The sequence below is a fragment of the Pseudomonas sp. UFMG81 genome, from assembly GCF_015354575.1.
Classification (GTDB): domain Bacteria; phylum Pseudomonadota; class Gammaproteobacteria; order Pseudomonadales; family Pseudomonadaceae; genus Aquipseudomonas.
Genome location: NZ_JACAFQ010000011.1, coordinates 38,354 through 96,024 on the forward strand (window position 1 = coordinate 38,354; position 57,671 = coordinate 96,024).

General features: G+C 65.1%; 41 protein-coding genes and 1 pseudogene (1 of these 42 cut by a window edge). 27 read left to right on the forward strand and 15 right to left on the reverse strand.

Features of this window, described 5'->3' with window-relative positions:
• Both IX761_RS10555 and IX761_RS10560 read right to left on the reverse strand, forming a co-directional pair.
• Positions 1 to 1,238, reverse strand: a pseudogene (locus IX761_RS10555) (hypothetical protein); the annotation flags it as partial.
• A 203-nt stretch (positions 1,239 to 1,441) separates the two neighbouring features.
• Positions 1,442 to 6,043: a dermonecrotic toxin domain-containing protein gene (locus IX761_RS10560; protein ID WP_194789534.1), complete on the reverse strand. Its 4,602-nt coding sequence runs from the start codon at positions 6,041 to 6,043 to the stop codon at positions 1,442 to 1,444.
• A 252-nt stretch (positions 6,044 to 6,295) separates the two neighbouring features.
• On the opposite strand from IX761_RS10560, the gene IX761_RS10565 reads away from it, so the two are divergent.
• On the forward strand, positions 6,296 to 7,723 hold the full coding sequence (locus IX761_RS10565; RefSeq protein WP_194789535.1) for a trypsin-like peptidase domain-containing protein: 1,428 nt from the start codon (positions 6,296 to 6,298) through the stop codon (positions 7,721 to 7,723).
• Between the two features lie 54 nt (positions 7,724 to 7,777).
• On the opposite strand, the gene IX761_RS10570 is transcribed toward IX761_RS10565, so the two are convergent.
• Positions 7,778 to 9,781: a BCCT family transporter gene (locus tag IX761_RS10570; RefSeq protein ID WP_194789536.1), complete on the reverse strand. Its 2,004-nt coding sequence runs from the start codon at positions 9,779 to 9,781 to the stop codon at positions 7,778 to 7,780.
• A 480-nt stretch (positions 9,782 to 10,261) separates the two neighbouring features.
• On the opposite strand from IX761_RS10570, the gene betI reads away from it, so the two are divergent.
• The 4 genes from betI to IX761_RS10590 all read left to right on the forward strand — a co-directional run bounded on the left by betI (position 10,262) and on the right by IX761_RS10590 (position 16,194).
• On the forward strand, positions 10,262 to 10,918 hold the full coding sequence (gene betI / locus IX761_RS10575; RefSeq protein ID WP_194789537.1) for a transcriptional regulator BetI: 657 nt from the start codon (positions 10,262 to 10,264) through the stop codon (positions 10,916 to 10,918).
• Between the two features lie 38 nt (positions 10,919 to 10,956).
• Positions 10,957 to 12,429, forward strand: coding sequence for a betaine-aldehyde dehydrogenase (gene betB / locus IX761_RS10580; RefSeq protein ID WP_194789538.1), 1,473 nt, complete (start codon positions 10,957 to 10,959; stop codon positions 12,427 to 12,429).
• Between the two features lie 77 nt (positions 12,430 to 12,506).
• The gene (gene betA / locus IX761_RS10585; RefSeq protein ID WP_194789539.1) at positions 12,507 to 14,204 is read left to right on the forward strand and encodes a choline dehydrogenase; all 1,698 of its coding nucleotides are present in this window, start codon (positions 12,507 to 12,509) and stop codon (positions 14,202 to 14,204) included.
• A gap of 247 nt (positions 14,205 to 14,451) precedes the next feature.
• On the forward strand, positions 14,452 to 16,194 hold the full coding sequence (locus tag IX761_RS10590; protein WP_194789540.1) for a potassium/proton antiporter: 1,743 nt from the start codon (positions 14,452 to 14,454) through the stop codon (positions 16,192 to 16,194).
• Between the two features lie 49 nt (positions 16,195 to 16,243).
• On the opposite strand, the gene IX761_RS10595 is transcribed toward IX761_RS10590, so the two are convergent.
• Positions 16,244 to 19,495, reverse strand: a complete 3,252-nt coding sequence (locus IX761_RS10595; RefSeq protein WP_194789541.1) for a dermonecrotic toxin domain-containing protein — start codon at positions 19,493 to 19,495, stop codon at positions 16,244 to 16,246.
• Between the two features lie 278 nt (positions 19,496 to 19,773).
• On the opposite strand from IX761_RS10595, the gene mscK reads away from it, so the two are divergent.
• From mscK to trxC, 3 genes are all read left to right on the forward strand, one after another.
• Positions 19,774 to 23,082, forward strand: a complete 3,309-nt coding sequence (mscK, locus tag IX761_RS10600) for a mechanosensitive channel MscK (protein ID WP_194789542.1) — start codon at positions 19,774 to 19,776, stop codon at positions 23,080 to 23,082.
• 305 nt (positions 23,083 to 23,387) lie between these two features.
• Entirely contained in the window at positions 23,388 to 24,848 is a 1,461-nt protein-coding gene (selO, locus tag IX761_RS10605) for a protein adenylyltransferase SelO (RefSeq protein ID WP_194789543.1), read from the forward strand.
• Positions 24,849 to 24,996: 148 nt separating this feature from the next.
• Positions 24,997 to 25,431 (forward strand): thioredoxin TrxC, encoded by a 435-nt coding sequence (gene trxC / locus IX761_RS10610; protein WP_194789544.1) that lies wholly within the window; start codon positions 24,997 to 24,999, stop codon positions 25,429 to 25,431.
• 347 nt (positions 25,432 to 25,778) lie between these two features.
• Here trxC and IX761_RS10615 read toward each other — a convergent pair whose 3' ends face one another.
• Positions 25,779 to 26,552 carry a ParA family protein gene (locus IX761_RS10615; RefSeq protein ID WP_194789545.1) on the reverse strand — a complete coding sequence of 258 codons (774 nt, stop codon included), beginning with the start codon at positions 26,550 to 26,552 and terminating at the stop codon, positions 25,779 to 25,781.
• Positions 26,553 to 26,844: 292 nt separating this feature from the next.
• On the opposite strand from IX761_RS10615, the gene IX761_RS10620 reads away from it, so the two are divergent.
• From IX761_RS10620 to IX761_RS10705, 18 genes are all read left to right on the forward strand, one after another.
• Positions 26,845 to 27,561, forward strand: coding sequence for a beta-ketoacyl synthase chain length factor (locus IX761_RS10620; protein ID WP_194789546.1), 717 nt, complete (start codon positions 26,845 to 26,847; stop codon positions 27,559 to 27,561).
• Positions 27,537 to 28,355, forward strand: coding sequence for a lysophospholipid acyltransferase family protein (locus IX761_RS10625; protein ID WP_194789547.1), 819 nt, complete (start codon positions 27,537 to 27,539; stop codon positions 28,353 to 28,355). Before IX761_RS10620 ends, IX761_RS10625 begins: the two co-directional genes overlap by 25 nt.
• Positions 28,324 to 28,596, forward strand: coding sequence for a phosphopantetheine-binding protein (locus IX761_RS10630; protein ID WP_194789548.1), 273 nt, complete (start codon positions 28,324 to 28,326; stop codon positions 28,594 to 28,596). Before IX761_RS10625 ends, IX761_RS10630 begins: the two co-directional genes overlap by 32 nt.
• 9 nt (positions 28,597 to 28,605) lie before the next feature.
• Positions 28,606 to 28,860 (forward strand): acyl carrier protein, encoded by a 255-nt coding sequence (locus IX761_RS10635; protein WP_194789549.1) that lies wholly within the window; start codon positions 28,606 to 28,608, stop codon positions 28,858 to 28,860.
• The gene (locus IX761_RS10640; protein WP_194789550.1) at positions 28,857 to 29,402 is read left to right on the forward strand and encodes a hypothetical protein; all 546 of its coding nucleotides are present in this window, start codon (positions 28,857 to 28,859) and stop codon (positions 29,400 to 29,402) included. The genes IX761_RS10635 and IX761_RS10640 overlap by 4 nt, the downstream gene beginning before the upstream one ends.
• The gene (locus IX761_RS10645; protein ID WP_194789551.1) at positions 29,399 to 31,078 is read left to right on the forward strand and encodes an AMP-binding protein; all 1,680 of its coding nucleotides are present in this window, start codon (positions 29,399 to 29,401) and stop codon (positions 31,076 to 31,078) included. Before IX761_RS10640 ends, IX761_RS10645 begins: the two co-directional genes overlap by 4 nt.
• Positions 31,071 to 31,805, forward strand: a complete 735-nt coding sequence (locus tag IX761_RS10650) for a glycosyltransferase family 2 protein (protein ID WP_194789552.1) — start codon at positions 31,071 to 31,073, stop codon at positions 31,803 to 31,805. Before IX761_RS10645 ends, IX761_RS10650 begins: the two co-directional genes overlap by 8 nt.
• Complete coding sequence (locus IX761_RS10655; RefSeq protein WP_194789553.1) at positions 31,802 to 32,734, forward strand: glycosyl transferase; 933 nt, start codon at positions 31,802 to 31,804, stop codon at positions 32,732 to 32,734. The genes IX761_RS10650 and IX761_RS10655 overlap by 4 nt, the downstream gene beginning before the upstream one ends.
• Positions 32,715 to 34,259 carry an HAL/PAL/TAL family ammonia-lyase gene (locus tag IX761_RS10660; protein WP_194789554.1) on the forward strand — a complete coding sequence of 515 codons (1,545 nt, stop codon included), beginning with the start codon at positions 32,715 to 32,717 and terminating at the stop codon, positions 34,257 to 34,259. The genes IX761_RS10655 and IX761_RS10660 overlap by 20 nt, the downstream gene beginning before the upstream one ends.
• Positions 34,252 to 34,677 (forward strand): acyl-CoA thioesterase, encoded by a 426-nt coding sequence (locus tag IX761_RS10665; RefSeq protein ID WP_194789555.1) that lies wholly within the window; start codon positions 34,252 to 34,254, stop codon positions 34,675 to 34,677. The genes IX761_RS10660 and IX761_RS10665 overlap by 8 nt, the downstream gene beginning before the upstream one ends.
• Before the next feature lie 188 nt (positions 34,678 to 34,865).
• Complete coding sequence (locus tag IX761_RS10670; RefSeq protein WP_194789556.1) at positions 34,866 to 35,456, forward strand: outer membrane lipoprotein carrier protein LolA; 591 nt, start codon at positions 34,866 to 34,868, stop codon at positions 35,454 to 35,456.
• The gene (locus IX761_RS10675; protein WP_194789557.1) at positions 35,446 to 37,767 is read left to right on the forward strand and encodes an MMPL family transporter; all 2,322 of its coding nucleotides are present in this window, start codon (positions 35,446 to 35,448) and stop codon (positions 37,765 to 37,767) included. Before IX761_RS10670 ends, IX761_RS10675 begins: the two co-directional genes overlap by 11 nt.
• Positions 37,764 to 38,249 (forward strand): hypothetical protein, encoded by a 486-nt coding sequence (locus tag IX761_RS10680; RefSeq protein ID WP_194789558.1) that lies wholly within the window; start codon positions 37,764 to 37,766, stop codon positions 38,247 to 38,249. Before IX761_RS10675 ends, IX761_RS10680 begins: the two co-directional genes overlap by 4 nt.
• Positions 38,246 to 39,439 (forward strand): beta-ketoacyl-[acyl-carrier-protein] synthase family protein, encoded by a 1,194-nt coding sequence (locus tag IX761_RS10685; protein WP_194789559.1) that lies wholly within the window; start codon positions 38,246 to 38,248, stop codon positions 39,437 to 39,439. The genes IX761_RS10680 and IX761_RS10685 overlap by 4 nt, the downstream gene beginning before the upstream one ends.
• Positions 39,436 to 39,906, forward strand: coding sequence for a hotdog family protein (locus IX761_RS10690; RefSeq protein WP_194789560.1), 471 nt, complete (start codon positions 39,436 to 39,438; stop codon positions 39,904 to 39,906). Before IX761_RS10685 ends, IX761_RS10690 begins: the two co-directional genes overlap by 4 nt.
• A complete protein-coding gene (gene fabG / locus IX761_RS10695; protein WP_194789561.1) occupies positions 39,899 to 40,627 on the forward strand; it encodes a 3-oxoacyl-ACP reductase FabG in 729 nt (242 codons plus the stop codon). Before IX761_RS10690 ends, fabG begins: the two co-directional genes overlap by 8 nt.
• Positions 40,627 to 41,853 carry a beta-ketoacyl-ACP synthase gene (locus tag IX761_RS10700; protein WP_194789562.1) on the forward strand — a complete coding sequence of 409 codons (1,227 nt, stop codon included), beginning with the start codon at positions 40,627 to 40,629 and terminating at the stop codon, positions 41,851 to 41,853. The genes fabG and IX761_RS10700 overlap by 1 nt, the downstream gene beginning before the upstream one ends.
• Positions 41,854 to 41,877: 24 nt before the next feature.
• Positions 41,878 to 42,681, forward strand: coding sequence for a hypothetical protein (locus tag IX761_RS10705; protein ID WP_194789563.1), 804 nt, complete (start codon positions 41,878 to 41,880; stop codon positions 42,679 to 42,681).
• Positions 42,682 to 42,684: 3 nt separating this feature from the next.
• Here the strand turns inward: IX761_RS10705 and IX761_RS10710 are convergent, their stop codons facing one another.
• Positions 42,685 to 43,587, reverse strand: coding sequence for a LysR family transcriptional regulator (locus IX761_RS10710; RefSeq protein WP_194789564.1), 903 nt, complete (start codon positions 43,585 to 43,587; stop codon positions 42,685 to 42,687).
• 112 nt (positions 43,588 to 43,699) lie between these two features.
• On the opposite strand from IX761_RS10710, the gene IX761_RS10715 reads away from it, so the two are divergent.
• Positions 43,700 to 44,941, forward strand: coding sequence for an MFS transporter (locus IX761_RS10715; RefSeq protein WP_194789565.1), 1,242 nt, complete (start codon positions 43,700 to 43,702; stop codon positions 44,939 to 44,941).
• A gap of 119 nt (positions 44,942 to 45,060) precedes the next feature.
• Here IX761_RS10715 and IX761_RS10720 read toward each other — a convergent pair whose 3' ends face one another.
• The 9 genes from IX761_RS10720 to aroK form a co-directional block, all read right to left on the reverse strand.
• On the reverse strand, positions 45,061 to 45,408 hold the full coding sequence (locus tag IX761_RS10720) for a YgiW/YdeI family stress tolerance OB fold protein (protein WP_194789566.1): 348 nt from the start codon (positions 45,406 to 45,408) through the stop codon (positions 45,061 to 45,063).
• A 116-nt stretch (positions 45,409 to 45,524) separates the two neighbouring features.
• Positions 45,525 to 46,589 carry a uroporphyrinogen decarboxylase gene (gene hemE, locus IX761_RS10725; RefSeq protein WP_194789567.1) on the reverse strand — a complete coding sequence of 355 codons (1,065 nt, stop codon included), beginning with the start codon at positions 46,587 to 46,589 and terminating at the stop codon, positions 45,525 to 45,527.
• Between the two features lie 98 nt (positions 46,590 to 46,687).
• Complete coding sequence (locus IX761_RS10730; RefSeq protein ID WP_194789568.1) at positions 46,688 to 48,199, reverse strand: amidase family protein; 1,512 nt, start codon at positions 48,197 to 48,199, stop codon at positions 46,688 to 46,690.
• Between the two features lie 129 nt (positions 48,200 to 48,328).
• The gene (locus IX761_RS10735; RefSeq protein ID WP_194789569.1) at positions 48,329 to 49,747 is read right to left on the reverse strand and encodes an FAD-dependent oxidoreductase; all 1,419 of its coding nucleotides are present in this window, start codon (positions 49,745 to 49,747) and stop codon (positions 48,329 to 48,331) included.
• A gap of 106 nt (positions 49,748 to 49,853) precedes the next feature.
• Positions 49,854 to 54,299, reverse strand: coding sequence for a glutamate synthase large subunit (gene gltB / locus IX761_RS10740; RefSeq protein WP_194789570.1), 4,446 nt, complete (start codon positions 54,297 to 54,299; stop codon positions 49,854 to 49,856).
• Positions 54,300 to 54,325: 26 nt separating this feature from the next.
• Complete coding sequence (locus IX761_RS10745) at positions 54,326 to 54,544, reverse strand: hypothetical protein (RefSeq protein WP_194789571.1); 219 nt, start codon at positions 54,542 to 54,544, stop codon at positions 54,326 to 54,328.
• Between the two features lie 130 nt (positions 54,545 to 54,674).
• A complete protein-coding gene (locus IX761_RS10750; RefSeq protein WP_194789572.1) occupies positions 54,675 to 56,285 on the reverse strand; it encodes an AAA family ATPase in 1,611 nt (536 codons plus the stop codon).
• Positions 56,286 to 56,300: 15 nt separating this feature from the next.
• Complete coding sequence (aroB, locus tag IX761_RS10755; protein WP_194789573.1) at positions 56,301 to 57,398, reverse strand: 3-dehydroquinate synthase; 1,098 nt, start codon at positions 57,396 to 57,398, stop codon at positions 56,301 to 56,303.
• A gap of 99 nt (positions 57,399 to 57,497) precedes the next feature.
• A protein-coding gene (aroK, locus tag IX761_RS10760) for a shikimate kinase AroK (RefSeq protein WP_194789574.1) crosses the window boundary here: on the reverse strand, positions 57,498 to 57,671 show its 3' portion. The gene runs 345 nt beyond the window's last position; the window shows 174 of its 519 coding nt (coding positions 346-519); its start codon lies off the right edge, out of view; the stop codon is at positions 57,498 to 57,500.

A 57,671-nucleotide genomic window follows, 5' to 3' on the forward strand; every position in this document is an offset into this window, starting at 1 on the left:
CCCTGGGCAATGGTCAGATGCAGCAGCAGATCATTCGGAAAATAGTTGGCCTCATCCGGGTAGTCATCCAGCAACTGCTCACGCAGGCGCTCCCTGGCGAAACCATGCAGATCCAGCACACCGTCCTGCGCCGAGCGCCCCACCGACTCACCCTGGGCCAGCGCCAGCTCCAGCGTCGCCGCCTGGTACGCGAAGCGCTGACTCTCGCTGGCCGCTTGCAACCAGTCGGGGGCGGCCAGCACCTGGCCGGTGTCACCTGACTGGTCGCCGGCAGTGAACCAGCCGGCAGGATCGCCGGCTGCTGCGAATGCACTCTCCAGGTCAGCGACCGAAGCGATCCATTCGTAGCGCAACTGCCGGATATCGGCAAATATCACTTCGAGCATCAACGCCGCCTGCTGGGCAAAGGGGTCGCCGTCCACTGGCTGGCGGCTCCAGCGCAGGCTGTCGAACGCGTAGGACTCGGCGAACACATCGCGCAGGCCAATGGCGAAGCTGTCCAGCGAATCGAACGCACTGACCAGCCCCGAGGGCGAACACCACAGCACCTGCCCCGCAAGCTCCTGCTCGCTGCTCACCAGCAAATCTGGCAACACATGCAGGGATGACTTGCCACGCCATTGCAGTTCCACCTGCAGCGAATGCACGGTCGGCCGGCGTTTGCCGCCCACCAGCATCCCACGCAGTACGTTCGTCTGCTCCTCGTCGAGGCCTTGATCGCGCAAGCGGGTGGCCAGTGCCAGGCGCAATACCTGGCGTAACCAGTACGAACGCTGAACACCTCCGGCGCCGTTGGCTTGCCAGTAGTCGAACTGGGCCTGACGAAAGTCGTCTGGCAGGTTGGCCAGCAACGCGTTGATCTGTGTACTGAGGGCACTCAAGTGCACGTTGACCTGATCAATTGGTGTTTGTGGCGGGATGTTCTGGAAAGCCCGAAACCTGTGAGGGGGATCGAGGCTCAAGTGATGATCTTCGCCAAACGCAACGCCTTCACCGGCCAGCAATGCACGCAATAGCGCGTCCATCAGGGGCTCGACCTTGACGAAACCCCGGGCGTCCGGCGGATACATCAGGCTGAACGCGTCAGCATCGCTCAGCTCGGGGTACTCGGTCGCGACGCCAGGGTAATGACTGATAAGCACCTGGAGCACGTCTTCGGCAAGAATGCCCCTCAAGGTCGGTCGCCGGTCGAACTGCTGGGCGATGAGGTGGCGGGGTGAAAGCGAAAAGCTCGACATTGGCGTAACACTCGGGTCGTAAAAGGCCCATGACCTTAACCACCCTTTCCATCCGCGAGGCTTTACATAGTTGTTCTGCGGGCCTGCACCTTGGACCGTGCGCGCTAAAGTTGCGCCCACTGCACCCGGTCGAAGGGCAGAAGCGTTGCCCGGCCACGACCTGCGCGGGCAACGCTGCTACTGCAAGTGCTGGAGACTGTCGATCAGGGTACGAAGGAAAGAATGCCAACCACCTGCTGGCGGCTCAACCTGCCGCGATGAAGGATTCTGCCCTCTTCGCGCAGCCTACGTTCGTCCTCTCTGCCAAACTTGCGCTCGCGCCACAATTTCAGATGCCCGACCGTGAAATCACTGGCATTGGCGTCCTGGCTGGCCAGGTGAAAATGCGCGGCCCACAGCGGTTTGCCACGCTTGGCTTCGGCGCTGGGCAACAGATTGATCTGGTACTCGTCAAATACGCCTGCCCCACGGGTTACCTCGCGACGTACATAGGTAATGCGCAGCAAGCCTTGCTCATGCAGGAACGCGAGCGCTGATGCACCCGGTTTGGCGGTTTGGCTGTACAGATCGGTTAACCACTGTGCCTTGTTGGCACGACTGTCGCTCACGGCATCGGCCAACGCCTTTTGCAGCGTCTCATCAACCGCAATGGCATCCTGCGCCTGCTCCAAGCGCTGGATATGCTGGTCCACCGCGTCGATCAACTCCAGCGGATCCAAGTCGTTGTCTATGTACTCCTGCGCAAGCAACTTCAGCGCCGCCCCCTCCTCGAGCACCGTGCGCGCATGCGCTTCGATCACGGCGACCTCTACCGGCAACGGCTGGGGCGCGGCAGGCTCGGGCACGATTTCGCGCCACGCCTCATCCTCGCGACGGAAACGATGGATAACCGTTGACGCTGCGTCGCTCACGACCAGCTGCAATTCCCCTGCCTCGGTCAACTGCTCGGTGGCGACCACCAGCCGCCCTTGCGCCGTGCGCACCGCCCTGCGCACCTGCTGGCTGACGGGGTAGACCGAACGCGGGGTGCTGCCTTGTTCATCGCCGGTTTGCAGCAAGGCGTTGACCGATGCCTTGAGCAAGGCCATCTGTTCCTTGTACGCATTCAATCGGTCGACATTCACCAACGCGCCTGCGTTGTTGCTCTGTTTGGTCGCCCGGTAGATGGCCATCGAGTACTGGTGCCAAGCCTCCTGCAGGATCTCGGCGCGATCCTCTAGGCTCAGGTTGCTGGTCAACACATCGGCGTGAGCTGCGGCGGCCGCACGTAACACACTGCCCGACAGCTGATTGATAGCCTTGTGCCAGCGCGGCACACTCTTGGCCTTCGACGGATTCAACGCAAGTTCGGCCAGCCCGATGATGTGTTCGAAGCGCATATGAATGATATTGAACGGGCGTTGTTCGATGAAACGGTCAACCGTGAAGGGCGTGGCGTCCTGATGAAATTCCGTCGTGTCAGGCAACTTGGCAAGCAGGTCATCGATCGTCTGCATCGCCGAAAGCGCCCTTTCCAACAGTGGCGCCGAGTTCGCAAGACGAAGACGATAAGCGGCCAGTTCCTTGACGATCTCCACCATGTATCGGCCATTCAAGGCGACGGCAAGTTCATGCAGCGCCGTTCGTTCGCTCAACCGGAGCAGCTCATCACGTATGTACAGGGCATCGGTCAGCGAGTAACCGAGCATTTCATTGCGCTTGTCAGTCAACACTTTCTGACCCGACTCCGGTGTCAGCTTGATCAGTTTGAGGTAGTGCGCGTCCAGTTGTTCTGCGACCGCCTGGGCTTGCTCCTTGGTCGTCACTGCCTCGAGCCTCATGCTATGCAACTGCGCCTCTAAGCTCGCGATCTTGCGATCAATGTCAGCCACTCGCATCTGGATTTGCTGTTCGGTCAATCGGTCACCGGGATTTTTCTGCGTGAGTTCGCGCCTGGCCTTCTCACGATCCACCTCCTCGCGCTTGGCATCGAGTGGCTTGATCAAACGAAGGAACGCGTTCTGCAACCTCAAGTTCTCATCGGCAAGGCTAAAAATCCTGGCCCGTGTGGTTTCACGGGTTTTCTCCAAGTGCTTGTTCTTCGCACCAGCCCGAACAGCACCACCGTACAGTCCGCGCTTGAGATGCCACTGCTGATCACGCCACAACGCCGGCCCCAGCTGACCGTCTGCCGCAACGATCCTCACTTCATCGCCCTCGCGCTGCACCTGATAGGGCACACCGTCCATCTCGACGTAGTTCAAGCCATCGATGGCGTACACACGGCTGCCGTCGTCACGTGTCGCCCCCCCAAGATCCACTTTCGCCGCAAAGCCAGACAACGCCGTGCGCCTTGCAACCGGCCCCTCACCCCAACCGGACCGGATCAATACCGCTTGCGCCGGCCGCCGCTCCAGTTCACCGGCAAAGTGGACCGCGCCAACGGCAGCGCTGGCTTTTGGCAGGGCAATGCGCGCTGACCTGACGGGGATACCGTCGATATCCACAAAAGGCTCGGCGATGGCATGGTCCACCTCTGCCAGCAGATTACTCACCAGCAGGTTCCAGGCCATGTCCTGGAATCTGTTCAGCATCCGCTCGCGCAGGGCCGACTCGCTGAAGTACGCCTGCTCATCCAGCAAGCCATCCAGCGACGCCAGTACCAGCACCACCCGTGCCGCATCACCGACAGGGCCCGGCAACAGGCTCACCAGGCGGGTCATGGTACTCACCAGTTCGGCGACCTGGGCCCAGCGTTGCTCGCTGTTGGACACGGTGCTGGTGTCGGCCAGGCGAAGGATCATGGCTCGCCTGTGTTTGAACACCTCCACGTCGATATCGCTGAGCCAGGACCTGAAGCCTATCTCGACCGGCCCGATGTCCGGGATCGGCAATTGGTCGGGCGGCAACCCCACGCCTTGCGTCAGATGAGGCTTGTCGAAGCCACCGTTGTCGTAGGTCGCCCTGGCGGCAGGGGAAAGCCACTCGAGAATTCGCGATTGCAGGCTGGGCGAACCTTTGATATCCGCCATCAGCCCGGCCAGATCGTCGGCGCAGACCAGCGGTTCCTGCTCATAATGCGGGCAGTAGAGCAGCGAGAACGCCGGTTCGCGGAACTTCAGCACGAACATGTAGGTGGCCTCGTCGCGCTTTCGCAAGTTCCTGACCCGGAACGTCAAGGGGGCGATGTCGACATTGGTCTTGAGGTCGAGCATGCTGCGGCAGAATTCGGCCAGCGCCTGCCAGCGTGCCTCACTCAATGTACCCTTGGCCCAGGCCCGAAGCCCGAACACCAGCAGCTGCTGGCGCCACTCCGTGGCAAACCGCTGGATCCGCGGCGAAATCAGGTCCGGATCATCGATTCGTGCACGCACGTAGTCGGGATAGTGCCCCCCGACATCCACCTCATCGACCAGCTGGTTCAGCGCCGCCACCGTCACCCATGCCGGCAGCGCCGTACCTTCGATGCGGTGGTGAACGGCCTTCGGCGTTGCGCCCTTGAGTGCCAGATGCTTGTTCACCGCCCACTCGGTGAGGCTGACACTGCCGGCCTCTTCCTCGTCATTCGCCGATTCCAGCGTAATCAGCACATCGTCGCTGGCAAGATCGGCCTGCGCCGGGTGCAGTTCGCGAATTCGCTGTAACAGGCGCTGGCTGGCATAGGCATGGGGCCCCTGGATACCTTCGAGCGAACTGGCACTCGACGTTTGCGCCTGCTGCAGACCGAGGTCGAGCAACACCCGCCCCGTACCGATGCGTCGCCTGCTCGGTCCGCCCATCATCCAGGGCAGCAGGTCGTCACCTGAAACATCCTGCTCGGAAACATCCAGGCTGAGCATGAGTGCTGCCGGATCGGTAAGGCTAGACAGGCTTTGCTCCAAGTCGGCAACACTTTCGCAAGCGGGAATCTGCAACCTGCGAACCCTTTCGAGCAGAAACTCCAGCATCAGCCCGGACTGCTGCAACATCACGTCCCCTTTCAGCTGGTAGCGCTGCCAACTCAAGGTGTCGAAGGTGTAGCGGCGCGCCATCATCTCCCCGAATGCCTCATTGAAGTCCGCCTGGTCTTCGAAGCTCTGGACATGCCCGCTCGGCGTACACCAGAGCCAGACCTGGCTGACCTCATCCTCTGCATGAACCAGCAGCCCGGGCTGCAACTCCTCGAAGGTTTCATCATCCCGGCGCAGGCGGGCCTCGACCGCGTACAACCCGAATGATCGGGTGTCGCCCAACAGCAGCTCCACCAGGCAGGCACGCTGCCCTGCACTCAGCCGAGCGGACTGCAGGCTGCAGGCCATGCTGATTCGCACCATCTCGCCCAGCCACTGGTGGCGACTCACCCCACCGCTATTCGCATCCCGATAGCTGGAGGCGTTCCAATAGCGGATATGCGCCTGGGTGAAATGTTCGATGGCCTCAGCCAGCAGTTCATCGAGGCTTGCATTGAGCAGGCTCGGGTCCAAGATGACCTGCATCAGGATGTGCCCGTCCTTGACGACCAGGTCATGGCGCAAGGTGCCGTCGGCTTTACTTCTGAATACATGCTCCCTGGTAAAAGCGACAGGCTGCCCGTCGACCATCGCCTGCAGCAGTACATCCAGCAGCGGCAGAACAGGAAGGAAACCGTTGTCCTGCTGCGGAAACTGCACGTAGATATCAGCCGCAGAATGCAACTGTGGCTGATAGGTGAAGACCGTCGGGACTTGCCGCGTCAGGAGCTTGTATACCTGTTGCTCCAGCACCTGGCGCAACGTTGGGCGGGACTTGAAGCAACTGGACACCGCCTGGCGCACAGTGGTTGGGGGTAAAGCGGAAGATATGGGCATTATCGATACCTCTGGATCGTGATGAATGGCTCACGATGCAGCAGGGCCGACAGGCCATTGCGGTACTTAATTGCAGTGCATGGCCTCAACGGTTATCGGCCGTAAAACGCCCGGCCTCGAACTGATCGCGACCTGCCCTTGCGGGTGCAGGCACTGCAAAGCTGGCCCACTGCACGTGCGCACTATCCCGTTACCGCCATCGACGGACTGGTTCGAACGAAGGTGAGTGCTCCAACATCAAGGAGACTCACCATGAACGGATTGCACTCAACCTTGCTCGGTCTTGTACTCGCCGGCTTGTCACTGCATGGCCTGGCCATGGACTATGGACAGGATCTGCCCTCGCCGTCCGGGCCGCAGGTACTGGCCAACGCCCACGGCGAGCACAATCACTGGAGCGGTATCGGACGCTTGACGGTGGAGGGCGGCCGGCAATGCATTGGCTCGCTGATCGATACCCGCAGCGAGCAAGGCGAGACCACTGGCCCGGCCTACGTCGTCACCGCCGGCCATTGCATCAGCCTGCACAACGGCATCATCGTGCAGGACAAGCCGATGGAGGCGAAGATCGCTTTCAATCACTTCGGCGACACCCGCGATGCCCGCCGCGAGTTCCCCACCCGGCGCATCATCTGGAGCAGCATTCAAGGCAGTGATCTCGCCCTCGTGGAGCTGGATGCGTCACTGCAACAGGTGATGGACCAGGGTATCGAACCGATGAAACTGGGCGAGCCCGTACCGTCGGGCAGCGAGGTAGTGGTGGTCGGCGAGCCATCCAGCGCAGGCACCGGGCTGCGCCTGTCAGCCTGCACCGAGCAAGACCTGCCGGTCCTCAAGCAGGGCCTGTGGGTCTGGCGCAACCTCAAGCTCAACAACTGCCCCGGCATTGCCGACGGTGCCTCGGGCAGCCCGGTGATCGACCGCGCCAGCAACCGTATTGTCAGTGTGATCAACACCCTCACCCAAGACGCTGTGGGTGCCATTCCAGTTCGACGGATGCTGGGGTGCTTCGCCCAGGGGCATGCCGATCTGAATCAGCCCGCGTGTGAACTGTTGCCCGGATTCCAGTTCCAGCAAACATCACTGGAGAGCTTCAGCCAGTTCCGCAGGATCGCCCTGGATGCTGAAGGCAATACCCTGCCACCCACCTGGAAGGTTGCGTTCACCCTGGACACCCCACGCTATCGCTACAAGGCCGTGCGCGACCCCTTGGCGTGCGAGCGCCCGGAAGGGTACAGCGGCACGCTGGCCAGTAGCACCGGGTTGATCGACGCCCCGATCGCGGCCGAAGCCGGCTGGCATTACCTGTGCGTTGTCGGGGTCGAGTCCGCCGATGCGCTGTCATGGCCTGGGTTGATGGCCAATGCCGTGAGCTTGCCGGTACAAGTACTGGAAGCCGGCGCGGTAGCGGCGCCCCACGTGACGGTCGAGCGCCTGGAAAACGGCGACGCCAAGCTGAGCTGGCACGTGAAACCGCCGCATATCGTCCGCTACCGCGTCAAACGCGGCCCGCCCGCCATCACCGACTGCGATGACCTCAAAGGCTATGGCGGACGGGTCGGTCCAAGCTATGTGTTCAAGGCCGACACGCTGCCGCTGAAGGTGTGCACCATCGCCATCGATGGCCTCAAGGAAAGCTCGACACCCCGCACCGACCTGCTGCTGCCCGACCAGGGCTGAAACGACGAGGGCCCGGTGCTTTCGCACCGGGCCCTCGTTTCACCGCAACAGCCGTCAGCTGTAAACACGCCCCAGCAACTGGCGGTGGCTTTCGAACTGGTCGAGCACATCACGCACGATCTGCTCGCGGGTGAAGCCCATCAGGTCGTATTCCTGGCTGCCGTCGTGCAGGTACACCTCGGCGCGGTAGAAGCGCTGCTGCACTTCTGGCTCGCCTTCGACCGGCGCCTCGCTCGGCGCGGCCAGGTAACCGTCCAGGCTGGCTTCATAGACGAAGGGGTTGCCCTCTTCCATCATCACCCGCAGGCCCATCATGTTGCGCGACTGGCCAACACGGGTCTCCACTTCAAAGCCCAGGGTGCGCAGTTGCTCGGCGGCTTCCTTGAGCGCCGGGCTGACCTGCTTGTCCATGAAGCGCTGTACCACCGCCTGGGTCGGCTGCAGGTCCAGCTGGCTCAGGCGCTCGCTGAAGCCGCGACGGCCACGGGCGGCCAGCTCGGCGCGCTCGCTCTCGACGGCAACGTCCTGCTTCATCGCCTTCATCAGGCCGAACATGAACAGCACCAGCACCACCGAGAACGGCAGGCCGGCCAGCACCACCATGGTTTGCATGGCTTCGAAGTTACCGGCGAACAGCAAGCCGATGGTCACCAGGGTGATCACCACCGACCAGAACACCACCATCCAGTGCGGGGCGTCTTCGTCGACCTTGCCGCCTTTGCACGACAGGTTGGCCATCATCACCGCGCCGGAGTCGGCCGGGGTGAGGAACAGCACGAAGCCGACGAACACCGCCACACCGATGACGATCTTCGACGCCGGGAAGTATTCGAGTAGCTGGTAGATCGACATTGACGGCTGTTCAAGTGCCGTCTTGCCTAACTCCACCGCGCCCTGGTTGATCACCAGGTCCAGCGCGGTGTTGCCGAAGATCGACAGCCAGGCCAGGGTGAAGCCCAGCGGGATCAGCAGCACGCCGCTGACCAGCTGGCGCACGGTACGGCCCTTGGAGATACGGGCAATGAACATACCCACGAACGGGCCCCAGGAGATCCACCAGGCCCAGTAGAACACGGTCCACAGGCCCAGCCAGCGCTCGGACTTGTCGCCCGCGCCTTCGTACACATAGAGGTCGAAGGTCTTGAGCACGATGCCGTTGAGGTAGTCGCCGATGTTCTGCACGAAGGCGTTGAACAGGTGCAGGGTGTTGCCAGCCAGCAGCACGAAGATCAGCAGGCCGCTGAACAGCACGATGTTCAGGTTGGACAGGCGGCGAATGCCGTTTTCCACGCCCGATACCGCGGCGATGGTGGCCACGCCGGCCATGGTCAGGATCACCGCCAGCAGGTTGGTCTTGCTGTGGTCCATGCCGAACAGGTATTCCAGGCCCGAGGCCACCTGCATCGAGCCGATCCCCAGGTTGGTCACCAGGCCCAGCAGGGTGACGAACATGCCGAAGATGTCCACGGCATGGCCGGCACCGCCCTTGACCCAACGCTCACCGACCAGCGGGTACAGCGCCGAGCGCAGGGCCAGCGGCTGGTTGTGGCGGTAGGCGAAGTAACCCACGGCCAGGCCGACCAGGGCGTAGATCGCCCAGCCGTGCAGGCCCCAGTGCAGGAAGGTCAGCTGCAGGCCCTGGCGCGCGGCCTCGAGGCTGGCAGGGGTACCTTCCGGTGGGTTGAAGTAGTGGTCCAGCGGCTCGGACGCGCCAAAGTACAGCAGCGAGATACCGATACCGGAGGAGAACAGCATGCCGGCCCAGGCACCGTAGCTGAAATCGGGGGTGTCGTCCTTGCCGCCCAGCTTGAGCTTGCCGTAGTCGGAGAAGGCCAGGTAGACAACGAACAGCAGGTAACCGCAGATCACCAGCATGTAGTACCAGCCGAAGGTGCGCGTCAGCCATTTCTGGGCGACACCGAGCACTTGGCCGGCGGTTTCGGGTACAGCGATCAGCAAGGCAGTCAGAACGAGGATCAGCAGCGCCGAGGTGTAGAACACCACGCGGTTGACCCGTACCCGCTCTGCAGGCGGGTTGGTTAGGGAGGCAGAACTCATTGCACGAATGCTCCGGGCAGTGCGGCAGTGGAGGCTAATCAGTCATTTCCCGAGCAATTGGTGCAATAGCCCCACTGCGTCAGGTGTTATAAAAGCACCCTGGAAACCGTGATCCCGATTCGAAACGTTGCAAAAAAACCAGACCGGCCGTCTGTCGCCTTATTCACGCAATCCCTCGCCGGGTGCGCGCATTGGCCACAGACACCTGGCCCGCTCCAAGGGCCGACCGCGCGGCCCGTGACCGCTCGGCAGAATCTGTATTTCGCAACGTCCGCGCCCGTCAACGCCTTGTATTCCGGGGGTTGCGCGGTTTCCTGAGGTGTCGATTCGTGAACCCTTGACCGCCTGTAAAACTGTCAATGGCACAAATTGTCGCAGAGCTTATTCTTTATTGATTGAACGTTCAATCAAAACAAAATAGACTGGCCTTCGCCGAGTCAGCCGCCCGTCGTCTGCTCGCAGGCCTGAGGAGATAGCAAGATGCCCAAGGTCGGTATGCAACCCATCCGCCGCCAGCAGTTGATCGAAGCCACATTGCAGGCGGTCGATCAGGTCGGTCTGGGGGACGCCAGCATTGCGCTGATTGCCCGTTTGGCCGGCGTGTCGAACGGCATCATCAGTCACTACTTTCAGGACAAGAACGGCCTGATCGCAGCGACGATGGGCTACATCATGAGCATGCTCAACGAGGGCGTGGCCGCACGCCGCCAGGCCCTGACGGACGACAGCCCGCGCGCTCACCTGAAAGTGATCATCGAGGGCAACTTCGATGCCAGCCAGGTGAACGGCCCGGCAATGAAAACCTGGCTGGCCTTCTGGGCCTCCAGCATGCACCAGCCGTCTTTGCACAGGTTGCAGCGGATCAACGATCACCGCTTGTATTCCAACCTGTGCTGCCAGTTCCGCCGCGTTTTGCCGCTCTACCATGCGCGCAAGGCCGCCCGCGGGCTGGCAGCCTTGATCGACGGCCTCTGGTTGCGTGGCGCCTTGTCGGGTGACGCATTCGACACCGACCAGGCGATACGGATTGCTTACGAATACATGGATCTACAACTGGCTAAACAGCACACCCTGGACACACCAGACCAGGCCGCTGAACCACCGCGCACAGCCACTGGCCAACCGGCAGGAGCGTGACGCGGCAGCCAACCACACACTGCACTTGCGAGGACACTATGGCCCGTTTCGGAACGCAAAAACTCTACATTGATGGCGCTTACGTCGACGCCGGCAGCGATGCCACCTTCGAAGCCATCAACCCGGCCACCGGCGAAGTCCTCGCCCACGTGCAGCGTGCCACCGAGGCTGACGTCGAGAAGGCCGTCGAAAGCGCCGAGCGTGGCCAGAAAGTCTGGGCGGCGATGACTGCCATGCAGCGTTCGCGCATCCTGCGCCGCGCCGTCGACATCCTGCGCGAGCGCAACGACGAGCTGGCCATGCTGGAAACCCTGGACACCGGCAAGTCGTACTCCGAAACCCGCTACGTCGACATCGTCACTGGCGCCGACGTGCTGGAATACTATGCAGGCCTGGTACCGGCCATCGAAGGCGAGCAGATCCCGCTGCGTGAATCGTCCTTCGTCTACACCCGCCGCGAGCCGCTGGGCGTGACCGCCGGTATCGGCGCGTGGAACTACCCGATCCAGATCGCCCTGTGGAAATCCGCCCCGGCCCTGGCCGCCGGCAACGCGATGATCTTCAAGCCATCGGAAGTCACCTCGCTGACCACCCTGAAACTGGCCGAGATCTACACCGAAGCCGGCCTGCCGAACGGCGTGTTCAACGTCCTGACCGGCAGCGGCCGTGAAGTCGGCACCTGGCTGACCGAGCACCCGCGCATCGAGAAAGTCTCGTTCACCGGCGGTACCACCACCGGCAAGAAAGTGATGGCCAGCGCCTCGAGCTCGTCGCTCAAGGAAGTCACCATGGAACTGGGCGGCAAGTCGCCGCTGATCATCTGCGCCGACGCCGACCTGGACAAGGCCGCCGACATCGCCATGATGGCCAACTTCTACAGCTCCGGTCAGGTCTGCACCAACGGCACCCGCGTGTTCATCCCTGCCTCGATGAAAGCCGCCTTCGAAGCCAAGATCGCCGAGCGCGTTGCCCGCATCCGCGTCGGCAACCCGGAAGACGAGAACACCAACTTCGGCCCGCTGGTCAGCTTCGCTCACATGGAAAGCGTGCTGGGCTACATCGCCAAGGGTAAAGCAGAAGGTGCCCGCGTACTGTGCGGTGGCGAGCGTCTGCTGGACGGCGCATTCGCTAAAGGCGCCTTCGTGGCCCCGACCGTGTTCACCGACTGCACCGACGACATGACCATCGTCAAGGAAGAGATCTTCGGCCCGGTGATGAGCATCCTCACCTACGAAACCGAAGAAGAAGTCATCCGCCGTGCCAACGACACCGAATACGGCCTGGCCGCCGGTGTCTGCACCAACGACATCAGCCGCGCCCACCGCATCATCCACCAGCTCGAAGCCGGTATCTGCTGGATCAACGCCTGGGGCGAGTCGCCGGCCGAAATGCCGGTTGGCGGCTACAAGCAGTCGGGCGTCGGCCGTGAGAACGGTGTCAGCTCGCTGGCTCAATACACTCGCATCAAGTCGGTCCAGGTCGAGCTGGGCGGCTACAACTCGGTTTTCTAAACCCTGTATAGCCACGCCCGTGCCCTTGCGCACGGGCGTTCCCGCTCCCTGATCACCGCCAACACGAGGGTACTTCCATGTCCCATGAATTCGATTACATCATCGTCGGTGCCGGTTCGGCCGGTAACACCCTGGCCACCCGCCTGACCGAAGACGCCAGCGTCACCGTGCTGCTGCTCGAAGCCGGTGGCCCCGACTACCGCTTCGACTTCCGCACCCAGATGCCGGCCGCCCTGGCCTTCCCGCTGCAGGGCCGTCGCTACAACTGGGCCTACGAGACCGACCCGGAGCCGTTCATGGACGGCCGCCGCATGGAATGTGGCCGCGGCAAGGGCCTGGGTGGCTCGTCGCTGATCAACGGCATGTGCTACATCCGCGGCAACGCCATGGACTTCGACGGCTGGGCTGAACTGCCAGGCCTGGAAGACTGGACTTACCTCGACTGCCTGCCGTACTTCCGCAAAGCGGAAACCCGCGACATCGGCCCCAACGACTACCACGGCGGCGAAGGCCCGGTCAGCGTTGCCACCCCGAAAGCCGGCAACAACCCACTGTTCCACGCCATGGTCGAAGCCGGCGTACAGGCCGGTTACCCGCGCACCGAAGACTTGAACGGCTACCAGCAGGAAGGCTTCGGCCCGATGGACCGTTCGGTGACCAAGAACGGCCGCCGTTCCAGCACCGCCCGCGGCTACCTGGACCAGGCCAAGAAGCGCCCGAACCTGACCATCGTCACCCACGCCCTGAGCGACCGCGTGCTGTTCGATGGCAAGCGCGCCGTTGGCGTGACCTACCTGGTCGGCGACAGCGAAGAGCGCGTGGAAGCCCGTGCGCGCAAAGAAGTCATCGTCAGCTCCGGCGCCATCGCTTCGCCGCAGCTGCTGCAGCGCTCCGGCGTCGGCCCGCGCGCCCTGCTGGAAAGCCTCGAAATCCCGGTGGTCCACGACCTGCCGGGCGTCGGCGAGAACCTGCAGGACCACCTGGAGCTGTACCTGCAATACGCCTGCACCCAGCCGGTGTCGCTGTACCCGTCGCTGCTGTGGTGGAACCAGCCGGCCATTGGCGCCGAGTGGATGTTCAACGGCACCGGCATCGGCGCCAGCAACCAGTTCGAGGCCGGTGGTTTCATCCGTACTCGCCCTGAGTTCAAGTGGCCGAACATCCAGTACCACTTCCTGCCGGTAGCGATTAACTACAACGGCTCGAATGGCGTTAAAGAACACGGCTTCCAGGCGCACATGGGCTCCATGCGCTCGCCTGCCCGTGGCCGCATCCAGGCCAAGTCGAAGAACCCGCGCCAGCACCCGAGCATCCTGTTCAACTACATGGCCACCGAGCAGGACTGGCAGGAATTCCGCGACGGTATCCGCCTGACCCGCGAAATCATGGCCCAGCCGGCGCTGGACCCGTACCGTGGTCGCGAGATCAGCCCGGGCGCCGATGTGCAAACCGATGAACAGCTGGACAAGTTCATCCGCGAGCACGCCGAAACCGCCTTCCACCCGTCCTGCTCGTGCAAGATGGGCACCGACGACATGGCGGTCGTGGATGGCGAGGGCCGCGTGCATGGCATGCAAGGCCTGCGTGTGGTCGATGCGTCGATCATGCCGCTGATCATCACCGGCAACCTCAACGCCACCACGATCATGATCGCCGAGAAAATCTCCGACAAGATCCGTGGCCGCAAGCCACTGCCGCGCAGCACCGCCAAGTACTACGTGGCGGGCGATGCACCGGTGAAGGGCAAGCCGATGCGTGAAGTGAAGCAGGCGTAAGCCTGCCCCGGCCTCTTCGCGGCTAAAGCCGCTCCCACATGAATTGCACGAACCCTGTAGGAGCGGGTTTACCCGTGAAGAGGCCCGCACAAGCAACACAAGAAAAGGCACCCCTCGAGGTGCCTTTTCTACATCTGCAGAAACGCTTTACAGCCTGCCAATTCATCAGGTTAGAATCGATTGGCACGCGACCTGCTAGTTCACGGCTGCATGTCCCTCTTCCCCCGCTGTCCCGGAGTACCTGCCTTTGGATGCAAGCACCATCAACAGCCTGTTCTTGATCGGCGCATTGCTGGTGGGTGCAAGTATCCTGGTCAGCTCGCTGTCATCGCGCCTGGGCATCCCCATTCTGGTCATCATCCTCGCCGTCGGCATGATCGCCGGCGTGGACGGTGGCGGCATCATCTTCAACAACTACCCGACCGCCTATCTCGTGGGCAACCTGGCACTGGCAGTGATCCTGCTCGACGGCGGCCTGCGCACCCGGGTGGCCAGCTTTCGCGTAGCGCTATGGCCGGCACTGTCACTGGCCACGGTGGGGGTGATGATCACTACCGGGCTCACCGGCATGGTCGCCGCCTGGCTGTTCAACCTGAGCCTGATCCAGGGCCTGCTGATCGGCGCCATCGTCGGCTCCACCGACGCCGCAGCGGTGTTCTCGCTGCTCGGGGGCAAGGGCCTCAACGAGCGGGTCACCGCCACCCTGGAGATCGAGTCGGGCAGCAACGACCCGATGGCGGTGTTCCTCACCGTCACCCTGATCGACATGATCGCCAGCGGCCAGACCGGCCTGCACTGGAGCCTGCTCACCCACCTGCTGCGCGAGTTCGGCATCGGTACGCTGCTGGGCCTGGGCGGCGGCTGGCTGATGCTGCAACTGGTCAACCGCATCAACCTGGCCGGCGGGCTGTACCCGATCCTGGTGGTGGCGGGCGGCCTGGCGGTGTTCTCGCTGACCAACGCCCTGCACGGCAGTGGCTTCCTCGCCGTCTACCTGTGCGGCCTGGTGCTGGGCAACAAGCCGATCCGCAGCCGCCACGGCATCCTGCACATGCTCGACGGCATGGCCTGGCTGGCGCAGATCGGCATGTTCCTGGTGCTGGGCCTTTTGGTCACGCCCCACGACCTGCTGCCCATCGCCTTGCCGGCACTGGGCCTGGCGCTGTGGATGATCGTGGTTGCCCGGCCCTTGTCGGTGGTCGCCGCGCTGCTGCCATTCAAGGCCTTCCATGGCCGCGAGAAGGGCTTCATCAGTTGGGTGGGCCTACGCGGTGCGGTACCGATCATCCTGGCGGTGTTCCCGCTGATGGCCGGCCTGCCGGACGCGCAGCTGTTCTTCAACCTGGCGTTCTTCATCGTGCTGGTGTCGCTGCTGGTGCAAGGCACCAGCCTGCCGTGGATGGCCAAGCTGCTGAAAGTCACCGTACCGCCAGACCCAGCGCCCATCTCGCGTTCGGCGCTGGAGGTGCACATCACCAGCGAGTGGGAGCTGTTCGTCTACCGCCTGGGTGCGGAAAAATGGTGCATCGGCGCCGCCCTGCGCGAACTGAAGATGCCCGAAGGCACGCGCATCGCCGCACTGTTCCGTGGCGAACAACTGCTGCACCCCTCGGGCAGTACCGTGCTGGAGGTCGGCGACATGCTCTGCGTGATCGGCCACGAACACAACCTGCCGGCGCTGGGCAAGCTGTTCAGCCAGGCGCCGCAACGTGGGCTGGACCTGCGCTTCTTCGGCGACTTCGTGCTCGAAGGCGATGCCGAGCTGGGCGCGGTAGCCGCACTGTATGGCCTGAAACTCGACGGCCTGGACGCGAAAATGCCCCTGGCGCAGTTCATCCGACAGAAGGTCGGCGGCGCGCCAGTGGTAGGCGACCAGATCGAATGGCACAGCACGATCTGGACTGTCGCAGTCATGGACGGCGACAAGATCCAGAAAGTCGGTGTCAGGTTCCCCGAAGGTACCCGCCCTGGCCCAGGGTTGTTCCTCTGAGCGGAGCAACCCTAGCCCAGGACACTCATCAGCCTGGGCCCTGCGACCGTCAGTAGAACTCCCAGGAATGTGCGCTACCAACGGTCACTGGCGCCTTGCCTGTATGTCGTCGATAGGGGAACAAGTCGCCGACCCGGTCCTCATAGCGTCTCATGCGAACCCAATCCGGCATCGGCGCAAGGCCTGCGCTGTAATAGTCGGGTCGATACTTGCTGATCACATCGTTCAGCATGTCCGGGCCGGTGACGCTGGAGATGATCCGAATGTAGGCTTCCTTCAATTCCTGCGATGCACCGTCGCGCGGCCGCGGCGTTTCGAAGAACGCCTCAGGCAAGGCAGCGAAGCGCTCATTGGCGGTATCCAGCACCTTCTTGAGCAGTGGGTTGCCTGCATGGCTACCGAAAATGGAATTGTTGTATTTGTTGCCACCGCCCTGCGTCCAGACCATAGGGAAGGCATCACCGAGCAGAATATCGTTCGGCCCGGCGTTCAGTTTGGCGCCAATCCATGAGCCCAGGACATCGTCGATATCCTTGTAGGTGCCGCCATATTCGTAAATGATGCGGTAGCGAAGCAGATCTGCGGCCGCCGCAAAGGTCTGGTGCGTCGACCCCGGGGTACTGAACAGCACATAAGCCTCACTGTCGAGCCCGTTGGCGAACTCGGCGTAGAAGGGCTCATCGGGCAAATGCTTCACGGTGATACCCGGGTTCCTGCCTTGCCACGCCTGGCGCGCTTGCTCAGTCGCCAACGACTCATGCGTGCAGTCGACATGCAAGACTATGTTTCTCCCCGAGGATCGGGCCGACAAAAGCCCTGCATTGTAGCGGTGGCCGATAGGCTGGTCGCCAAGCCAGATCATGTGCACTTCCTGCGGAATTTCCGAGGTTGCCTCGGCCAACTGCGGGACACCTGGAAGGCTCACGACCTCGAACTTGCTGGCGACCGAAGCCTTGCTTCTGGCAAGTGCGAAGTCCCGGGCACTGCCGTGCACCCACCTGCTACCCCAAAGCTTCGACGGTTCTCGCCAGAGGTAATAACCCCCCCCTTGCGCTCGCCAGCAGCCCGCATCGACGTCGTAATACACGCGCACCCGGGTCTTCACGTCCGGCTCGTCCTCTGGTGCGATCGGGTCGCGCTTGAACTCCACATAGAAGTCGAGTCTCTCGCCCTGCACCTTGACCACACCCGCCATCGGCAACTTGACGTTCACCATCGGGTCCAGCGGTTGTTGACGTATACCGTCCAGCTCGACACCGCCGCCCTGCACAGTAGGAGCCGTCGGGGACGCAGCCTGCGCATCGTGCACACTCTCACGCAGGTCCAGGTCCCAGAAACCTGAGTCATCGGCGCGCAGGAACGGGCCCCATTTGGGGGGATCGTCCCTGCAAATACGATACTGCTGCTCATCCACCAGCCATTTGACCTGATAAGCCTCTTCGCGCATCCGGACGTAGTCGATACCGTCAGCATGCAACACGCCTCGGGCATCGCCATAGTCCGGCAATATCTGGCGAACCCTGAAGCGCTCCAGTTGGTTCAATTCGCCCTGCGACAGGTTGTCCAACACCGGGCGCACCTGCGCCAGGTCCGAAACCGACGGGGTCAGATCCTGAAGTTCGATATCCACGCCATGCGCCTGGTCCGCCGCGGCGGCCCTGTCCAGCTTGCCCTGGTGATGCGACATCGCGTTATCGGCTTGCTGCAGTTTGGTCCGGGCCTCCACATGTGCTGCGGTATCGGAAACAGGCTCACCCTCGAGTTTCTCGACCTGAGCCCTGGCCTGCGCCACTTCGCTCGCAAGCGCCTCGCCCTCGGCCGCCAATGCTGCCCTCCCCGCCTGGAACTGCGAAGCGACTTGGGGCACCAGTGGCAAGGCGTTGAGCAGGCCATAGACCACCCTGCCCGCGCCTTCCTTGAAGCCTTTGCTGTCCCTGGCCATGATCATGTCGCCACCGCCCATCACCACCTGCCCAGCGCCCAACGCAAGCAGCACCGGCAACAGCTCCGGGACCACCATGCAGGCAGCACCCACCACCGTGGCCGCGGTATCCACCCCTTGCGCCAGCTGCTGCCGATAGTAGTCAGCCTGGGTGCTGATCTGTTGCTTGCCGTCGGTGAGTGATCGCGCCTTGATCGAGCCCTTGAAATGGCTGAAGGGATAAGGGCTCAGTGGTTCACCCAGATTGATGTGTTCGTGAGGTGCCCAACGGCCGATGTTGATCAGGGTGAGGGGATAGATGGCAAAGCTTTCCAGCACCGTGTCGACACCACAGTGCAGGCCACCGTCGGCGCGATCTGCCGCACTGAAGTGGCTGGCCAGCGCCGCACGCTTGCGCACGTCCCGGCATTGGTCGGCGAACCAGCGCTGCAACTCCTCGAAATCGGAAAAACCGTGCAAAGGCGAGGAGTTGCCAGGGAGGTACAGCACCACGTCATCCATACCCTTGCCGTCGATGACCATCATGTCGGTGGCGGTGTAGCGGTAGACGTGGAGTTCGCTGATCCGATAGGTAGCGCTGAGCGGCGCCTTGTCGAAAGAACGGAACGTGGTTGTATCCCAGGCCACATCGTCCGCCAGCCCCATGCTGCGCAACACCATGTGCACATGCTTGGCGTCGAGCGTGCCTTCATCGCGCTGGTACAACGCCGCGCGCAGCAGGCTGCCCTTGATCAGCATGTTGAAGCCGTCTTCGTGTTTCGCCCAGAATTCCTCGATGTACTTCTGGTAGCGGCTTTGCAGCTGTTCCTCCCAGACGAAACGGGTGAAGGCTTCAGGATCGAGGTCAACCTGGGCGGCCGGCGTGTAGACCTGCGGCTCGCTGCTTCGGTAGATGGCGTCGTAGGCGTAGGCGAACGCGCTGACGCCGATGTTCGGGTCGAGGGTTGTGACGGGGTAGCCCGCCTCGCGCCATTTCAGCACCCTGTCAGAGTAAGGCGCCCACCAGTGTGAACGGTCGACCGTCGATTGCTGGTTGGACAGCAGCGCCTGGGTGAGCGTCATGGCTGCCGAAAGCCTGGCACCCACGATTTCATCCGCCCTTCCACCTTGCCTTTCGTCGAACTTGATCAGCAACGTGGCCCAGATCAAGGTGTCGGGATCTTCGTCGTGGCCTTTGCTCACGAGGTACCCACGCAGCCGTTCCACGGCAAAATCGTGGGGGGTCTGCAGCATCACCCCTTTGCCTTTGAAGGCCATCGCCCGGGCCAGCGGAAGATCGTCGATATCGAGGTCATCGTCTTCTTCAGGCCTTGCCGGTATCAGCAGCCCGCTGGAGGGGTCATTCACTGGATCATTCATACGCGCACTCGCTTCACATTGATCGGTATTTGCGAGTAGGAAGTTTCTCGATTTGCGGCCGTGCGATGTGGTAACTATGTACAGCGCCGGGCAAACCGACGGAAGGTCGCAGACCTTCCCGCAGTAGGCGAGCGGATCGACTGTCGCGGTTCGATGCATGCCCCACCCGACGCTGGAGGGGAACAACCGGCGTAATGCGGCCGTCAGATGGCCGAAGCAACCCGCCTGTGGTGTTCCTCTAAACCCAGTCTCGCCCCCGTAGCACAAGAATCCTGCCTATGTCCCTGCGCGTGTTTTGCCGTGCAGCCCTGCTGGGGCTGTCCCTGACCCTCTCGTTCGCGGCCACCGCCGCGGAAGTCCCGACCACTGCGGGCATCCAGAACAGCCTGGACAAGATCGCCGAGCGCAAGCTGCCCGAAGCCGAACAGAAGGCCGTGCAGCAGGTGCTGGAACAGACCCTGGCGCTGCTGGCCAGCAAGGAGGACAGCGAGAAGAAACTCGAGGCCCTCAAGCAGCAGCTGGCCAATGCCCCCCAGGAGACCCGCGACAGCCAGCGCGAGCTGATCAAGCTCCAGGGCGCCAGCGCCGTGCCGGTGGCCCAGCGCTACGCCAACCTCAGCGTGCCACAGCTGGAGCAGATGCTCAGCGAGCGCAGCACCCAGCAGGGTGAGCTGCAAAAAGCGCTGTCCGAAGCCAACAGCCTGATCATCAACTCGCAGACCCGCCCGGAGCGGGCCCAGGCCGAGATCAGCAGCAGCCAGACCCGCGCCCAGCAGATCAACAACAGCCTCAAGAGCGGCAAGGACGGCGGCAAGGCGTTGACCAGCGACCTGCGCAACCAGCTCAACGCCGAACTGGCCTCGCTCAACGCCCTGACCCAACTGCGCCGCCAGGAGCTGGCCGCCAACAGCCAATTGCAAGACCTGGGCAACGCCCGCCACGACCTGCTGATCGCCCGTGCCGCGCGCCTGGAGCAGGAAATCCAGGACCTGCAGACGCTGATCAACGACAAGCGCCTGGCGCAGTCGCAGCAGGCCGTCACCCAGCAGTCGCTGGAGGCGCAGAAAGCCGGCGGCAGCACCCTGCTGGCCAACGAGAGCGCGGCCAACCTCAAGCTCTCCGACTACCTGCTCAAGAGCACCGACCGCCTCAACGAACTGACCCAGCAGAACCTGCGCACCAAGCAGCAGCTGGACAGCCTGACCCAGGCCGACCAGGCCCTGGACGAGCAGATCAACGTACTCAAGGGCAGCCTGCTGCTGTCGAAGATCCTCTACAAACAAAAGCAGGCCCTGCCCCACCTGAAGCTCGACCGCGACCTGGCCGACCAGATCGCCGACATTCGCCTCTATCAGTTCGAAATCAACCAGCAACGCGAGCAGATGAGCAGCCCGTCCAGCTACGTGGACAAGCTGCTGGCCAATCAGCCGCAGGAAGACGTCACGCCGCAGCTGCGCAAGGCCCTGCTGGAGGTAGCGATCACCCGTGGCGACCTGCTCGAGCGCCTGAACCGCGAGCTGTCGGCGCTGCTCAACGAATCGATCACCCTGCAACTGAACCAGAAGCAGTTGCTGAGCACCGCGCAGAACCTGCGCACCACCCTCGAAGAGCAGATGTTCTGGATCCCCAGCAACAAACCGCTGGACTGGGACTGGTTGCGCTATGTGCCCGAGCGCCTGGCCGACCAGGTCGCCAGCCTGCCCTGGGGCTCGGGTGTGAAAGAGCTGGCCGACGGCCTGAGCCAGCGCCCGCTGCTGTTCCTGCCGCTGCTGCTGGTGATCGGCGCCTTGCTGTGGAAGCGCAAGTACCTGTACCAGCGCCTGGGCAAGGTCCACCAGGACATCGGCCACTTCAAACGCGACAGCCAGTGGCACACGCCCCAGGCGATCCTGATCAACATCCTGCTGGCCATGCCGGTGGCCCTGGCCCTGGCCCTGGGCAGCTATGCCCTGCAGATCGACGCCCGCGGCCAGAACGCCAACCTGGGCGCGGCGCTGTGGCAGATCGCCCAGGCCTGGCTGGTGTTCTACACCGCCTACCGCATCCTCGCCCCGGGTGGGGTGGCCGAAATCCACTTCCGCTGGCACAAGCCGCAGGTCGAGTTCCTGCGCGGCTGGGTACGCCGGCTGGGCACCGTGGTGCTGGCCCTGGTGGGCGTGGTGGCGGTGGCCGAGCACCAGCCCTCGGCGCTGGCCGACGACGTGCTGGGCATCGGCGTGGTGCTGGCCTGCTACGCACTGATGGCCTGGCTGCTCAGCCGTCTGCTGCTGAGCAGCCCGGCGCACCGCGACACCTCGCTGTTCCGCCGCGCGGTCGGGGTGGCCTTCACCGCCCTGCCCATCGCCCTGTTCGTGGCCGTGTGCTTCGGCTACTACTACACCGCCCTGAAGCTCACCGACCGGCTGATCTACACCCTCTACCTGCTGCTGTTCTGGCTGGTGATCGAGGCCGCGTTCGTGCGCGGCCTGTCGGTGGCCGCGCGGCGCCTGGCCTATCAGCGGGCGCTGAGCAAACGCCAGGCGGTGAAGGAAGGGCTCGATGGCGAGGTGCCGATCGAAGAGCCGACCCTGGACATCGAACAGGTCAACCAGCAATCCCTGCGCCTGATCCGCCTGGCGCTGCTGGGTGGTTTCATCGCAGGGCTCTACTGGGTGTGGGCGGACCTGATCACGGTGTTCTCCTACCTCAACAACTTCACCCTGTACGAATACACCAGTGGCACCGGCGCCGCCGCCAGCATGGTGCCGATCAGCCTCGGCGACCTGCTGGGGGCGCTGGTGATCGTCGGCATCACCTTCGCCCTGGCCGGCAACCTGCCAGGCCTGCTCGAGGTACTGGTGCTGTCGCGCCTGAACCTGGCCCAGGGCAGCGCCTACGCCACCACCACGCTGCTGTCGTACATCATCGTCGGCGTGGGTATCGTCAGCACCCTGTCGACCCTGGGGGTCAGCTGGGACAAGCTGCAATGGCTGGTGGCGGCGCTGTCGGTGGGCCTGGGCTTCGGCATGCAGGAGATCTTCGCCAACTTCATCTCCGGCATCATGATCCTGTTCGAGCGCCCGGTGCGCATCGGCGATACCATCACCATCGGCAACCTGTCCGGCACGGTGAGCAAGATCCGCATCCGCGCCACCACCATCACCGACTTCGACCGCAAGGACATCATCGTCCCCAACAAGACCTTCATCACCGGCCAGCTGATCAACTGGTCGCTGACCGACACGGTCACCCGGGTGACGTTGAAGCTGGGTATCGACTACGGCTCGGACCTGGACCTGGTGCGCGATATCCTGCTCAAGGGCGCCCACGAGAACCCACGGGTGCTCAAGGACCCGGAGCCGATCGTGTACTTCCTCAACTTCGGTGAAAGCTCGCTGGACCATGAACTGCGCATGCACGTGCGCGACCTGGGCGACCGCAACCCGACGCTGGATGAGCTCAACCGCTACATCAACCGTGAGTTCAAGGCGCACAACATCAAGATCTCGGTGCGCCAGGTGGAGGTGTTCGTGATGGACACCAAGGGTGGCAAGCAACAGTTGATTCCGATGGAACAGCCCAAGCCGGATGGCACTGCGTCCAGCTGAGTGGACTCGAACGGGCATGCGCTCCAGAATGCTGGCAAGCCGGCTCCCACAGGTCGTGCAGTGATCTTGTGGGAGCAACTGTCTTGCGCAGGCCTCTGTAGGAGCGGCCTTGTGTCGCGAAAGGGGTGCGCAGCGCCCCCAGGATCTCGAAGACACCTCAAGATCGCTGAGGCCGCTTTGCGGCCTGTTCGCGACACAAGGCCGCTCCTACAGAAAGAGTGCAACCCATACAATGTGGGAGCCGGCTTGCCGGCGAAAGGGCCGCAAGGCGGCCCCAATGGCACCGATCCCCAGGAGCAGGCCCCGTGAAGTCCCTCGACCACCTCAGCTTCGACAACCGCTTCGCCCAACTCGGCGACGCCTTCTCCACCCAGGTCCTGCCCGAGCCGATCGCCGAGCCGCGCCTGGTGGTGGCCAGCGAATCGGCCATGGCCCTGCTTGACCTCGACCCGGCCCAGGCCGAGCTGCCGGTGTTCGCCGAACTGTTCGGCGGCCACAAGCTATGGGAAGAGGCCGACCCACGCGCCATGGTCTATTCCGGCCACCAGTTCGGCTCCTACAACCCGCGCCTGGGCGACGGCCGCGGCCTGCTGCTGGGCGAAGTCCTCAACGACGCTGGCGAGCACTGGGACCTGCACCTCAAGGGCGCCGGCCAGACCCCCTACTCACGCATGGGCGACGGCCGCGCGGTGCTGCGCTCGTCGATCCGCGAGTTCCTCGCCTCCGAAGCCCTGCACGCCTTGGGCATCCCCAGCAGCCGCGCGCTGTGCGTGATCGGCTCGAGCACCCCGGTGTGGCGCGAAACCCGCGAGAGCGCCGCCATGCTCCTGCGCCTGGCACAAAGCCACATCCGCTTCGGCCACTTCGAGTACTTCTACTACACCCAACAGCCCGAGCAGCAGCGCGTGCTGATCGACCATGTGCTGGAGCAGCACTACCCCGAATGCCGTGACCAGGCGCAGCCCTACCTGGCCATGTTCCGCACTATCGTCGAGCGCAACGCCGAGCTGATCGCCCGCTGGCAGGCCTATGGCTTCTGCCACGGGGTGATGAACACCGACAACATGTCGATCCTGGGCATCACCTTCGACTTTGGCCCCTACGCCTTCCTCGACGACTTCGACGCCAACTTCATCTGCAACCACTCCGACGACCGCGGGCGCTACAGCTACGCCAACCAGGTGCCGATCGCCCACTGGAACCTCAGCGCCCTGGCCCAGGCGTTGACCACGGTGATCGAAGTCGAGCAGTTGAAAGAGGCGCTGGGCTTGTTCCTGCCGCTGTACCAGGCCCACTACCTGGACCTGATGCGCCGCCGCCTGGGCCTGACCACCGGCGAGGATGACGACATGGCGCTGGTCGAACGCCTGCTGCAGCGTATGCAGAGCGGCGGCGTGGACTACAACCTGTTCTTCCGCCGGCTCGGCGAGCAGCCGGTGGCCGAAGCCCTGAAAACGGTACGTGACGACTTCATCGACCTGGCGGGTTTCGACGCCTGGGGCGCCGATTACCTGGCGCGCTGCCAGCGCGAACCGGGCAATGCCGAGGGGCGGCGTGAGCGGATGCATGCGGTCAACCCGCTGTACGTGCTGCGCAACTACCTGGCGCAGAAGGCCATCGAAGCGGCCGAGGCGGGGGACTACAGTGAAGTGCGGCGGCTGCATCAGGTGCTGAGCAAACCGTTCGAGGAACAGGCCGGAATGCAGGCTTATGCCGAGCGGCCGCCAGAGTGGGGCAAACATCTGGAAATCAGCTGCTCGTCCTGATTGCATCGCTGCACGTGAAACCCTGCGAGGGCTTCGCCCTCGATCGCGACACAAGGCCGCTCCTACAGGCATCGCACATATCCTGTAGGAGCGGCCTTGCGTCGCGAAAGGGCCGCAACGCGGCCCCAAAAATCTTCAAGGAGCTGAAATGTCCAACCCGCTGGTAATCCCCTGCCCCCACTGCAACGGCCTCAACCGCATCCCCGCCGACCGCCTGGGTGACACCCCGAAATGCGGCCGCTGCAAACAAGACGTGCTGCTGAGCACCCCGTTCGACCTGACCGAAGGCAACTACGCCGCCCAGATCAAGGGCGACCTGCCGCTGCTGCTGGATGTCTGGGCCGACTGGTGCGGCCCGTGCAAGAGCTTCGCGCCGACCTTCGAACAAGCCGCCCGCCAGCTCGCCGGCCGCTGCCGCCTGGCCAAGCTCGACAGCGAAGCCAACCGCAACCTCGCCGGGCAACTGGGTATCCGCTCGATCCCCAGCCTTATCCTGTTCAAAAATGGCCGTGAAGTGACCCGCCAGGCCGGCGCGTTTCCACTCCAATCGCTGCTGGAGTGGCTGCGCGGGCAAGGGGTTTGAGGGGATTGCGTCAGGGCTGACAGGTGGTTGGCGAGAGATTTTCAGCGCCTATGAGATCGAGCGCCGCCCGCGCGGCGCATCGCTGGCAAGCCAGCTCCCACAGTTTGTTTCGGGCCAGTTATTCCTGTGAAAGTACCGCTGTCCGCCTTGGAGCATGCCTTGAGTCATGTGGAGCGACGGCAACGCCCACGCCGAAACCGCGTCGTACCAACAAGGCGGACAGTGATGACCTTGCAGGAGTAACTGGCCCAAAACAGATGTGGGAGCTGGCTTGCCAGCGATGCGCCGCGCGNGCGGCGCTCGATCTCACAGGCACTAAAAAACCTTTAGCGAACACCTGCGGGTCATCACGCACTTCTCTCCAGCAAATCATGCAACTCGACGAACTGCTGGGTCAGCTTGTGCCGTGGCTCCAGGTGGATCAACGGCAGGCTGGCGTGGTGGGATTCGCGCATCTTCACCGAGCTGCCCAGGTACACCGGCAGCACCGGCAGGCCCTCGGCCAGCAGCTCGTCGAGCATCTGCTGCGGCAGGCTGGCCCGTGACTGGAACTGGTTGACCACGATGCCCTCGACCACCAGGTCGTCGTTGTGGTCTTCCTTGAGCTCATCGATCTCGGCCAGCAGGCCATACAGGGCCTGGCGCGAGAAACTGTCGCAGTCGAAGGGGATCAATACGCGATCAGCGGCGATCAGTGCGGAAACCGCATAGAAGTTCAACGCTGGCGGGGTGTCGATGTAGATCCGGTCGTAATCCTCGTCCAGTTCTTCCAGCAACTTACGCAGCTTGTTGATCTTGTGCTTGGCCTCGAGCTTGGGTTGCAGGTCGGCCAGCTCCGCCGTGGCGGTGACCACGTGCAGGTTGTCGAAGGGAGTCTCGTAGATATCGACCTTGTTCTTCTTGGCGAACGGGCCGCTGGACAGCGACTGCTTGAAGAAGTCGGCGATGCCCATGGGGATGTCGTCGCCGGTCAGGCCGGTGAGGTATTGAGTGGAATTGGCCTGGGCATCCAGGTCGATCAACAGGGTCCGATAGCCTTCGCTGGCACTGACCGCCGCCAGATTGCAGGCAATGCTCGACTTGCCCACACCACCTTTCTGATTGAACACCACGCGCCGCATGACAGACCTCCGTGTATCAACGAATGCCCGAGTATGTGGCGACACTGCGCCATTGGCCAGCGTTGTTCGCGCAAGCCGTCCGACAACCGATTATCGGAAATCACCCCGGCAAGGATGCAGAGATATCTCAGATGCGTGTGAAGAATGTCTAAGAGCCACCAGGTGGATTGATACAGGTCCCGTGCACCGCGATAATGCGCGCCACCTCCCCGTGCGCCATGCCCGCTGGGCACGTGCTTCGAGTCATTCCCACGGATAGGAACCCCCCTCAGGGCGGAACGTCATACTCATCATGATCACTTTCGACATCAGCCAATGGCGCGCCTGGGCCCCGGGCCTCTCGACCCCAGCCGCCTGGCAGGCCTGGGCGCACGGTGCCGAGCACGTGGCCGACGCCGACCAGGCGCCGGACGTGGCGTTCCTGCCGGCCCTGCAACGCCGGCGCCTCAGCCCTATGTCGCGGATGGCCTTCGCCGTCGGCTGGCCCTTGGCCGAAGGCCACGACAACCTGCCGCTGGTGTTCGTCTCGCGCCATGGGGAAACCCCGCGCACGTTCTCGCTGCTTGGTGAACTGGCCAACCAGCAACCGTTGTCGCCCACCCAGTTCAGCCTGTCGGTGCACAACGCGATGATCGGCCTGTGGTCGATCATGCGCGGGCAAACCTGCGAGATGACCGCCCTGGCCGCCGCTGGCGACGGTTTCGAGCACGGTATCGTCGAAGCGGCCGCGCTGCTGGCCGAAGGCGCCCCCGCGGTGCTGCTGATCGTCACCGAAGAGCAACCGCCGGCCGCCTACGCGCCGTGGATCGACGATGTGCCGTTCGCCTATGCCATGGCCCTGCTGCTCACACCTGGGCAGCAGTGGTGCCTGTCACCGGGACCGACACCCTCCACGTCCGCCACCACACTGCCTCATGCCCTGGCCTGGCTGCGCGCCTCGCTCAGCGGCCAGGCCTCCTTTTCACACACCTGGGAACGTCGCACATGGAACTGGCAACGACAGCCATGAACCGCCCCCGCGACGCCTACCTGTGGCGCCTGCTGGCCACCGCCCTGAGCTTCCTGCTGTTCGGCCTGGGCGGGCTCTGCCTGCGCCTGCTGGTGTTCCCGCTGCTGGCTTGCCTGCCCGGTGGCGCCGAACGACACCGCCAGCGCGCCCGGCGCACCATCGGCTGGCTGTTCTGGCGCTTCATCGGCCTCATGCGCGGCCTCGGTGTGCTCACCTTCGAAGTGCAGGGCGCCGAACGCCTGGGCCGCCAGGGGCAGCTGATCATCGCCAACCACCCCTCGTTGATCGACGTGGTGTTTCTGCTGGGGCTGGTGCGTGACGCCAACTGCGTGGTCAAGCACAGCCTGTTCGGCAACCCCTTCACCCGCGGGCCGGTGCGCGAGGCGCAGTACATCGGCAACGACGGCAGCCTGGACATGCTCGACAACGCCGCCGCCTCGCTGCAACAGGGCCAGCCGCTGGTGATTTTCCCGGAAGGTACCCGCACCCCGCCAGGCTTGGCCCCGGCCTTCCATCGTGGCGCCGCCGCGATCGCCCTGCGCGGTGCGAAAATCATCACATCGGTGATCATCCAGGTCAGCCCCACCACCCTGACCAAGCACGACCCCTGGTACCGCATCCCCAGGCGGCGCGTGCACTTCAGCCTGCGCGTGGGCGACGACCTCGACCCGCAGGCCTTCGCCAGCCTCGGGCCGCCCCCCCTGGCTTCGCGCAAACTCAACGATCATCTGCACCAGTACTACATCAAGGAGCTCGCCACCGATGAGCGATGCACAGCACGACCTGAACCGTGACCTCAAGCAACTGATCATCGACGCCCTGGGCCTGGAAGACATCAGCGAACAGGACATCGATGACCAGCAGCCCCTGTTCGGCGAAGGCCTGGGCCTGGATTCGGTGGACGCCCTCGAACTGGGCCTGGCCATCCAGAAGCGCTACGGCATCAAGATCGACGCCGACGCCAAGGACACCCGCAGCCATTTCACCAACGTCGCCAGCCTCGCGGCGTTCATCACTGCCCGTAAGGCCGCCTGAGACCGCACCATGCAAACCCGCGAAGACATCTTCAACACCCTCCGTGACGCCCTGGTCGAGCTGTTCGAGCTCGACGCCGACAGCATCAGCCTGAGCTCCAACCTGTACCAGGACCTGGAGATCGACAGCATCGATGCCGTCGACCTGCTCGACCATATCAAGCGCCAGACCGGCAAGAAGATCGCCGCCGAGGACTTCAAGCAGGTGCGCACCGTCAACGATGTGGTCGAAGCGGTGTTCCGCCTGGTCAATACCGCGGCATGAAGCGCCTGGTCGGCCTCGGCCTGCTGCTGGCCGGCGTGCTGTATCCGTTCGCCGTGTACTACGGCCTGGATCATTTCGCCCCCTGGCAGTTCGCCCTGCTGCTCGGCGCCCTGTGGCTGGCCCGGGCGCTGAGCACCCCGCAACGCCCGGGCGGGGCATGGCTGGCACTGGCGGCGCTGGGCTTCTGCGCGCTGTTGGCGCTGTCGGGCAGCGCGCAGCTGCTGCGCTGGTACCCGGTGCTGGTCAACGCGCTGCTACTTGGCCTGTTCGGCGCCAGCCTGCGCCACGGCATGCCGCTGGTCGAACGCATCGCCCGGCTGCGCGAGCCCGACCTGCCGCCTGAGGCCGTGGCCTACACACGCCGGGTGACGGCGGTGTGGTGCCTGTTCTTCCTGGCCAACGGCCTGGTCGCCGCCAGCCTCACGCTGTGGGCGCCGCTGGCCTGGTGGACCCTGTACAACGGCCTGATCGCCTACCTCGCGATGGGCCTGCTGTTTGCCGGTGAATGGCTGGTACGTCAACGTGTGCGAGGACGCTCATGACCTGGATCAACCTCGAACACCTGCTGCGCCCGCTGGCTGCACCGCGCCCGGTAACCCAGGCGCCCGCGCTGGACCACGCCGCGCTGTGCGCGCAGGCCCTGCGCCTGGCCGGCGGCCTGCGCCAGCGCGGCGTGCGCCGCCTGGCGGTGCACCTGGAGGACGGCGCGGCGCTGGCCATCGCCCTGCTTGGTGCCTGGCGCGCCGGGGTCGAGGTGCTGCTGCCCGCCGACCTGCAAGCGCACACCCGCGCCCGCTGGCAGGCGCAGGTCGACCTGTGGCTCAGCGACCAGCCCGGTGACGAGCGACTCGACACGCTGCAAGGCGAGGCCCTGGCCAGCGCCGACCTCGACCCGGACCAGTGCCGCATCAGCCTGTGCACCTCCGGCTCCAGCGGCGAACCCAAGCGCATCGACAAGTGCCTGCGCCAGCTGGGCAACGAAGTCGCTGCCCTGGAGCAGCTGTGGGGCGCCTCGCTGGGCGACGCGTTCATCCTCGGCAGCGTCGCCAGCCAGCACATCTACGGCCTGCTGCTGCGCGTGCTGTGGCCGCTGTGCGCCGGGCGCGGCTTCGCCCGCAGGCCCCTGCCGTTCCCCGAGGACCTGCAACGCGCCAGCCGCGAACACCCGGCCTGCGCCTGGGTGGCCAGCCCGGCGCTGCTCAAGCGCATGGGCGACAACCTCGACTGGCCAGCACTGCGCGCGGTGCGCCGGGTGTTCTCTTCCGGCGGCGAACTGCCGGCCGAGGCCGCCGCCCGTCTGCACCAGCGCCTGGGCCAGTGGCCGACGGAAATCCTCGGCAGCTCCGAGACCGGCGGCATCGCCTGGCGCCAGGGGGACGCGCTCTGGCAGCCGTTCGCCGGGGTCGAACTCAGCCAAGGCGCGGACGGCGCCCTGTGCATCGCCTCGCCGTACCTGCCGGCTGGCCATGTGGAGCACAGCGCCGACGCCGCCGAATTCTCCGCCGACGGGCGTTTTCGCCTGCTCGGGCGCCTCGACCGCATCGTCAAGCTGGAAGAAAAACGTATTTCCCTGCCCCTGCTCGAACAGGCCCTGGGCAGCCACCCCTGGGTCGCCGAAGCGCGCCTGGGTGTGATCGAGCAAGGCCGCGCCTACCTCGGCGCGCTGCTGGTGCCCAGTGCCGCCGGCCTGCACGCCCTGCGCAACCAAGGGCGCCGCGCCCTGGTCGAGGGCCTGCGCGCCCACCTGGCCGGCCACTGCGAGGCCACCGCCTTGCCCCGCCGCTGGCGCCTGCTGCGTCAGTTGCCCTGCAACAGCCAGGGCAAGCTGCCCCAGGCCGAGCTGAACGCGCAGCTCAACGCCCCACGCAGCCAGGCGCCCGAGGTGCTGGAACAGGCCCGTGACGGCGAACAGCTGCAACTGCGCCTGGCCGTGCCGCTGGACCTGCCCTGCTTCACCGGGCATTTCCCGCAGACCCCGGTGCTGCCCGGCGTGGTCCAGGTCGACTGGGCCATCGCCCTCGCCGCGCCCTTGCTGGCGCACGGCCTGCGCTTCGCCGGCATGGAGGTGCTCAAGTTCCAGCAGCTGGTGCGCCCGGGCGACCAGGTGCAACTGACGCTGCGCTTCGACGCGGCCCGCGCCAAGCTGTACTTCACCTACACCCTCGCCGGCCAGCCCTGTTCCAGCGGCCGTATCCTGCTGGAGGCCGGTGGTGCATAAGCCTTGTGCGGTGATCCCGGTGTACAACCACGAACGAGCGGTGCCCAAGGTGGTCGACGACCTGCTGCGCGCCGGCCTGCCCTGCGTGCTGGTGGATGATGCAAGCGGCGCCGCCTGCGCCGAGGTACTGCGCCAGCTGGCCGAGCGCGAGCAGGTGCACCTGGTGCGCCTGGACGCCAACCAGGGCAAGGGTGGCGCGGTCATGGCCGGCCTGCGCGAGGCGGCGCGGCTGGGCTTCAGCCACGCCCTGCAAGTGGACGCCGACGGCCAGCACGACCTGGGCGATGTCGGCCGCTTCATCGAGCAGTCCCAGGCCTATCCCCAGGCGCTGGTGTGTGGTTACCCCCAGTACGATGCCAGCGTGCCCAAGGGCCGCCTGTACGCCCGCTACCTCACCCACGTGTGGGTGTGGATCAACAGCCTGTCGCTGGCCATCCCCGACTCCATGTGCGGCTTTCGCGTCTACCCGCTGCCCGCCACCCTGGCGTTGATCGACCGCGTGCGGCTGGGCAGGCGCATGGACTTCGACCCCGAGATCCTGGTGCGCCTGGCCTGGCGCAACCAGCCGATGCAGTGGCTGCCGACCCGCGTGCACTACCCGCAGGACGGCCTCTCGCACTTTCGCCTGTTCCACGACAACGCGCTGATCTCGAAGATGCACGCCAAGCTGTTCTTCGGCATGCTGCTGCGCGCGCCGCTGATCCTGTTGCGCAGGTGGCGCGGATGAGCGGGCAACAGCACTGGGCCGAGCAACGCGAGCGCGGCAGCCTGCGGCTGATGCAGCTCACCGCGTGGCTGGCGCGCAGGCTCGGGCGCCGCTGGCTGAGCCCGCTGATCCATGTGATCGTCGCCTACTTCTTCGTGTTCGGCCGCCGCGCCCGACGCAGCGCCTGGCAGTATCAACAGCACCTGCACCGGTTCAGCGGCCAGACGCCGGCGCCAAGCCAGTGGCGGGTATTCCGCCAGTTCATGGCCTTCGCCGACGCCCTGCTGGACAAGCTCGACGCCTGGAACGGCCGGCTGCGCCTGGCGGACATCGACATCGTCGACCCGGCCGGGCTGCGCGGGCAGTTGCGCGGCGCACGTGGCCAACTGCTGGTCGGCGCGCACCTGGGCAACCTGGAAGTGTGCCGGGCCCTGGCCGAGCTGGGCGAGCAGGTGACCATGAACGTGCTGGTGCACACCCGTCACGCCGAGCAGTTCAACCGCCTGCTGGGCGAAGCCGGCGCCAGCCACCTGCGGCTGATCCAGGTCAGCGAGCTGGACCCGGCGATCATGCTGCAACTGTCGCAGCGCCTGGAGCGCGGCGAATGGCTGGCGATCGCCGGCGACCGCGTGCCGCTGCATGGCGCGCGCACCTGCACCGTGGACTTCCTCGGCCAGCCAGCCGCCTTCCCGCAAGGCCCATGGCTGCTGGCCGGGCTGCTGGGTTGCCCGGTCAACCTGCTGTTCTGCCTCAAGCGCGAAGGCCGCTACCAGATCACCCTGGAGCCCTTCGCCGAACAGCTGCAATGGCGGCGCGCCGAACGCGAGCAGGTGATCCGCCAATGGGCGGCCCGCTACGCCGAGCGCCTGGGCCATTACTGCGGCCACGCCCCTTTGCAGTGGTTCAATTTCTACCCCTTCTGGAAGAGCGATGACGATGCAACCCCATGAGCCTGTCACCTTCGGCGAAGCGCCGCTGGCCATCGAGGACGTACTGGCCGTGGCCGAGCGCCGCGCCCCGAGCCGTTTGCAGGCCGACGCCGAATACCGCGCGCGCATTGCCCGTGGTGCGCGGTTCCTCGACACCCTGCTGGACCAGCAAGGGGTGATCTATGGGGTGACCACCGGCTACGGTGACTCCTGCGTGGTGGCCGTGCCGCTGGAGCATGTCGAAAGCCTGCCGCGCCACCTGTACACCTTCCACGGCTGTGGCCTGGGCCGCCTGCTCGACGCCCCGGCCACCCGCGCAGTGCTGGCGGCGCGCCTGCGCTCGCTCAGCCATGGCATGTCGGGGGTACGCCTGGAGCTGCTGGAACGCCTGCAACAGTTCATCGAGCACGACATTCTGCCGCTGATCCCCGAGGAGGGCTCGGTGGGTGCCAGCGGCGACCTGACCCCGCTGTCGTACGTGGCCGCCACGCTCTCCGGCGAGCGCGAGGTGCTGTACCGCAGCGAGCGCCGCAGCAGCGCCGAGGTGCACCGCGAGCTGGGCTGGCAACCGCTGGTGCTGCGGCCCAAGGAAGCCCTGGCGCTGATGAACGGCACCGCCGTGATGACCGGCCTGGCCTGCCTGGCCTACGCCCGCGCCGACTACCTGCTCAAGCTGGCCACGCGCATTACCGCGCTCAATGTCATTGCCCTGCAAGGCAACCCGGAACACTTCGACGAACGCCTGTTCGCCGCCAAGCCGCACCCCGGCCAGACCCAGGTCGCCGCCTGGCTGCGCCAGGACCTGGCCATCGACGCCCCGCTGCCACCGCTGCACCGCCTGCAAGACCGCTACTCACTGCGTTGCGCGCCCCATGTGCTGGGGGTGCTGGCCGACAGCCTGGGCTGGCTGCGCGGCTTCATCGAGACCGAACTGAACAGCGCCAATGACAACCCGATCATCGACGGCGACGCCGAGCGCGTGCTGCATGGCGGGCATTTCTACGGCGGGCATATCGCCTTCGCCATGGACAGCCTCAAGACCCTGGTGGCCAACGTCGCCGACCTGCTCGACCGCCAGCTCGCCTTGCTGGTGGACGTGCGCTACAACCACGGCCTGCCCAGCAACCTGTCCGGGGCACAGGCCGAGCGGGCGATGCTCAACCACGGTTTCAAGGCGGTGCAGATCGGCGCCAGCGCCTGGACCGCCGAGGCCCTCAAGCAGACCATGCCGGCCAGCGTGTTCTCGCGCTCCACCGAATGCCACAACCAGGACAAGGTGAGCATGGGCACCATCGCCGCGCGCGATGCCCTACGCGTGCTGGAGCTGACCGAACAGGTCGCCGCCGCCACCCTGCTGGCGGCCAACCAGGGCGTCTGGCTGCGCACGCACCAGGCCGACGCCCGGCCCCTGCCGCCAACGCTGGCGCAGATGCACCAGGCACTGCTGGCCGACTTCGCGCCGGTGGTCGAAGACCGCGCCCTGGAACATGAACTGCGCCTGTGCCTGACCCGCATCGGCCAGCGCCACTGGAGGCTGCATGCGTAACCCCGGAGTGTTCCACGTCGACAGCGAGATCAGCGTGCCGTTCTTCGATGTGGACAGCATGCACATCGTCTGGCACGGCCATTACGTCAAGTACCTGGAAGTCGCCCGCTGCGCCCTGCTCGAACGCCTGGAGCACGACTACCGGCGCATGCACGCCTCTGGCTACCACTGGCCGGTGATCGACCTGCAACTGCGCTACATCCGCGGCGCCATCTTCGGCCAGCGCCTGACCGTGCGCGCCAGCCTGGTGGAATGGGAGAACCGCCTGAAAATCCACTACCTGATCAGCGATGCCGCAACCGGTGAGCGCATGACCCGCGCCAGCACCGTGCAGGTGGCGGTGCACACCGCCAGCGGCGAGATGCAGCTGGCCTCGCCGCAGGTGATGCTCGATGCCGTCGCCAGGGTGCTGGGATGAGTCGCCTGGCCCTGGATCGCCGGCAAGCCCGTTCTCATAGAACCGGCCATAACGCCTCCATTTTGCTGGAGCAGCGTGGGAGCGGGCTTGCCCCGCGATCACCGGCAGAGCCGGTGCCAAGCACCACAGCGCTCCAATCGCGGGGCAAGCCCGCTCCCACGCCGGTCTCTGTGCAACAACGCAGTCCTTTGCGCGTTCTCCTGGCCTTCGCCCTGCTGCTCATCAGCCCCCTGACCCTGGCCTTCGGCCTCGACGACCTGCAACAGCAGCTCAGCCAACCCGCCGTGGTCAAGGGCCCGTTCATCCAGGAAAAACACCTGCGCGCCCTGCCCCAGCCGCTGCTGAGCAAGGGCCGCTTCGTGCTGGCCCGCGACCATGGCCTGCTGTGGCTGCTGCAAACCCCGCTGCGCCAGGACTACCGCATCGACGCCCAGGGCATCGCCCGCCGCGACCCCGGTGGCTGGCAGACCCTGCCCAGCCGCAGTGCCGGCGCCGAGCAGAACCGTTTGTTCTTCGCCGTGCTGCAAGGCGACAGCAGTGGCCTGCAACGCGACTTCGAGCTGGCGCTGACGGGCGATGCCGAACACTGGCAACTGCGCCTGACACCGCGCTCGCTGCTGCTCAAGCAAGTGTTCAACCGCATCGATATCGCCGGTGGGCGCTTTGTCGAGCGGATCGAGCTGAGCGAAACCCAGGGCGACAGCACCGTGCTGCGCATGCCCGCCAGCACCGGCGCCGCCGCCCTGAGCGACACGGAGCGCAGCGACTTTGCCGACTGAACGCCTGTTGCCGCGCCTGTTCCTTGGTCTGCTGCTGATCATCCTGGCCATCGCCGGCTGGCAGTGGCACCGCGGCGCGCCGTTGTCGGCGGACCTGATGACCCTGGTCCCCGGCGCCACCCAAGACCCGCTGGTGCAACGTGCCGAACAACGCATGCAGGCGCCGCTCAACCGCGAAATGCTGGTGCTGGTCGGCCACCCCGAGCGCCAGCAGGCCGTGGCCCTGGCCGAGCGGCTGGCCGGGCAGTGGCAGGCCAGCGGCCTGTTCGAAAAGGTGCAGTGGAGCCTGCAAACCGACCTTGCCGCCTTGCGCACCCAGCTGTTGCAGGGGCGCCTGGCGCTGCTGCCGGCAGCGGACCGTACGCAATTGGCCGAACAGCCCGAGGCCTTCATCGCACAACGCGTGCAAAGTCTGTTCGACCCCTTCGCCGGGTTCAGCCTGGTGTCCAGCCAGGACGACTGGCTGGGCCTGACCGGGCGCATCCAGAACGGCCAACCGCTGCCGGTCAACGTGAAACTGGACACCGCCAGCGGCGCACTGGTGGCCGAGGCCGACAGCCAGCACTGGGTGCTGCTGCGCGCCCGCACCCAAGGCACGGCCTTCGACCTGAAGCTGCCGCTGCAGGTGGCCGACCTGCTGGCCGCCAGCCGCGTCGATGCAGAACACGCGGGGGCCCGGCTGCTGGCGGCCAGTGGCCTGCTGTACGCCGCCGCTGGCCAGCAACAGGCCAGCCGCGAGATCACCTGGGTGGGCGGTGGCGCGACCCTGGGCATCCTGCTGTTGCTGTGGCTGGCCTTCCGCCGCTGGCGGGTGCTGCTGGCCTTCGTGCCGGTGCTGGTGGGCATGCTGTTCGGTGCGGTGGCGTGCGTGGCGCTGTTCGGCCAGATGCACGTGATGACCCTGGTGCTGGGTTCGAGCCTGATCGGCGTGGCGGTGGACTACCCCTTGCACTACCTGTCCAAGGGCTGGAGCCTCAAGCCCTGGCGCAGCTGGCCGGCCTTGCGCCTCACCTTGCCGGGCTTGAGTCTGAGCCTGGTCACCAGTTGCATCGGTTACCTGGCCCTGGCCTTCACCCCCTTCCCGGCGCTGACCCAGATCGCCGCGTTCTCCGCCGCCGGGCTGCTTGGCGCCTACCTGTGCGCGGTGTGCCTGCTGCCAGCGCTGCTGGCCGGGGTCGAACTGCGCCCGGCGCAGTGGCCGCTGCGCATCGCCCAAACCTTGACCACCCTGCGCGAACGCCTGCTGGCCCGGGTGCCGAGCGGCGCGCTGCTGGTGCTGGTGCTGCTGTTCTGCGCCGCCGGCCTGTGGCGCCTGGACAGCCGCAACGATATCCGCCAGTGGGTCGGCAGCCCGCCGCAGTTGCTGGAGGAAGCCCAGGCCGTGGCACGGATCACCGGCTACCAGCCCACCAGCCAGTTCTACCTGGTGCGCGGCGAGAATCAGCAACAACTGCTCGAACGGTTGCGTACGCTGTCCGGCAAGCTGGATGAACTGGTCGAGCTGGGCAAGCTCAAGGGCTACATGAGCCTCAGCCAACTGCTTGCCAGCCCCGACGAGCAGGCCCGCCTGCAACACGCCCTGGTCACCTTGCCCGCGCACTGGCAAACGCTTGTCGCCGTGGGCGTGCCTGAGGCCGCGCTGGCCGACGAACTCAGGCAACTGCGCCAGTTGCCGGCGCAGGGCATCGACGACGTACTGGCCGGCCCGCTGGGCGAAGCCTGGCGCCCGTTGTGGCTGGGCCGCGAGGGCGGCGGCGTGGCCGCCATCGTCAGCCTGCAAGGCCTGGGCGATACCGCGCTGCTGCGCTTGCAGACCGACGACTTGCCCGGTGTGCAACTGGTCGATCGGCTTGGCGAGCTGAACCAGCTGTTCGCCGCCACCCAGCTCAGCGCCGCCGAGCTCAAATTGCTGTCGTGTGCGCTGATCCTGGTGCTGCTGGTGTTGCCGTTCGGTCTGCGCGGCGCCCTGCGCATCGTCGCCCTGCCACTGCTGGCGGCATTGTGCAGCCTGGCCAGCCTCGGCTGGCTGGGCCAGCCGCTGACCCTGTTCAGCCTGTTCGGCCTGTTGTTGGTGACAGCGATCAGCGTCGACTACGCGATCCTCATGCACGAGCGTATCGGTGGGGCCGCGGTGAGCCTGCTCGGCACCTTGCTGGCGGCGCTGACCACCTGGCTGTCGTTCGGCCTGCTGGCGCTGTCGAGCACCCCGGCGGTGAGTAATTTTGGCCTGGCGGTAAGCCTGGGCCTGGCCTTCAGTTTCCTTTTGGCGCCCTGGGCCGCCAGCCGCGAAGAGGCGCACACGCAACCATGAAACCCCTGCTGACCTTGCTGCTCTGCCTGACGCTCGGCGCCTGCGCCGCGCGTCCGCCGCTGCCCGAGCAGTTGCCCGGCCTGGAACTGCCGCGCCAGTTCCACGTCCAACGCGAGCAGGCCGGGCAACGCCAGGACTGGCTGCTGGTGATCCAGCGCGAGGACGGGCGCCTGCGCTGGTCCTTGCTCGATTTGCTGGGTATCCCCCAGGCCCGCCAACTGCTCGATGGCCAACGCTGGCAAGCCGACGGGCTGCTGCCGCCGAACCCGGCGGCGCGTGAGCTGTTCGCCGCCGTGCTGTTCGCCCTGACCCCGGCACCGCAGCTGGCGCAGGCCTACCCGCAGGCGCAGCAGCAGGGGCAACGGCGCTGGCTGGGCGAACGCTGGCAGGTGCGCTACCAGAACACCGACACTTTCACCTTGAACCTTGGCCAGGGCCTGCGTTACCACCTGGCCCCCTTGCCTGACGAGAACACCCCATGAGCGCCTACCTCACTGCCCTGGGCCTGGTCTGCGCCCTCGGCCATGGCCAGGCCGAAGTCGCCCGCCGCCTGTTCGCCGGCGACTGCTCGGGTATTGCGCCACAAGCCGGCTGGGTACCCGGACGCAGCCTGCCGGTGGGCGCGGTGACCGGCGCCCTGCCAACGTTGCCGCTGCCCGCGCAGCACAGCCGCAACAACCAGTTGCTGTACAGCGCCGCGCTCCAGATCGAAGGCAGCATCCGCGAGGTAATTGCGCGTCACGGTGCACACCGGGTCGGCGTGGTGCTGGGCACCAGTACCTCGGGCATCGCCGAGGCCAGCACTGCCGTCGCCCAGTACCTGCAAACGCAGCACTTCCCCACCGGCTACAGCTATCACCAGCAGGAGCTCAGCGCCCCGGCCACCTTCCTCGCCGACTGGCTGCAACTGAGCGGCCCGGCCTACGTGATTTCCACCGCCTGCACCTCTGGCGCCAGGGCGCTGATGAGCGCCCGTCGCCTGCTCGACCTGGACCTGTGCGACGCCGTGCTGTGCGGCGGCGTCGACAGCCAGTGCAGCTTGACCCTCAACGGGTTCAGTGCACTGGAAGCGGTGAGCGCGCAGCGCTGCAACCCGTTGTCGCGCAACCGCGACGGGATCACTATCGGTGAAGGTGCCGCACTGTTCGTCATGACCCGCGAGGCAAACCCGAATACCCCGGGCATCGCCCTGCTCGGCGCCGGCGCCAGCTCTGACGCCCACCATATCTCGGCGCCGGAACCGACCGGCAAAGGCGCCTTGCAAGCCATGGGCAAAGCCCTGGACAATGCAGGCCTTGCGCCATCACAGATCGCTTACCTGAACCTGCACGGCACCGCCACCGTGCACAACGACGCCATGGAGAGCCTGGCCGTGCACCGCCTGTTCGGTACCGGCATGCCCTGCTCGTCGAGCAAGCCCATGACCGGCCACACCCTGGGTGCCGCCGGCGCGCTGGAAGCGGCGTTCTGCTGGCTGGCCCTGAGCGAACACAACCCGCTGGGGCTGCTGCCACCGCACGTGTGGGACGGCCAGCAGGACCCCGCGCTACCGGCCCTGGCGCTGGTCGAAGGTCACCAACGGCTGCCCGCCCAGCGCCCACGGCGCCTGATGAGCAACTCGTTCGCCTTTGGCGGCAACAATGTCAGCCTGATTCTCGGAGACGCCCCATGATCCCCTGGCCCCTGGCCGAACTGCTGCCCCATGCCGGTGACATGATCCTCATCGACCAGGTGGACAGTTGCGACGACGAACAGATCCACACCCGCGCCACCGTGCGCGCGGGCGGCCTGTTCAACCGTGCCGACGGCAGCCTGCCGGCCTGGCTGGGCCTGGAGCTGATGGCCCAGAGCGTGGCCGCCTATGCCGGCTGCCGCGCACGGCGCCTGGGCCAGCCGGTGGAGATGGGCTTCCTGCTGGGCACCCGCAAGTTCGAATGCGCCGTCGACCACTTCCCCGTCGGCGCCGAGCTGACCATCCACGCTCAACGCTCGCTGGAAGACGACAACGGCATGGGCGTATTCGAATGCCACCTGCGCGGCCCGGGCATCCATGCCACCGCACGCCTGAACGTGTATCGCCCGCCGCAAGCCGCCAGCTACCTGGCCGAGGCCGGCCCAGAGGAACCGCACCATGACTGACAGCATTCTCGTTACCGGCTCCAGCCGTGGCATCGGCCGGGCGGTTGCCCTGCGCCTGGCACAGGCTGGCTTCGACCTGGTTCTGCATTGCCGCAGTGGCCGTGCCGAAGCCGACGCGGTAGCGGACGAAGTGCGCGAGCTCGGCCAGCAGGCCCGGGTGCTGCAGTTCGACGTGGCCGATCGTGCGGCCTGCAAAGCGGTGCTCGAAGCCGACGTCGAGGCCCACGGTGCCTACTACGGCGTGGTGTGCAACGCCGGGCTGACCCGTGACGGTGCCTTCCCGGCGCTGAGCGAGGACGACTGGGACCAGGTGCTGCGCACCAACCTCGACGGTTTCTACAACGTGCTGCACCCGCTGACGATGCCGATGATCCGCCGCCGTGCGCCAGGGCGCATCGTCTGCATCACCTCGGTGTCGGGGCTGATCGGCAACCGTGGCCAGGTCAACTACAGCGCCTCCAAGGCCGGCCTGATCGGCGCCGCCAAGGCCCTGGCGATCGAGCTGGGCAAGCGCCGCATCACCGTCAACTGCGTGGCCCCTGGGCTGATCGACACGGCGATGCTCGATGACAACGTACCGGTGGACGAGCTGCTGAAGATGATCCCGGCCGGGCGCATGGGCACCCCGGAAGAGGTCGCCGGCGCGGTGAACTTCCTGATGTCCGCCGAGGCCGCCTACATCACCCGCCAGGTGCTGGCGGTCAACGGGGGGCTGTGCTGATGCGTCGTGTCGTGGTCACCGGCATGGCCGGCATTACCGCCCTGGGCAACGACTGGGCGAGCATCGCTACGCAGTTCGCGGCCGGGCGCAGCGGCATCCGGCGCATGGACGAGTGGGACCGCTACTGCGAGCTCAACACCCGCCTGGCCGGCCCCATCGATGACTTCCAGGTGCCCGCGCACTGGACCCGCAAGCAACTGCGCAGCATGGGCCGGGTATCGCGCCTGGCGGTGGCGGCCGCCGAACGCGCGCTGGCCGACGCCGGGCTGCTCGACGACCCGAGCATTCGCGACGGGCGCATGGGCGTGGCCTGTGGCTCGTCCACTGGCAGCACCGACGAGATCAAGACCTTCGGCAACATGCTGCTCAACTCGACTTCCGATGGCCTCAACGCCAACTCCTACGTGCGCATGATGCCGCACACCACGGCAGCCAATATCAGCATCTTCTTCGGCCTCACCGGGCGCCTGATCCCCACCTCCAGCGCCTGCACCAGCGGCAGCCAGGGCGTGGGCTACGCCTATGAGGCGATCAAGTTCGGCCGTGTGCCGCTGATGCTCGCGGGGGGCGCCGAAGAGCTGTGCCCCACCGAGGCCATGGTGTTCGACGCCCTCTACGCCACCAGCCTGAAAAACGACACCCCGCACCTGAGCCCGCGCCCCTACGACCTGGACCGTGACGGCCTGGTGATTGGCGAGGGCGGCGGCATGCTGGTGCTCGAGGAGCTGGAACACGCCCTGGCCCGGGGCGCGCGAATCCACGCCGAGATCGTCGGCTTCGGCAGCAACGCCGACGGCCAGCACATCACCCGCCCGGAGCAGGCGACCATGCGCCGGGCCATGGAACTGGCGCTGGAGGATGCCGCCCTGGCGCCCGAGGCCATCGGCTACGTCAATGGCCACGGCACCGCCACCGAACAGGGCGACATCGCCGAGACCCTGGCCACCCATGAGCTGTTCGGCCCGCGCATGCCCATCAGCTCGCAGAAGAGCTACCTCGGCCACACCCTGGGCGCCTGCGGGGCGCTGGAGTCGTGGTTCAGCATCGAAATGATGAACCGCGAGCAGTTCGCCCCCACCCTCAACCTCGACCGTGTCGACCCACGCTGCGGCGAGCTCGACTACCTGCAAGGCGCCTTCCGCGCCTTGAGCCTCGAGTATGTGATGAACAACAACTTCGCCTTCGGCGGCGTCAACACCTCGTTGATCTTCCGCCGCTGGCCATGACCTGCAAAACCACGGAGTAAAGGAATGTCCCGGATTCACCGCATCCTCGCCTTGCTGGCACTGGCCCTGGTCTTCACCGGGTGCACCAGCAAGCCGGTGTACAACGCCAAGGAAGACTTCGCCAAGGACCTCAATTTCACCGACGACCAGATGAAGCGCGCCATCGTCACCGCGCTCAACGACCGCCAGTGGATCGTGCAGTCGGTGCGTCCGGGCATGGTCAAGGCAGCCATCACCGTGCGTGGTCGCCACCATGCCGAGGTCGACATCCCCTTCAGCCCCACCGAGTTCCAGATCGTCTACCGCAGCAGCTGGGGCCTGGACTACAAGAACGGCAAGATCCACGGCAACTACAACCGCTGGATCAACCGCCTGCGCGACAACGTGCTCAAGGAGCTGTCGTTCAACCCGGACATCGAGGTGGTGAACAACCTGGGCATCATCAACCAGGGCGTCGACGGGCCGACCTACCTGAGCTTCCGCGAAGGCGTGAAGCGCGCCACCGAGGCGGGCCTGCTCGACGGCAGCGTGACCTTCTACCTGGCCGGCGAGGCCCTGCCGACCTCGGTGCGCACCCTGCGCACAGTGAGCAGCAGCCGCAAGACCAACGGCAGCAACAAGTCCGACAGCGAGGCCTGCTACTGGGCCCTGCAATCGGCCTTGGCGACCATGCAGCGCGCGGCCCAGGAGGCCGATGCCAACGCGGTGGTGAACATCGCCAGCGTCGACCAGCGCGCGCTGTACAAGGACTCAGAGAAGTTCCAGTGCCGCGCCGGCACCTTCGTCAGCGCCGTGGCGCTGCGCGGCGAACTGGCCCACGTCGACTGACCCTCAGGCGGGCGGCGTGACCGGCTGCCCGCCCAGCAAGGCGGCGAAGGCCCGCGCCATCGCCGAGCCTTCGCCGCTGCGCCGCACCAGCCACACGGCGGTGTCGGCGCCCTCGTCCAACAGGGTGCGGTAGACCACCCCGTCGATGCGCATGCGCTGGAACGACGCTGGCAGCACCGATACCCCCAACCCCGCCGACACCAGGCCGATGATGGTCATCGCCTCCCCCGCCTCCTGGGCGAAGTGCGGGCTGAAACCGGCCTGGCGCGCCAGGCTCAGCAACTGCGCATGCAGGCCGCTGCCGTAGCTGCGCGGGAAGAACACGAAGGGCTCGTCGGCCAGGGCCTGCATGTACAGCCCCTGCTCGCTGCCCTGGGCCAGTGGGTGCGAGGCATTGAGCACCACTACCAGCGGCTCGCGCAGCAACTCGGTGGCCACCACCCCTTCCGGTAGCGGCATCGGCCGCATCAGGCCCACTTCGATGGTTTCATCCAACACCCCCTCGGCGACATCGCGGCTGCTCAGTTCCTTGAGGTTCAGGTGCACTGCCGGGAACTGCTGGCGGAATGCATGCAAGGCCTTGGGCAGCCTGGAGGTGAAGGGCGCCGAGGAGGTGAAGCCAATCTTCAGCTCACCCAGTTCACCCAGCTGCGCACGCCGTGCCACATCAGCGGCTTTCTCCACCTGGGCCAGCACCTGGCGGGCTTCGTCGAGGAACAGCCGTCCGGCCTCGCTCAGTTCGACCCGACGGTTGGTGCGCTCGAACAGGCGCGCGCCGAGCTCCTGCTCCAGGGCCTGGATTTGCTGGCTCAGCGGTGGTTGCGAGATACCCAGTTGCTGGGCGGCGCGGCCGAAGTGCAGCTCTTCGGCCACGGCGATGAAATAACGCAGGTGACGCAGCTCCATGGCGGGCTCCGAACAGGTCGTCAAACGTCTTAAACAGGTCGAACAATATATTGGATCTAATCAATAGCCAGCTATATGATTTTTTCCATCGCAACGCCCGAGGTGCCCCTCCGTGAGATCTGCCGCCGCCCCCCTGCCTGTCGAACCCGAGCCTGTCTTCAACGACATCTGGATCGAAAAAGGCACCCCTGCCTTCATGAAAACCGTACTGGCCCTGTTCAGCGGCGGCTTCGCCACCTTCGCCCTGCTGTACTGCGTGCAGCCGATGATGCCGCTGCTGTCGCAGGAGTTCGCCATCAATGCCGCGCAGAGCAGCCTGGTGTTGTCGGTGTCCACCGCCATGCTGGCCATCGGGTTGCTGGTCACCGGGCCGATTTCCGACCGCATCGGGCGCAAGCCGGTGATGGTCTGCGCCCTGCTCTGCGCGGCCCTGGCGACCCTGGCCAGCGCGGTAATGCCGAGCTGGGAGCTGGTGCTGGCCAGCCGCGCGCTGGTGGGCCTGGCGCTGAGCGGCCTGGCGGCGGTGGCGATGACCTATCTGAGCGAAGAAATCCACCCACAGCACATTGGCCTGGCCATGGGCCTGTACATCGGTGGCAACGCCATTGGCGGCATGAGTGGGCGGCTGATCACCGGGGTGCTGATCGACTTCGTCAGCTGGCACACGGCGATGCTGGTGATTGGCGGCCTGGCGTTGGTGGCGGCCGTGGTGTTCTGGAAAGTGCTGCCCGAGTCGCGCAACTTCCGGCCGCAGACGCTGAACCCGCGCAGCCTGCTGGACGGCTTCGTCATGCACTTCAAGGATGCCGGGCTGCCCTGGCTGTTCCTCGAAGCCTTCCTGCTGATGGGCGCCTTCGTCACCCTGTTCAACTACATCGGCTACCGCCTGCTGGCCGGGCCCTATCACATGAACCAGGCGCTGGTCGGGTTGCTGTCGGTGGTGTACCTGTCGGGGATCTACAGCTCGGCGCAGGTCGGCGCGCTGGCCGACAAGCTGGGCCGGCGCAAGGTGTTCTGGGCCAGCATCGTGGTGATGGCCGGTGGGTTGCTGATGACCCTGGCCAGCCCATTGGCGCTGATCATCGTGGGGATGCTGGTGTTCACCTTCGGCTTCTTTGGCGCGCACTCGGTGGCCAGCAGCTGGATTGGCCGGCGGGCGCTGAAAGCCAAGGGGCAGGCGTCATCGCTGTACCTGTTCTGCTATTACGCGGGGTCGAGTGTGGCGGGGACGGCGGGTGGGGTGTTCTGGCACCAGTGGGGGTGGAACGGGATCGGGGTGTTCATTGGCAGTTTGCTGGGGGTGGCGTTGCTGGTGGCGGTGCGGTTAAGCAAGTTACCGCCAAAGACTGCCTGATCGCTGGGGCCGCTTTGCGGCCCTTTCGCGACACAAGGCCGCTCCTACAGGGGTACGCGTTTCCCTGTAGGAGCGGCCTTGTGTCGCGATGGGCTGCGCAGCAGCCCCTCATTCTTCAATCAGTTGATGATCTCTACGATATCCACATCCACCTCACGGCTCATGAGGTGCTTCTCCACCTCGCCGGTCAGCTTGACTTTGGTCTTGTCGTTGAACGGCGTCGGCGGCAGGTCTTCGTTGTCGATCTCGACGGTGATGGTGCCGGTGTTGTCCTTGAACTCGTACTTGTCGTCGTTGTTGATCTTCTTGGTCACGTAGCCTTGCAGCACCACCGGGGTGTCGTCGGCGGCGTCTTTAGCTGCAGCGACGGTGGTCACGGCCTGGGCGCCGGGGCCGGTGTAGCTGGTGGCCAGGGCGGCGGTGCTGAACAGCGGGGCGAGGATCAGGGCGAGGTATTTGGCTTTCATGGTGATCGTGTCCTGTTTGCGTTTTGATGGCACCAGATTAACGACGATCGCTGAATTGAAACTTAATGCAAAAAAAGCCCGGCACGTGGCCGGGCTTTTTCACGTTGCGCTTCGACTTACTGGTGATACTGCGCCGACAGCTCGTGCACGGCGTTGATGAACACGCCAGCGTGCTCTGGGTCAACTTCGGGGGTGATGCCGTGGCCGAGGTTGAACACATGGCCGCTGCCCTTGCCGTAGCTGGCGAGGATGCGCGCCACTTCCTTGCGGATGGCCTCGGGCTTGGCGTACAGCACGGTCGGGTCCATGTTGCCCTGCAACGCCACCTTGTCACCGACGCGGCGGCGGGCGTCGCCGATCTCGCAGGTCCAGTCCAGGCCCAGCGCGTCGGCGCCGGCCTCGGCGATGCTTTCCAGCCACAGGCCGCCGTTCTTGGTGAACAGGATCACCGGCACCTTGCGCCCTTCGTGCTCACGGATCAGGCCGCTGACGATCTTGCGCATGTAGTTGAGGGAGAACTCCTGGTAGGCCGCCGCCGACAGGTTGCCGCCCCAGGTGTCGAAGATCTGCACGGCCTGGGCACCGGCGAGGATCTGGCCATTGAGGTAGCTGGTGACCGACTGGGCCAGCTTGTCCAGCAGCAGGTGCAGGGCTTCGGGGTTGTCGTAGGCCATGGCCTTGGTCTTGCGGAAGTCTTTCGACGAGCCGCCTTCGACCATGTAGGTGGCCAGGGTCCAGGGGCTGCCGGAGAAACCGATCAACGGTACGCGGCCGTTGAGTTCGCGACGGATGGTACTGACCGCATCCATCACGTAGCCCAGGTCCTTCTGCGGGTCGGGGATCGGCAACGCCTCGATGTCCGCCGGGGTGCTGATGACCTTCTTGAAACGTGGGCCTTCGCCGGTTTCGAAGTACAGGCCCAGGCCCATGGCATCGGGGATGGTGAGGATGTCCGAGAAGAGGATGGCCGCGTCCAGCGGGTAGCGGTCCAGCGGCTGCAGGGTGACCTCGCAGGCGAACTGCGGGTTCATGCACAGGCTCATGAAGTCGCCGGCCTTGGCACGGCTGGCGCGGTACTCCGGCAGGTAGCGGCCGGCCTGGCGCATCATCCACACCGGGGTGACGTCTACGGGTTGCTTGAGCAATGCGCGAAGGAAACGGTCGTTCTTCAGGGCGGTCATAGCGATATCCGGCAGAATGGTGGGGGCATTTTCGCAGACCGCACGAGAAAAGGCACGGCAAGACACCGCGCCAATTTGTCTCTTCGGACAGGAAACCGCTAGGCCCCGCTCTGCTCGAAGGCATAGCCCAGCGCGAGCAAGGCTCGATCGCGCCATTGACCGCCGGCAAGATACAACCCGGCCAGCATCCCCTCGTCATCCCGCCCAGCGGGCACCATGAGCCCCGGATAGCCCGCCTGCGCGCCATACCCCATCAGGTTGCCCATCGGCAGGTCGACCAGCGCCTCGAGGTCATGGGCCTGGAGCGCGGTGTCGATCAGTGCACGACTCTGGTTGCGCAAGCTGTCAGCCAACAGCGAGTAGAACGGCTCGTTGAACATCAGTGCCTGGGCGCTTTCCAGCAAACCCTGGCCATGGCCTTCCGGCGATGGATTGGCCGCATTGAAGGCGATCACGTCGGCAAGGGTCTTTGGCCCGATGCCCGGTCGGCCCGCCAGGTAGTGTGCCAGCTCGCGCTTGAAGTCGAAGCGCAGCACCGCCAGTTGCGTCTGCATCAGCGGGGGAAAGACGAAATCGACCGGCACCAGTTTTGCACCGGCGCTTTCCAGGCGCCGCGCCAGCAAGGCAAAGGCAGGATCCTCGATCATCGCACCGCCCTGCGCGGTGACCGACGGGTAACCCAACCTGGCGCCCTTCAGCGCCTGCGCATCCAGGCCCGAGGCGTAGTCGATGAGTGAATCCGGTGCCCCTGCCGGCGCAGGCTCTGGCCTGTCCAGGCCGAACATGGCATCGAGCAGCAAGGCTGCGTCGGTCACCGTACGCGCCATGGGCCCAGGCGTATCCTGCCTGCTGGAGAGCGGTACCAGGCCGGATGTGCTGATCAGGCCTTGGGTCGGGCGCAGGCCCACCACCTGGTTCATGTAGGCTGGCCCCATTAGCGATCCATTCGTCTCGGTGCCCACGGCAACAGGCGCCAAGCCTGCACAAACGGCCACCGCCGAACCCGCGCTCGATCCGAACACCGGCCAGCCCTTGCCCAGCGCGCTTTGCGTCTGGCCACCACGGCTACTCCAGCCGTAGGGGGCCTGCCAATCGCGAAACCCCATCCATTCGGACATGTTGGCCTTGCCGAGAATGATCGCGCCCACGGCGCGCAGGCGCTGGACCAGGTAGGCGTCCGCCGGGGACGGTTGACCGACCAGTGCCAGCGAACCCGCACTGGTCTGCAAGTTGTCGCCGGTATCGATCGAGTCTTTGAGCAGCACGGGTATGCCGTGCAATGGACCACGGATTACCCCTCGGGCACGTTCGGTATCCAGGCATTCTGCGATATGCAGCGCGTCGGGGTTGGTTTCGATCACGGCCCTGAGCTGCGGGCCGCGCCGATTGAGCGCAGCGATGCGCGCGAGGCAGCGCTTGACCAGTTTGACGGAGGTCAGCGGGCCTTCGGCAAGGCGCGCCTGAAGCTGGGCGATGCTGGCGAAATCGTTGTCGTCCGGTTCGATGACCGAGGCGAACAACGGGCCATCGAAATCGGCTGCCGACGCATCGTTGAGAGGGAAAGGATGGGGTATTACATCAATCGGTGTTTGCTGCTTCGGCTCGTTCATTCATCTGATTCCTTGACTGAAATTTCTCTGCAATGGAGAACGCTTCGAGTCTCGGAATCAGTGAACTCAGGAGCCAGCCCGACATTTCGCCGGGCCGGGTAGGATCCGCCCTTTTTAATGTGCCCTCAATCACACACCCAGGTAATCGAGGATCCCCTCGGCCGCTGTCCGGCCTTCGAAAATCGCCGTCACCACCAGGTCGGAACCGCGCACCATGTCACCACCGGCGAACACTTTCGGGTTGCTGGTCTGGTGCTTGAACGTGCCCTTTTCCGGTGCCACCACGCGGCCCTGGCTGTCCATCTGGATGCCATGCTGCTCGAACCACGGCGCTGGGCTTGGGCGGAAGCCGAAGGCGATCACCACGGCGTCGGCCGGGAGGATCTCTTCAGAGCCGGGGATTGGCTCGGGGCTGCGGCGGCCACGGGCATCCGGCTCGCCGAGACGGGTCTCGACCACCTTCACGCCTTCGACCTTGTCCTCGCCGACGATGGCGATGGGCTGGCGGTTGTAGAGGAACTTCACGCCTTCTTCCTTGGCGTTCTTCACCTCTTTGCGCGAGCCCGGCATGTTGGCTTCGTCACGGCGATAAGCGCAGGTCACCGCCTTGGCGCCCTGGCGGATCGAGGTGCGGTTGCAGTCCATCGCGGTGTCGCCACCGCCCAGCACCACGACCTTCTTGCCCTGCATGTCGACGAAGTCTTCCGGCGACTTTTCAAAGCCCAGGTTGCGGTTGACGTTGGCGATCAGGAAGTCCAGCGCGTCGTGCACGCCCGGCAGGTCTTCACCGGGGAAGCCGCCCTTCATGTAGGTGTAGGTGCCCATGCCCATGAATACCGCGTCGTACTCGGCGAGCAGTTGCTCCATGGTGATGTCGCGGCCCACCTCGGTGTTCAGGCGGAACTCGATGCCCATGCCGGTGAAGACTTCGCGGCGATTGCTCAGCACGGTCTTTTCCAGCTTGAACTCGGGGATGCCGAAGGTCAGCAGGCCACCGATCTCGGGGTTCTTGTCGAACACCACCGGGGTCACGCCGGCACGCACCAGCACGTCGGCGCAGCCCAGGCCAGCAGGGCCGGCACCGATGATGGCGACGCGCTTGCCGGTGGGCTTGACCTTGGACATGTCCGGGCGCCAGCCCATGGCGAAGGCGGTGTCGGTGATGTACTTCTCCACCGAGCCGATGGTCACCGCGCCGAAGCCGTCGTTGAGGGTGCAGGCACCTTCGCACAGGCGGTCCTGCGGGCACACGCGGCCGCACACTTCCGGCAGGGTGTTGGTCTGGTGCGACAGTTCAGCAGCCGCGAGGATGTTGCCTTCGGAGACCAGCTTCAACCAGTTGGGGATGAAGTTGTGGACCGGGCACTTCCACTCGCAGTAGGGGTTGCCGCAGCCCAGGCAGCGGTGTGCCTGTTCCACGGATTGCGCGGGCTTGAAGGGTTCGTAGATCTCGACGAACTCCTTCTTGCGCTGGCGCAGCAGTTTTTTCTTCGGATCTTTACGACCCACTTCGATGAACTGGAAGTCGTTGTTCAGACGTTCAGCCATTTTTCAAAACCTCTTTACCGCAGTTGCCGGCATGCGCCGCAAGCTGCAAGACGATCACTTGAGCCGGGCCGGCCCCGCGCACGGGGCCGGCCACTTGCAGCTGTTGTTACTGCGGGTTGGCGCGGGTGCTGGACAGCAGTTGCTTGAGCGTGGCCGCCTTCGGCTTGACCAGCCAGAAGCGCCGTACGTAGTCGTCCAGGTTCTCCGAGAGCTCACGCCCCCACTCGCTGCCGGTCTCATCCACATACTCGCCCAGAACCCGCGCCAGGTGGCTGCGGTAGGCTTCCATCGCCTCACCACTGATGCGCTGGATTTCCACCAGCTCGTGGTTGAGTTTGTCGACGAAGCTGTTGTCCATGTCGAGCACGTAGGCGAAACCGCCGGTCATGCCAGAGCCGAAGTTGTAACCGGTCTTGCCCAGGACGCAGACAAAGCCGCCGGTCATATATTCACAGCAGTGATCGCCGGTGCCCTCGACCACAGCGTGGGCGCCGGAGTTACGCACAGCGAAGCGCTCGCCCGCGGTGCCGGCGGCGAACAGCTTGCCGCCGGTGGCGCCGTACAGGCAGGTGTTGCCGACAATGGCGCTGTGCTGGGTTTCGAACGGGCTGCCGGTCGGTGGCACGATGGTCACCTTACCGCCAGTCATGCCCTTGCCGACGTAGTCGTTGGCGTCGCCTTCCAGGTGCAGGTTCAGGCCACCGGCGTTCCACACGCCGAAGCTCTGGCCCGCGGTGCCCTTGAAGCGGAAGGTGATCGGCGCGGCGGCCATGCCCTGGTTGCCGTGCAGCTTGGCGATTTCGCCAGAGATGCGCGCACCGATGGAGCGGTCGCAGTTGCAGATGTCGAGGCTGAACTCGCCACCGGCCATGTCGCGGATCGCCGGCAATGCCATGGCGACCATCTTCTCGGCCAGCTCGCCCTGGTCGAACGGCGGGTTCTTGTCGACTTCGCAGAACTGCGGCTTGTCGGCCGGAATGTGCGAGCTGCCCAGCAGCGGCGTCAGGTCGAGGTGGCCCTGGCGCTCGGTGTCGCCCGGCAGCACGTCGAGCAGGTCGGTACGGCCGATCAGCTCGCCCAGGCTGCGCACGCCCAGCTTGGCCAGCCACTCGCGGGTTTCTTCGGCAACGAAGGTGAAGAAGTTGATCACCATGTCGACGGTGCCGATGTAGTGGTCCTTGCGCAGCTTGTCGTTCTGCGTGGCAACACCAGTGGCGCAGTTGTTCAGGTGGCAGATGCGCAGGTACTTGCAGCCCAGGGCGATCATTGGCGCGGTGCCGAAGCCGAAGCTCTCGGCGCCGAGGATTGCGGCCTTGATCACGTCCAGGCCGGTCTTCAGGCCGCCGTCGGTCTGTACCCGCACCTTGCCGCGCAGGTCGTTGCCGCGCAGGGTCTGGTGGGTTTCAGCCAGGCCCAGTTCCCACGGGGCGCCGGCGTACTTGATCGAGGTCAGCGGCGAAGCACCGGTGCCACCGTCGTAGCCGGAGATGGTGATCAGGTCGGCATAGGCCTTGGCCACGCCGGCGGCGATGGTGCCCACGCCAGCTTCGGCGACCAGCTTGACCGAGACCAGGGCCTGCGGGTTGACCTGCTTGAGGTCGTAGATCAGCTGGGCCAGGTCTTCGATCGAGTAGATGTCGTGGTGCGGCGGCGGCGAGATCAGCGTCACGCCCGGTACCGCATAGCGCAACTTGGCGATCAGGCCGTTGACCTTGCCGCCTGGCAGCTGGCCGCCCTCGCCGGGCTTGGCGCCCTGGGCCACCTTGATCTGCAGCACCTCGGCGTTGACCAGGTACTCCGGGGTCACGCCAAAGCGGCCGGTGGCCACCTGCTTGATCTTCGAGCTCTTGATAGTGCCGTAGCGGGCCGGGTCTTCGCCGCCCTCACCGGAGTTGGAGCGCGCGCCCAGGCGGTTCATGGCCTCGGCCAGGGCTTCGTGGGCCTCTGGCGACAGCGCGCCCAGCGAGATGCCGGCGGAGTCGAAGCGCTTGAGGATGGCTTCCAGCGGCTCGACTTCATCCAGCGCCAGGGCCTGGTCGGCCACTTTCACTTTCAGCAGGTCGCGGATCATCGACACCGGGCGCTGGTCGACCAGCGTGGTGTATTCCTTGAACTTGGCGTAGTCGCCCTGCTGCACGGCGGCCTGCAGGGTGTTGACCACGTCCGGGTTGTAGGCGTGGTACTCGCCACCGTGGACGAACTTGAGCAGGCCACCCTGCTGGATCGGCTTGCGCGCGCTCCAGGCTTCGGCGGCGAGCAGCTTCTGGTCGCTCTCCAGGTCTTCGAAACGCGCACCCTTGATGCGGCTCGACACGCCCTTGAAGCTCAGGCCGACCACTTCCTCGGACAGGCCGATGGCTTCGAACAGCTGGGCGCCACGGTACGAGGTGATGGTGGAGATGCCCATCTTCGACAGGATCTTCAGCAGGCCCTTGGAGATGCCTTTGCGGTAGTACTTGAACACTTCGTCCAGATCGCCCAGCACTTCGCCGGTGCGGATCAGGTCGGCCAGCACTTCGTAGGCCAGGTACGGGTAGACGGCCGAGGCACCGAAGCCCAGCAGCACGGCGAAGTGGTGCGGGTCACGGGCGGTGGCGGTCTCGACCAGGATGTTGCTGTCGCAACGCAGGCCCTGCTCGGTCAGGCGGTGGTGTACCGCACCGACGGCCAGCGAGGCGTGCACCGGCAGCTTGCCCGGGGCGATGTAGCGGTCGCTCAGCACCAGCTGGGTCTTGCCGCTGCGCACCGCTTCTTCAGCCTGGTCGGCGATGTTGCGGATGGCCGCTTCCAGGCCGACGCTCTGTTCATAGTTGAGGTCGATCAGCTGGCGGTCGAAGCCTTCGCGCTCCAGGTTCATCAGCGAACGCCATTTGGCGGGCGAGATGACCGGCGAGCTGAGGATCACCCGCGAGGCGTGCTCGGGGGACTCCTGGAAGATGTTGCGCTCGGCACCCAGGCAGATTTCCAGGGACATGACGATCGCTTCGCGCAGCGGGTCGATCGGCGGGTTGGTCACCTGGGCGAACTGCTGGCGGAAGAAGTCGTACGGCGAACGCACGCGCTGGGACAGCACGGCCATCGGCGTGTCGTCACCCATCGAACCGACCGCTTCCTGGCCCTGCTCACCGAGCGGACGCAGCACCTGGTCACGCTCCTCGAAGGTGACCTGGAACATCTTCATGTATTGCTTGAGCTGGTCGGCGTCGTAGCTGGCCGCGCCCTGGTCGTCGGTCAGCGTCGCCTGGATACGGGTGGCGTGCTGACGCAGCCAGCGCTTGTACGGGTGGCGCGACTTCAGGCGGTTGTCGATGGCGTCGGTGTCGAGGATCTGACCGGTCTCGGTGTCCACGGCCAGGATCTGGCCTGGGCCGACACGGCCCTTGGCCAGAACTTCCTCGGGCTGGTAGCCCCACACGCCGATTTCCGAGGCGATGGTGATGTAGCCGTTGGTGGTGGTCACCCAGCGTGCCGGGCGCAGGCCGTTGCGGTCGAGCAGGCACACCGCGTGGCGGCCTTCGGTCATGACGATACCGGCCGGGCCATCCCACGGCTCCATGTGCATGGAGTTGTATTCGTAGAAGGCGCGCAGGTCGGCGTCCATGGTCTCGACGTTCTGCCAGGCTGGCGGTACCAGCATGCGCACGCCACGGAACAGGTCGATGCCGCCGGTGACCATCAGCTCGAGCATGTTGTCCATGCTCGAGGAGTCGGAACCGACGCGGTTGACCAGCGGGCCGAGCTCTTCGAGGTCGGGGATCTGGTCGTTGGCGAACTTGGTGCGACGGGCCATGGCCCAGTTGCGGTTGCCGGTGATGGTGTTGATCTCGCCGTTGTGGGCGAGGAAGCGGAAGGGCTGGGCCAGCGGCCACTTCGGCAGGGTGTTGGTGGAGAAGCGCTGGTGGAACACGCAGATCGCGGTTTGCAGGCGCTCGTCACCGAGGTCCGGATAGAACGCCGCGAGATCGCGCGGCATCATCAGGCCTTTGTAGATGATGGTCTTGTGCGAAAAGCTGCAGATGTAGTGGTCGGTGTCGTGGGCGTTGGCCACGGACGAACGGCGACGAGCACTGAACAGCTTGATGGCGAATTCCTGATCACTCAGGCCTTCACCGCCGATGAACACCTGTTCGATCTGCGGCAGGCGCTCGAGAGCGAGGCGGCCCAGCACGCTGGTGTCGATCGGCACTTTGCGCCAGCCGACCAGCTTCAGGCCGGCGTTGACGATCTCGCGGTCCATGTTGGCGCGGGCAGCTTGGGCTTTGACCGGGTCCTGGTTGAAGAACACCATGCCGACGGCGTACTGCTTGGGCAGCTCGACGGCGAAGTGTTCCTGGGCCATGGCACGCAGGAAATGATCGGGCTTCTGCATGAGCAGACCGCAACCGTCACCGGTCTTGCCGTCGGCGTTGATGCCGCCGCGGTGGGTCATGCAGGTCAAGGCCTGCATGGCGGTTTGCAGAAGGTGGTGACTCGGTTCGCCCGTCATATGGGCGATCAGGCCGAAACCACAGTTGTCCTTGAATTCTTCGGGATGGTACAGACCTGTTTTCATAGACACTTTCTCACCAGGTTCACCTCTCAACCGGAGGCAAATCTCTTTTTTAACAACCACTTACCATCCACGCCGATCAAACGCCAGCTTTTTTGCGGTGGCCATGGAAAACCATTGTTGCACAGCGACAGCGATGCCCACAAATTTTCATGTCTCACCATTGAAAATTTATGTCGCAATTTTGAATGCTTTTGCGCCATGTGCCGTGGTAACGGCTTGGCTCGAGTCTGAAGCGTTTCAGCCATGACTGCAACTCGGGGCTTGTGGCCGGCAGTCTGGGACAGAAAAGCCTGCCGCACTTGAAGCGCAGCAGGCTAGTCGAAAGCTAGAAGTCGCTCAGCAACTGGGCGGCGGGGTGGTGCCGCCCGGAAGGTGTCAGCGGGCCGTGGCCAGCTCTTGTTGGACGCTGCCGACGGTACGTGGCCAAGGTTTACCAGCCTGGACCTTGGCTGGCAAGTTCTTGATTGCCGCAGCGGCGGCGTCACGGTTGGCAAAGTTGCCATAGGTGACCACGTATAGAGGCTTGCCCTGCAGGTTTTTCTTGAAGTAGCGATAGTCGCCACCCTGCGCCTTGACGAACGACTGGGCCGACGCCTCGGAGCTGGTACCGAACAGCTGCACCACATAGTTGCCGGGCTTCTGGCCTGCATACCAGCTGCTGTTACCGGCGCCACCAGCTGCCGGTTTTTCGACTGGCTTGGCCGCAGGCTTGGCGGCAGCGACCTGAGTCGGGGCTGGGGCAGGCTTAGCCGGCGCAACCGGTTTTGCCGGCTGGGTTGCGACTGGTTTCGGGGTAGGTGCAACCGGAGCGGTCGTCACAGGCTGGGCCGGTACCGGCGCAGGGCTGGCGGTCGCACCCTGCGGCGGTGCGATGGTGGTCACGGTGGGCGGCACAGTCGCCGAAGGGGCCGACGGCTGCAAGGCGGTATTGCCTGCCGGGCCACCCTCTTCGCCCTCACCCATACCAGCGGCCTGGGCCAGGGGCTCGCGCATGACTGGCTGCGATTGACCCACCAGCGGCAACGGCATGGGTTGCGACGAACCGGAGAATTCGATGGCCGGCGCGCCATTGCCACCCTGCCCCAGCGGCAGCTGGGCCTGGGCGGCAGGCACTTCGGCCGGGGCCTTGTCGCCTTTCTTCGGCATCAGGACCGCCGCACCAACGGCGACCACGACCACAGCGGACAGCGCAAGCACGTGTTTCTTAGGCATTTTGAACCCCATGGATGGTCGCTTCACCGTGGTGCGGCTGGCGATCATGGCTTCGATCAAGGTATCGCGAGCGACCTGGTTGATGGTCCCAGGCCACCCGTCGGAGTTTTCGTGGATGTCGACGATCTGCTCGCGGGTGAACACGTCGATGCCCCGTCCGGCGCCATCCAGGCGCTGTTCCAGGTACTCGCGGGTTTCCTCCTCGCTATAGGGGGCCAGCTCGATGATATGGAACCGCTCTTCATCGATGCTCAGCTCCTCCAGCCCTGCAATCAGCGAGGGCTCGCCGAACAGGAACACATGAGGACGCCCTTCGGCCACACCTGCCGCCAACTCCAGCAACGCTTGGAGTGCCGACTCGTCGAGTTGTTCCGCATCGTCCACCAGCAAGTAGACTTCCTGGCCGGTCAGTGCCAGTTGCACCACCTGCGTCAGGATCGCCTGCACTTCTGGCTGGGCCACGTTCAGCGCCTGGGCCACCTGGCCGAGCACGCTGGCAGCATCGGACGCACCACGGGCGGAAACCACCACGCTCTGCACCGACTGCTTGTTGGTGCTGGCCACCAGCGCTTGGCGCAACAGGGTCTTGCCGCTGCCCACGGGGCCGGTGACCACCAGCATCAGCTGGCTGTAGCGCGCCAGGTGGTGCAGCTGGCCGAGCACCGGCTTGCGCTGGGCGGGGAAGAACTTGAAACCGGGCACCCGCGGCGCGAACGGATCGTGGCTCAGCTGGTAATGATCGAGAAACGCCTCATCGGCATGCAGACTGGTCATTGCGTTGTCACAACCTCAAAGCTGGGCCACGATCGCGCGGTAGTCCGCCGCCAGCGTGGCCTGGAGAATCTCTGTCGGGTAGTCGTCGGTGACGACGGCCTCGCCCATCGTTTGCAGCAGCACCAGGCGCAGACGCCCGTCGAGCACTTTCTTGTCGACCGCCATGTGTTCCATGAAATGCCCCGGGGTCATTTCCTGCGGCGGCACCACTGGCAGCCCTGCCGCCTGCAGCAGGCGAATGCCGCGATCGCGCGCCGGTTGGTCGATCCAACCCAGGCGCATGGACATTTCCAGGGCCATCACCGTCCCCGCCGCCACGGCTTCGCCGTGCAGCCAGACGCCGTAGCCCATGTGGGTCTCGATGGCATGGCCGAAGGTGTGGCCAAGGTTGAGCGTGGCGCGCACGCCCGATTCGCGCTCGTCGGCACCGACCACCGCGGCCTTCGCCGCGCAGGAGCGACGGATGGCTTCGGTCAGGGCCGTTGGGTCAAGCGCGCGCAGGGCCTGCATGTTGTCTTCGAGCCAGCCGAGAAACGGCTCGTCGCAGATCAGGCCGTACTTGATGACTTCGGCCAGGCCGGCGGACAGTTCACGCGCGGGCAAGGTCTTCAGGCTGGTGGTGTCGATCAGCACCGCGTTGGGCTGGTAGAACGCACCGACCATGTTCTTGCCCAGCGGGTGGTTGATGCCGGTCTTGCCGCCGACCGACGAATCCACTTGCGAGAGCAGCGTGGTCGGCACCTGGATGAAATCGACGCCGCGCTGGTAGCAGGCTGCCGCAAAGCCCGCCATGTCACCGATCACCCCGCCGCCGAGGGCGACCACGGTGGTGCGGCGATCGTGGCGCGCCGTGAGCAGGGCATCGAAGATCAGCTGCAGGGTTTCCCAGTTCTTGTGGGCTTCGCCATCGGGCAGTACCACCGGCAGCACCTTGTAGGCGCCGAGGGTGTTGCTCAGGCGTTCGAGATACAGGGGGGCGACGGTCTCGTTGGACACGATGGCGACCTGCCGGCCGGCGATGTGCGGCGCCAGCAGCTCGGGCTGGTCAAGCAGGCCCTCGCCAATGTAGATCGGGTAGCTACGTTCGCCCAGGTCGACCTTTAGTGTCTGCATGTATCCCCACAATGTGCTTGGGCGCGGTGACGCGCTATGCGGCGCCGCGCGATGACGTTCAACCCCATCTCGGCGTTGGTCGCCGAGGATAGACCCCGCTTACCGGGGCGGCAACTTGTGCAACCGCTCGAGAATGTCGAGCACCACCATGCGCGGTGGCCGTTCGTCGGTTTCCACCACGATATCGGCAATCTCGCGATAAAGCGGGTCGCGGGTCTCCAGCAACGCACGCAAAGTGGCTTCCGGGTTGGCGGTGCGCAGCAGGGGCCGGTT

Excerpts from the sequence above, each read along its gene's own strand:
- gltB (WP_194789570.1), bottom strand. The coding sequence starts at position 54,299 with ATGAAAACAGGTCTGTACCATCCCGAAGAATTCAAGGACAACTGTGGT.
- betI (WP_194789537.1), top strand. The coding sequence starts at position 10,262 with ATGCCCAAGGTCGGTATGCAACCCATCCGCCGCCAGCAGTTGATCGAA.
- IX761_RS10700 (WP_194789562.1), top strand. The coding sequence starts at position 40,627 with ATGCGTCGTGTCGTGGTCACCGGCATGGCCGGCATTACCGCCCTGGGC.
- trxC (WP_194789544.1), top strand. The coding sequence starts at position 24,997 with ATGTCCAACCCGCTGGTAATCCCCTGCCCCCACTGCAACGGCCTCAAC.
- IX761_RS10630 (WP_194789548.1), top strand. The coding sequence starts at position 28,324 with ATGAGCGATGCACAGCACGACCTGAACCGTGACCTCAAGCAACTGATC.
- mscK (WP_194789542.1), top strand. The coding sequence starts at position 19,774 with ATGTCCCTGCGCGTGTTTTGCCGTGCAGCCCTGCTGGGGCTGTCCCTG.
- IX761_RS10660 (WP_194789554.1), top strand. The coding sequence starts at position 32,715 with ATGACGATGCAACCCCATGAGCCTGTCACCTTCGGCGAAGCGCCGCTG.
- IX761_RS10620 (WP_194789546.1), top strand. The coding sequence starts at position 26,845 with ATGATCACTTTCGACATCAGCCAATGGCGCGCCTGGGCCCCGGGCCTC.
- IX761_RS10735 (WP_194789569.1), bottom strand. The coding sequence starts at position 49,747 with ATGGCTGAACGTCTGAACAACGACTTCCAGTTCATCGAAGTGGGTCGT.
- IX761_RS10655 (WP_194789553.1), top strand. The coding sequence starts at position 31,802 with ATGAGCGGGCAACAGCACTGGGCCGAGCAACGCGAGCGCGGCAGCCTG.
- aroB (WP_194789573.1), bottom strand. The coding sequence starts at position 57,398 with ATGCAGACACTAAAGGTCGACCTGGGCGAACGTAGCTACCCGATCTAC.
- fabG (WP_194789561.1), top strand. The coding sequence starts at position 39,899 with ATGACTGACAGCATTCTCGTTACCGGCTCCAGCCGTGGCATCGGCCGG.
- IX761_RS10595 (WP_194789541.1), bottom strand. The coding sequence starts at position 19,495 with ATGAATGATCCAGTGAATGACCCCTCCAGCGGGCTGCTGATACCGGCA.
- IX761_RS10560 (WP_194789534.1), bottom strand. The coding sequence starts at position 6,043 with ATGCCCATATCTTCCGCTTTACCCCCAACCACTGTGCGCCAGGCGGTG.
- betB (WP_194789538.1), top strand. The coding sequence starts at position 10,957 with ATGGCCCGTTTCGGAACGCAAAAACTCTACATTGATGGCGCTTACGTC.
- IX761_RS10730 (WP_194789568.1), bottom strand. The coding sequence starts at position 48,199 with ATGAACGAGCCGAAGCAGCAAACACCGATTGATGTAATACCCCATCCT.
- IX761_RS10570 (WP_194789536.1), bottom strand. The coding sequence starts at position 9,781 with ATGAGTTCTGCCTCCCTAACCAACCCGCCTGCAGAGCGGGTACGGGTC.
- IX761_RS10680 (WP_194789558.1), top strand. The coding sequence starts at position 37,764 with ATGAAACCCCTGCTGACCTTGCTGCTCTGCCTGACGCTCGGCGCCTGC.
- IX761_RS10750 (WP_194789572.1), bottom strand. The coding sequence starts at position 56,285 with ATGACCAGTCTGCATGCCGATGAGGCGTTTCTCGATCATTACCAGCTG.
- hemE (WP_194789567.1), bottom strand. The coding sequence starts at position 46,589 with ATGACCGCCCTGAAGAACGACCGTTTCCTTCGCGCATTGCTCAAGCAA.
- IX761_RS10745 (WP_194789571.1), bottom strand. The coding sequence starts at position 54,544 with ATGGCTGAAACGCTTCAGACTCGAGCCAAGCCGTTACCACGGCACATG.
- IX761_RS10690 (WP_194789560.1), top strand. The coding sequence starts at position 39,436 with ATGATCCCCTGGCCCCTGGCCGAACTGCTGCCCCATGCCGGTGACATG.
- IX761_RS10635 (WP_194789549.1), top strand. The coding sequence starts at position 28,606 with ATGCAAACCCGCGAAGACATCTTCAACACCCTCCGTGACGCCCTGGTC.
- IX761_RS10640 (WP_194789550.1), top strand. The coding sequence starts at position 28,857 with ATGAAGCGCCTGGTCGGCCTCGGCCTGCTGCTGGCCGGCGTGCTGTAT.
- IX761_RS10565 (WP_194789535.1), top strand. The coding sequence starts at position 6,296 with ATGAACGGATTGCACTCAACCTTGCTCGGTCTTGTACTCGCCGGCTTG.
- IX761_RS10705 (WP_194789563.1), top strand. The coding sequence starts at position 41,878 with ATGTCCCGGATTCACCGCATCCTCGCCTTGCTGGCACTGGCCCTGGTC.
- IX761_RS10625 (WP_194789547.1), top strand. The coding sequence starts at position 27,537 with ATGGAACTGGCAACGACAGCCATGAACCGCCCCCGCGACGCCTACCTG.
- betA (WP_194789539.1), top strand. The coding sequence starts at position 12,507 with ATGTCCCATGAATTCGATTACATCATCGTCGGTGCCGGTTCGGCCGGT.
- IX761_RS10665 (WP_194789555.1), top strand. The coding sequence starts at position 34,252 with ATGCGTAACCCCGGAGTGTTCCACGTCGACAGCGAGATCAGCGTGCCG.
- IX761_RS10720 (WP_194789566.1), bottom strand. The coding sequence starts at position 45,408 with ATGAAAGCCAAATACCTCGCCCTGATCCTCGCCCCGCTGTTCAGCACC.
- IX761_RS10710 (WP_194789564.1), bottom strand. The coding sequence starts at position 43,587 with ATGGAGCTGCGTCACCTGCGTTATTTCATCGCCGTGGCCGAAGAGCTG.
- IX761_RS10685 (WP_194789559.1), top strand. The coding sequence starts at position 38,246 with ATGAGCGCCTACCTCACTGCCCTGGGCCTGGTCTGCGCCCTCGGCCAT.
- IX761_RS10615 (WP_194789545.1), bottom strand. The coding sequence starts at position 26,552 with ATGCGGCGCGTGGTGTTCAATCAGAAAGGTGGTGTGGGCAAGTCGAGC.
- IX761_RS10645 (WP_194789551.1), top strand. The coding sequence starts at position 29,399 with ATGACCTGGATCAACCTCGAACACCTGCTGCGCCCGCTGGCTGCACCG.